Here is a 57,671-nt window from a genome sequence, read left to right on the forward strand (position 1 = left end):
TTATTTATAATCGCCAGCTTTAAATAAACAATTAGTTCATCTTTTACGACTTTTGCGGTTAAATAAAATGTGTAAACAGATTTCATAACTAAAAATCCTTCGTGAGCTTTGTGTTCAATTAAGCATCAAGGTTAAAACCTGTGAATCAAAAAAGTTAAAACAAAATAATTCATTTAAAATCCTGTTCCGCTAAATTTTTGTTAATTTGGAGAATTATTAAAACTGAAAAATATGCAGATTCCATCCGTTTCCGTTGATGATTATATTTCCCAGATTCCCGAAGAAAGACAGGAAATATTCAGAAAAATGTATCAGACAATTAACGATAATTTACCCGAAGGTTTTACGCAGGGTTCAAGCTACGGAATGATCGGTTGGGCGGTTCCTTTGGAAACGTATCCCGACGGTTATCACTGTACACCCGGATCGCCTTTGCCTTTCATCAGCATTGCTTCCCAGAAAAATTTCGTTGCGTTGTATCACATGGGAATGTATGCGAAACCCGAACTGCTGAACTGGTTTGTAGAAGAATTTCCGAAACATTCCAAAAAAAAGCTGGATATGGGGAAATCCTGCGTCCGCTTCAAAAAAATGGAAGATATTCCGATGGAATTACTGGCAGAAATGAGCAAAAAAATGACTGTTGAAGAATGGATTGATATTTATGAAGCCAATTTTAAAAAGAAATAATTTTTTACTGAAAGTTTTTACGTTTTTTTTCCTTTTTGTCCTGATAATTGGGTGTAAAAACTCACAGATTTCAGGTTTGAAGAACGGAGATTTGCTTTTTGTGACTGCAAAAGAAACGGGACTTTCCGGGGCAATCAATAATGTCACTCAAAAGCAGAAAAATGCTTCTTTCGACCACATCGGTATTGTGGAAAAAAGTAAAGACGGAATTTTCGTGCTTCACGCCGCTCCAAAAGGCGGTTCGCAGAAGCAGGAGATAAAAGATTTCCTGAAAGATCAGTCCAAAGAAGGACAGCGGATTATAGTATACCGTCTGAAATCCGAATACCAGAAATCGATTCCTTCTGCGCTTGAAAAGGCAGAATCGATGGTAGGTAAACCTTACAATTTCAATTATATTCTGGACGAAAATTCCTATTACTGTTCAGATTTTATAGAAAGAGCTTTTCGGGAAGATCATATTTTTAAGCTGGAACCAATGACCTTCATCGATCCGAAAACAGGAAAAACAAATGCTTTTTGGGAAGAATTCTATCAAAAGAAAAATCTGAAAGTTCCCGAAGGTGAATTAGGATGCAATCCGAATGGTCTGGCTGCTTCTCAAAAACTGGAAAGAGTGATGGAACTTAAATAAAACATAAATTATATTAAAGTTGATATAAGGATATAAGAAGCAAAACCTTATATGAAAGCTTTGTGTTAGTTAGACAAGCGAATTAGCATTGTCTGGCTTAATAGTACTTCAAATTACTATTTTCTTTGTTTTCTGCTATAGATCTATTTTGAAAATGAAGCATTTGAATCCATTTAAATCCAAATTTTGTTTAAACTTTTTTATAAATAAAAATATTCTTGTTGGAAAACGCAAAGACGCGAGATTTTTATTAGTCTCAAATCTTTAAGGCGCAGGAAAATCAAAGAATTTCAATAAGGATTCATGCTTAATTTTATCGTAGATAAAATCTTTGCGCCTTAAGACGATGTAGTATTTAATGATATTTTGCGCCTTTGCAATGTTTAAAATTAAAAGAGCTTTAGCCTTTTTTGTTATTGGAAAGATCAAATGGTTTTAACCGAAAAATAAACATCAGAAAAAAATTTGATTAAAATTAAAAAATATTACCCTACTAATTTTGTAGACTAATATTTTTTTATATTTTTGTCAGACAATTAGCACAGAGCAACAGAATATTAAATCTGAAAAAAAAGTTTTCTCTGAAAGTTTAACCCTAAAATGTTGAGTTATGGTAACACCAAATCCGGGACTACAGGTTTTACAAAATCAATTAAACATTCCCAAAAAAGAATGGATACTGGAAATAGAGCTGAATGGTAAAATGAAATTCGAACATTTAATGAATACCATTTATCATCAGTTCGGGATCTGTCATAAAGTGTTATCCGCTAACGTAGAATATGTGGAGGGAAGAAGTTTCGGGACGGTTCAGTTATATATTAATGTAAGCTCAGAAGATTTTAATCAGTTAGAGTTTTATCTGGAAAAAAATAAGCTTTTGAGTACCACGGTAGAATATACGTGCAGAAAATATACTTAAGAAATTCATATAGTTTTAATTACAACAAACGACCGTTACATTTTTTGTGACCGGTCGTTTTTATTTTTTGTTGAAATTAAGAACCTTTTTAAATTTTTATAATTATTTTTTTTGGTGCAGGGTTTAATTCATTTTTTTACATCTTATTTTCAGAAAGCAAAGTCAAATAAAACTTGCTTCATGAAACCTGAAAACGCCGTTTGATCAAATCAACTTTTTGATTACTCTTTGTTTGCTTTATAATTAGTAATGTAAATATAATTTTGGAATGATGATTTTTGAATATTTAATCAAATTTAAACAGTTTCTAAAGCTAAAAAAAGACCACTCAAAAAGTGGTCTCTGTATTTTAAAATAAAAATTAAATTCTCTCAATATCCGCTCCGATTGCTTTCAGTCTTCCGTCGATATTTTCATAACCTCTGTCGATCTGTTCGATATTGTGGATAATAGATTTTCCTTCCGCGGAAAGGGCAGCAATTAAAAGAGCATTTCCTGCTCTGATGTCAGGAGAAACCATCGTCGTTCCTCTCAGCGGAGTTTCCTGATTTAGCCCGATTACCGTTGCTCTGTGCGGGTCGCAAAGAATAATCTGCGCTCCCATATCGATCAGTTTATCTACGAAGAACAATCTGGATTCAAACATTTTCTGGTGAACCAGCAGACTTCCTTTTGCCTGCGTTGCCACCACCAGAATAATCGATAACAAATCCGGAGTAAATCCTGGCCAAGGTGCATCGGAAATCGTTAAAATAGATCCGTCGATAAATTTCTGAATTCTGTAATTTTCCTGCGCCGGAATAAAAATATCGTCATTGCTCTGCTCAAGCTGAATGCCCAGTTTTCTAAATGTATTCGGAATAACACCAAGCTGGTTCCAGTTTACGTTTTTAATGGTGATTTCAGATTTTGTCATAGCAGCAAGACCAATCCATGAACCGATTTCCACCATATCCGGAAGCATGGTATGTTCCGTTCCGTGAAGATGAGAAACCCCTTCGATGGTTAATAAATTGGATCCGATTCCTGAAATATTGGCTCCCATTCTGTTCAGCATTTTGCAAAGCTGCTGAAGATACGGTTCGCAAGCCGCGTTATAAATTCTTGTTTTTCCTTTTGCCAAAGCGGCAGCCATCACGATGTTGGCTGTTCCTGTTACAGAAGCTTCTTCAAGCAGGATAAACTTACCGTTGAGTTCTTTCGCTTTTAATGAATAAAAGAATTCTTCCTCATCGTAATGAAATTCAGCACCCAGTTCTACAAGTCCCTGAAAGTGAGTGTCTAGTCTTCTTCTTCCGATTTTGTCGCCTCCCGGAGTCGGCATATACGCTTCACCGTATCTCGCCAACATTGGTCCCATTAACATGATTGAACCTCTCAGTTTTGCGCCGTCTTTTTTAAATTCGTTTGATTTTATATAATCAAAATTTACTTTATCAGCTTTGAAAGTATAATCGCCGTGTCCGTTTTTGGTAACCTGTACACCAAAGTCGCCCAGAATCTCAATTAATCGATTAACGTCGTGGATATCGGGAATATTTTTAATTCTGACTTCCTCATCTGTCAACAAAACACCACAAAGAATCTGAAGAGCTTCGTTCTTAGCTCCCTGTGGAGTAATTTCACCTTGCAGTCTTTTTCCTCCTCTTATTTGAAATGTTCCACTCATATCTACTTTCTTTTATTATGATTGTTGTTATTATTGTTGTTGTGCCTTCTTTTGTTGTTCTGGTTGTTTCGGTTGTTATTCCTGTTATTATTGTTGCTATTTCGGTTATTATTATTGGTCGTGTAATAGATTTTGCTCTTTTCAAGAGAATCTATTCCGGTAAGATCCAGCCTGTTTTCCGAAAGTTCTTTCAGGTGACGGAAGATTACATCGTCCGTTACGTGTTCTTTATTATAGACATTGTAAGATTTCTTCATATTGTTGGCAATCACCTCGATCAAAGCTTCTTTTTCGTCGCCCTGTTCAAGTTCGATGGCTTTTTCAATTAACTGAAGAATACTTTTCCCGTAAAATTTAAAATCACCCTGAAGTTTTGGATATTCCATTCTCTTCGGTTTTTCTTCAAGTTCTTCTTTCGTAGGAAAAGGGTAGGGAGAATCTACATCCAATTCATGATTGGCTAAAATATAGAGATGATCCCAAAGTTTATGTTTATAATTTTCTTCGTCTCGCAGCTGCGGGTTTCTCTGACCCATAAAATCAATGATCGCCATTGCCATTTCGCTTCTCTCTTCTTTTGTAGGAAGCTCTTTACAACGTTCAACCAACTGTTGTATAATTCTGCCGTATTCCGGCAAATGAAGCTGAGTTTTTTGGGTATTGTATTCCATAGTCTGCAAATATATGGAATAATGGAAAAATTGTACCGAAAATCTTAAAAGTTTATGATTTTTTAATGAATCTTCCGAATAACGATTTGAAGGGATTTGTTGGATAAAATTAAAATTATTTCACTTGGTTTAGAATTTATTTCAATAAAATTGTATTTTAGTTGATACTTTAATAATTTAAAATTTTTAACATGAAAAAAACACACATTTTACTCTCATTGCTGGCTTTAGGCATTCTGAGTTCTTGCCAGAACAATGATGAGATCGTCACTGAAGACTCTAAACAGTTAGAGATTCATGATAAAATTGTGAATGTCACCAATCATGACGGGCGCCCTTTCAGTACAGGAGCGGGAGTTTCTTCCACCTCAAAATTTGTTGCCGGACCGGGTGGAAGTGTCCTTATGCAGGGATTTTACTGGGATGTTCCGGATGGCGGGAACTGGTGGAATACCGTAAAAACCAAAGTAACCGACTGGTCGAATGCAGGAATTGGAGCGATATGGCTTCCTCCGGCTTCAAAAGCCCAGAACGGAGCCTATTCTATGGGTTACGATCCCACGGATTATTACGATTTCGGAAATTTTAACCAGAATGGAAGTGTGGAAACACGTTTCGGATCAAGAGCGGAACTGGAAGCTCTGATTACAAAAGCTCATGACGAAAATATGCAGGTGTACGCCGATATTGTCATCAATCACAACAGTGGTGGTCAGTCGGAAGCGAATCCTTACACAGGAACCAGTACCTGGACAAATTTTTCGGGAGTAGCATCGGGAAAATTTCCAAGAAATTACAACGATTTTTACAAAAATTCTTACGGCAATAATGATGAAGGTGCTTTCGGCGGTTTTCCGGATCTTTGCCATGCCAATCCTTATGTGCAGAGCTGGCTTTGGGAAAGGGATGATTCTGTTGCTAAGTATTACAAAAACGTCATGAAGTTTGACGGATGGAGATTCGATTATGTAAAAGGTTTCGGACCATGGGTGGTTAATAAATGGAATGCAAACGTAGGTGGATTTTCTGTGGGAGAATTATGGGATTCTAATGTAAATACGCTGGAATGGTGGGCAAATAATGCCAACAGTTCGGTTTTTGATTTTGCAGCCTATTATAAGATGGATGAAGCATTTGATAACAATAATTTGAATGCTTTGAATGATGATATGATGTGGAAAAGAAATCCTTTTAAAGCGGTGACTTTTGTTGCCAATCACGATACAGACATCATTTACAATAAAATGTTGGCGTATGCTTATATTTTAACGCACGAAGGATATCCTACGATTTTCTACAGAGATTACGAAGAATGGCTAAACAAAGAGCGATTAAACAACCTGATCTGGATTCACAATAACAAAGCTACCGGAACAACTTCTATTTTATATACGGATAACGACGAATACATTGCAAGAAGAAACGGCTACAACGGAAATCCGGGATTGGTAGTTTACATCAATAACTCTTCAACGTGGCAGGAAAGATGGATTCAGACGAACTGGGCAAGTCAGCAGATTAAAGATTTTACAGGAAGTTCAAGCTGGTATCCTACAACGCAGGGCGACAAATGGGTGAAAATTCAATGCGCTCCGAAATCTTATTCTGTCTGGTCTTTGAACCAGTAGGATTCGACAATTTAAAATGAAAAGACTGCTTTTTTGAAAAGGCAGTCTTTGTTTATTCGTGAGAAACGTAATTTAAATAAAATCAAACCTCTATAAATTTTTTCCTTTCATCCGGAGTCGGCAGATAACATTTCTGATTTGCCAGTTTCATTCTGTTTTTTGAAATCAGATCATAAATTGTATCACTGAAAAATCGGGGAATTATTTTTCCGATGGCTGAAAGCTGATAAATTCCGCCTAAAATATTGGCAATTTGCAGAACCGCGTTGGATTTTTCAAGATAATAATGATTTGGTTTCCACAAATAAAGCGTGTTGAAGACTTCCGTATTTAGTTTTCTTTCGGATAAAAATGTCTGTCCGAAATCCGATTGCAGGGAGGCAAAAAGAAATCTGTTGTTGTGATCTCTTTTAAGAATCCACTGTACCCAGAAATTGCAGACTCCGCAATCGCCGTCAAAAAATACAATATGTTTCCCCATCCATTTTTCCTCCATGATTTTTGGTTTTAAAGAGCCATTTTTCTTTCGGTTTCCGCTTTTTCTTTTTTGAAGTAATCTACTAATATTTTTCTTTGCGCATCGGTAAGTTTCGCATCCTGATGTCCGATATAATACGATTCCAGAGGCATTTCTTTCTTTTCGACCATCTCTATGCATTCATCAAGCTTATGAACCTGCTGTTTGGGAAGATAAGTCGCAAAAGTAGAGAAATTAAGCTCTTTTCTACCTTCATCAATATGGTTTTTCAGAATCCATGAGGCAGGAGCGATATTAGAATACCACGGATATCTGGATTCGTTGGAATGGCAGTCATAGCAGGAATTATTAATCAGTTGTGCCACTTCGGGCTGTGTGTTTTTGATCTTTAAAAAATCCATTCCGGGAGTCGGAGCCGGATTGGTTTTATCAATTGGGAAAAACTGGATGATGATAAAAGCGACAAGAATTACAACCAATATTTTTTTCATTGCTAAAATTTTATGTTTTCTGAATAGATAAAGGTACTTAAATTTCAGATAAATAAAAAGGATAAAATTCAGGAAATCTCATCACTGTCTTGAATTGTTCTAAATATGATTTTTAACTGCTGAAGATTATTTAAATTAAAGTAAAAAATGCTTAACTTAATTGAATGATTAATTTTTTGGAATTGTAAATAGCTGCAAAACAGTATTTTGATTTAAATTATTGTTTTTAACTATCGTAAAAATTTTTTCAATAGATTGTATTTATATAATAACAATGGTAAGTTTGTATTGTTCATTCAGTAAAACGTAAAACAACATAAAAATTTAAACAATATGGAAAATACTTCAGGAGACATCAGCAAATGCCCTTTTCACAACGGAACGATGAAAAAAGAAAATGTTGCAGGAGGCGGTACTAAAAATATAGACTGGTGGCCGGATCAGTTAAGAGTAGATATTCTTCGTCAGCATTCTGATCTGTCTAATCCGATGGAGAAAGATTTCAATTATGCAGAAGCTTTTAAAAGTCTGGATCTGGAAGAAGTAAAAAAAGATCTTCATGCTCTAATGACGGATTCTCAGGATTGGTGGCCTGCAGATTTCGGACATTACGGACCTTTGTTTATCCGTATGGCTTGGCACAGCGCAGGAACGTATCGTGTAGGTGACGGGCGAGGCGGAGCAGGAGCAGGACAGCAGCGTTTTGCCCCTTTGAACAGTTGGCCGGACAACGTAAGTCTGGATAAAGCGAGAAGACTTCTTTGGCCCATTAAACAGAAATACGGGAAGAAAATTTCCTGGGCAGATTTAATGATCCTTACCGGGAATATTGCCTTAGAATCTATGGGATTCAAAACGTTCGGATTTGCGGGAGGTCGTGAAGATGTTTGGGAACCGGATCAGGATGTATATTGGGGAACAGAGAAAACATGGTTGGGCGGAGATCTTCGTTATGCACACGGCTCAGACGGGGTGGTGGAAAACAGAGGAGTTCTTCCTACTGATGATAATGCAGACGGAGATATCCATACAAGAAATTTAGAAAAACCTTTGGCTGCGGTACAGATGGGACTTATTTATGTAAATCCTGAAGGTCCGGACGGAAATCCTGATCCTATTGCAGCAGCAAAAGATATTCGCGATACGTTTGGAAGAATGGCAATGAATGATGAAGAAACTGTTGCTTTAATTGCGGGAGGTCACACATTTGGTAAAACGCACGGAGCAGGACCAGCAGATCATGTAGGAGAAGAGCCGGAAGCAGCAGGAATTGAAGCGCAGGGATTCGGGTGGAACAGTACCTATAAATCCGGAAAAGGACCGGATGCTATTTCCAGCGGACTGGAAGTAACCTGGACGGAAACTCCGACGGAATGGAGCAATTATTTCTTTAAAAATCTTTTCGAAAATGAATGGGAACTTACCAAAAGTCCTGCAGGAGCGCATCAGTGGGTTGCCAAAAATGGTGAAGAAATTATTCCGGATGCTTTTGATCCTGATAAAAAACACAGACCGACAATGCTTACAACGGATCTCTCGTTGAGGTTTGATCCTGTTTATGAGAAAATTTCAAGAAGATTTTATGAAAATCCGGATGCTTTTGCTGACGCATTTGCAAGAGCGTGGTATAAACTGACACACAGAGATATGGGACCAAAAGCTCGTTATTTAGGGCCGGATGTTCCTGCGGAAGAATTAATATGGCAGGATCCTATTCCGGAAGTGGATCACGCGTTAATCAATAATTCAGATGTTGAAGCTTTAAAATCAAAAATTTTAGATTCAGGTTTAAGTGTTTCAGAATTGGTTTCTACAGCCTGGGCATCGGCTTCTACATTCAGAGGAAGTGATAAAAGAGGAGGTGCAAACGGGGCGAGAATTCGTCTGGCTCCACAAAAAGACTGGGAAGTAAATAATCCGGCACAGCTTCAGAAAGTTTTAACTACTCTTGAAAATATTCAGAAAGAATTTAACGAAAATCAGACAGGCGGTAAAAAAGTTTCTTTAGCAGACCTTATTGTTCTTGCAGGAAGTGCTGCTGTTGAAAAAGCGGCAAAAGACGGAGGTTATCCGGTAATCGTTCCTTTTGCGCCCGGAAGAATGGATGCTTCACAGGAACAGACGGATGTAGAATCTATGGGATATCTTGAGCCTGCAGCAGATGGATTCAGAAATTATTTAAAGAAAAAATTCTCGGTTTCCACAGAATCATTACTGATTGATAAAGCGCAATTATTAAATCTTACAGCTCCTGAACTTACCGTACTGATCGGAGGAATGAGATCTCTTAATGCGAATTTCGACGGATCTTCTCACGGTATTTTTACACAGAATCCGGGAGTACTCTCTAATGATTTCTTTGTTAATTTATTGGATATGAGTACCCAGTGGAAATCAGCTTCGGAAGATAATGAACTTTACGAAGGAACAGACCGAAAAACAGGAGATAAAAAATGGACAGCCACGAGAGCGGATCTTGTTTTTGGATCGAATTCTGAATTAAGAGCTATTGCAGAAGTATACGCAAGTTCTGATGCTAAAGAAAAATTTGTGAAAGATTTTGTTTCAGCATGGGTAAAAGTGATGAATCTTGATCGATTTGATTTAAAATAATTTAATTATTTAACATAATATTTGAAAAGGCAGCCGATATGGTTGTCTTTTTTGTGTTCTAAATGTAATTTTATTGATTTAAAATTAGGATTTGTGTAATAAAGATATATTTTTGTTAAAAAAAACAAACTCTAACATGATAAGAAAATTATTTCCTGCCTTACTATTGGTAGGTTCTTTTAGTTACGCTCAAATCGGTATCAACAGTGAAAATCCAAATGCGACATTGGATGTTATTGGCAATCCGGGAGATCCATTCAAATTTGACGGGATAATTGCCCCGAGAATTACAGGAGATCAATTGAGAGCAAAAAATTATACTGCATCACAAAACGGAGCAATTGTTTTCGTTACACAGGAAGATATAGCTCCTGCAGGACAGACCATAGATGTTACGGCTTCCGGATATTACTATTTTGATGGAAGTTTCGGGAAATGGATCAAGCTGATTTCTGCTGTAGCTTCACAAAAAATCAGGACATTATCAACCGGAACTGTTGCAGACGACGATTATACCGTTTTAATATCGGGAGATGTTACTTTACCATCTGCAACTTCGTCGAACAGAGGAAAGGTCTATCAACTCATCAACGATACTGCAGGAAATGTAACGGTAAATGGATTATTCAGGATCAACGGAGGTACTTTTTCTAACTATGGATTAAATAGTCATTCCTTAAAATCGGGATAATATTTTGATTTTCATTATAATGCCTTAAAAATATGGTTAAAAGGATTGTGAAAAATTGCAATAAATCTTATTTTTAGGGTATAGAAAGTGGCAAAATGTTAGGAAAAATAAAACAGGATTTACAGCAAGATTTATTCAAGACCAGACTTACCGAGCTCATTAATATGGAGCATCCGTTGGTAAAATTAGCCCATGAGATTTCTTGGGATAAAATGGAGTCAGAGTTTGAAAATTTATTTTCAGAGGGAGGAAGACCTTCTATTGCGATTCGCAAAATAGCAGGAATGCTTTTGTTGAAGGAGATGTTTAAAGAAAGCGATGAGAGGGTTGTAGAACGATGGATTGAGAATGCTTACTGGCAATATTTCACCGGAGAAACCTTTTTTCAGACCGAACAGCCATTTGACCCCAGCAATTTTGTACATTTTAGAAAGAGAATTGGGGAGAAAGGTTTGGAATTCCTTTTGGGACAAAGTGTTTCCCTTCATCCGAAAGCCAAAAGAGAAGATGAAGTTCAGATAGACACCACCGTTGGGGAAAAGAATATTACTTTTCCTACGGATGCCAAACTGGCAAAAAAGGTGATTGATAATTGCTGTAAAATAGCCCAAGAAGAAGGTGTTGTACAAAGACAAAGCTACAAAAGAGTAAGCAGACAATTGCTTCGGACTGCCTATTTCGGGCACCATCCCAAAAGACAAAAGGATACTGGGATGGCAAGAAAAAAGCTCAGAACGATTGGCAAAAGGGTGCTTCGGGAATTGGAAAGGAAGCTCCCGGTAAGCGTTTTAAAAGACTACGAAGAAGTTTTTAAAATTTACCTCAAAGTACTCACTCAAGAACGCAACACGAAAGATAAAATTTACAGTCTTCACGAACCACAGGTTGCCTGTATTGCGAAAGGAAAATCGGGAAAGAATTACGAGTTTGGGACAAAAGTGGCGGTAGTACGAGGTCGGAAAACAGGCATCATCAGTTCCGTAAAAAGATTTTCCGGCAATCCTCACGACAGCAAAACCTTGGAAGAATCATTGGCACAAAGTGAGCGGGTAAGAAAATCAATTGGAGGAACAAGACCTACGAAAGCAGCCACAGACCGAGGATTTAGGGGAGTAAAAGAAGTAGAAGGAACAGCAATTTTGCTTCCCACAAAAAAAGAGAAAACAAAATATGGGCAACAAGTAGCCAGATTAAGATTCCGGGCAAGAGCAGCAATAGAACCTTGTATCTCACATTTAAAAAGAAACCACTCCTTAGGATTAAACTTCCTTAAAGGAGTGGCTGGAGATATTAATAATGCCTTATTAGCCGGGATTGGATATAATGAAGTCATTTAAACTTTTTTCTTTGGAAAAAAGTTTAAATGACTTCATTATATAAGCTTTAGTGGCTACAACTTAATCTTAAAATATTTACGATACTCTTTTTAGTCTTATCTCCTCTTTTCGTTTTTTGAGAAAATCAGCAGGTCGAATGCCATTTTGTTCATAAAATAAATTTGAAAAACTTTGCCGATTGCTAAAACCACAGGCAAGTGCTATATCTTCTACAGAGTATTTTTGCCAAAGTTTATTATTGTATATTTTTTCTGTTGCGTAATCTATTCTTAATTTATTGATATAAGTATTGAAATTACAGCCCTGATATTCATTCATAAATTGTGAAATATAAGTTGCATTGGTTCCAAACTCTATTGCAAGTTTTCCAGCAGTAATTCCTTTTTCAAGAAAGCCATTATTTTTTTCAAAATCAGAGAATTTACTTTTAAGAAGCTGAATTGTTTTTATTTCTATCTTTGAGTTCTTTTCGGTAAGTTTATTAAGATCTGCATTTTCTTTTATTTTTGTATTCTTTGAACTGATTTTTTCTAACAGCTCCTCATATTTAATCTGAATTTCTTTTTTCTTTCTCAGCCAATATGCTAAAAATAATATAAGAACTAAAATTACGACGAAGCTTAATATGAGTAAAAACTTTCCGAAAGAATTGGTTTTTTCAAGATTTGATTGAGCTTCAAGTAAAGATTTTGTATCGTAGTCTCGGTGTATACGATTGGAAAGATATTTAAAATCAGTGGAGATGATGCTGTCTGCTTTTAGCAGTTGCTTGGTATAATATAATTCTTCTTTTGGTTGGTTTTTATTTCTGTGAAATGTAATAAGTTTTTCGTAGTTGTTTCTTAATTCAGGAAGAATAAATTGGTATTTATTGAAGATAGAATCTACTTTCTTATAATCAGAAAGAGCTTTTTCAGTATTTTTTAGTTCATCATAAGCAGATCCCCGATAGTAGTAAATGACAGATGCAAAGGTGTAATCATTAATTTTTATGAATTCAGGCAATGCATTGTTAAATATTTGAATAGAATTTTGATAAGATTTTTTATTAAATTCTGTAATAGCTTCACTTTTATAGAAATAACTTTTTTCGAGATTGAAAAAAGGATCTTTTGGAAGAGCATCTAATCCTTCTTTTATAAGTTTTTCAGATTCAGTATAATTTCCCAGTTGCTGATAACAGACAATCATTTGGTGTAAGCAATTGAGATAGCCTTTTTGATGATTCTTGATAAGATTAGGGTGTATACTTGTTTTTATTTTTGATTTAAAATATACATTACATGACTTAAATAATTGTAATGCTTCTTCATAATACCCCAGATAGCTTTTTACAACACCAATATGGTATAGATTTTGGTATTTTAGAAATTCATCATCTGTATTTTTTGTATACTCATATGCCTTCAAATATTCATTCAGAGCTGGTTGAAATTTTCTGTAGGTAAAATAATATACCGCTCCTTTACTTATATATGAACTGCCAATAAGATCAGAATTTCCAGATAATTTTGCAGCAGAAATAGCACTGTCTGCATATTCTATTTTTTTGTTTGGTGAATATCTTATAGCATCATCATAAGCCTGAAACAATTCTGCATAATTTTTTTCTTTTTTTGCTCTAGATATATAAATGTTGAGATAATGAAAAGCTTTTTGATCATTCTCTTCATATATCCAATATTTATTTCTTAACGCAGAATAATAATCCTGTGCTGACAGTTGACAGATTGTAAAAAAAACAAAAAAGCTGAAAATAGTTTTATTCATTCCTTTTTTAATTTGTTTTTCATGGAATTCTTTTTTCACTTCAAATGTAATTATTTTAATATAATAAAAGTTTATATGATATAAAAATGTTTTTACTGATGAGAATAAATCACTGATGATTAGAGTAATAAACAGGGGAAATGTAAAAATTATAAAAAATATTACGTAATAATTTTTATAATCTTACCCACAACTGTTTGTGAAACAGGATGTACTCTTTTAATATTGCTAAAAATAATCGATGACTTTTGGTCGGAAATTATCAACCAAAAAAATATTGAAAAAGTATGAAATTCAAAATCACTATAATCTTACTTGGGCTTTTTTGTGTGTTGTTAAATTCTTGCAGGGAAACTGAAGATCTAAATTATCCAAATACTGTTTCAGATAATATTACTCTACAAAAGGATAGTAAAAAAGAAAAAGACTCTAGTGAAAACCAAAAGGATCCTCCAATAAAAGGAACTCACTGGAAAACTCAAAGTGTAGGTTCCGCTGAAAAATAGAATGAAAAAACATACATTACTTTTTTTATTAATATCTGTCTTTTCTTTTGCTCAGGACTCGATCAATAAGATTGTAGAAAAGCAAATAGAGCAAATAGAAATTGTTACAAAGAAAAAATTGATTGAAAGAAAAATCGACAGATTGGTATTTAATGTTGAAAATTCAATTTCTGCAACGGGGGGAGATGCGCTTGATGCCTTAAAAGTAACACCTGGAATACGCGTGCTCAATGACAAAATTTCGATGATAGGTAAAAGCGGAATGATTGTGATGGTGGATGATAAAGTAATAAAACTCTCAGGAGATGATCTTATCGGTTTTTTAAAAACAATACCATCAGACAATATTAAAAGTATTGAAGTAATTACAGTGCCGCCGTCCAAATATGAAGCACAAGGAAATAGCGGGATCATTAATATAAAGCTTAATAAAGTAAAACAAAATAGTTGGAACAGTTCAGTGAGAAGTACTTATACACAAACCACTTATCCTGCGGGAACTATAGGAGGGAGTTTTAATTATAACAAAGATAAAATTTCTATTGAATCTGATTTGGGGTATACAAACGGATCGATTGCTCCCAGCTATAATACAACTTTCTTTTATCCCAATCAGATATGGAGAGAAGTAAATACAAACAGAAACTATTACGATTTGGTTCGTGGAAAATTGGGTGTAAATTACAGATTTTCTGACAAGTTTAATATTGGTGTACAGTATATGTCCAGTAATAACAAGAAAAGAAATTTAGAAAATGATTATTCAACCATAACAGATAATATTAGTAATTCTATTGACTCCTTAATCGTTAATAAAGCTGAAAACAGAATAAGAAATAGATTTAATACTGTAGATTTTTATTCCGTTTATAAATTAGATACGCTGGGTAGAAAAATTTCAGCAAATTTTAACTATTTGAAATTTAAAGATACACAAGACAGGATTTTTAGCTCAAATAATTTGTTGGCAAACAATATGGTAATTCCCAATTCATATTATTCTGCCAATAATATTTCAAAACAGAATATTGAAAATTATTCGGCAAATGTTGATGTGGATTTTCCGACTAAGTTCGCAGATTTTATTTTTGGTGGGAAAGTTTCTTTTACAAAGAATAAAACAGATCTGGCTTTGTACAATCTTAGTTCAGGAAGTTCAATATATGATGCTGCACAGAGTAATCGGTTTGTTTATAAAGAAAATACAGAAGCTCTGTATTTTTATGCCAGCAAAAAATTATCCGAGAAATGGGAAACCCAGCTGGGTCTAAGATTTGAAACTACACAAACTGAGGGGAATTCAATTTCTTTGGATAAAATAAATAAGAATAATTATTCTAAATTATTTCCAACATTTTATCTTACATATACTCCTGATGAAAATAATATTTTCTCATTTAACTATAGCAGAAGATTAGATAGACCCAATTTTGAGGATTTAAATCCATTTAGATTATATAATAACAAATATCAGTATTCTGAAGGTAATCCCTTTCTTCAGCCAAGTTACAGTCATAACATGGAGTTGAGTTATACTCTTAAAAATAATTGGACAAGTAAGCTTTACTACTCTAAAATAATAGATGGTTCAGGCGGTATTATTTTGATAGATCCAGTGAATAATAATTTACAGGCAAATATAATTTTAAATTATTTGAACTCACAAATCATAGGTCTTTCAGAATCGTATACATTAAACTTAAAAAAATGGTTTCAAAGTTATAACAGTTTTGATGTGTATTATTCTAATTCAAAATCAACAGTGCCATATATAAACTCTAATGTGGACGGATTTAATTATAACCTGACTACCAATAATACTTTTAGTCTTAATAAGGAAAAGACCGTTTTATTCGGACTGAATTATTCTTACAATTTTAAGGGAGTTTCGGGAGTAGACAGAATTTCCGCATACAGCCAGCTTGATGTATCATTAAAATTTTTGTTTTTAAATAAAAATCTGAGTCTTGCAATTATTGGAAATGACATTTTAAAAAGCAGTATCATAACCCAGACTTCAATAACCAATAATTATCAGATTATATACAAAAACTATGAGGATATAAGGTTTTTAAGGCTGTCATTAGTTTACAAATTTGGTAATAAAGATATTAAAAGTACTCAGATAGAAGGAAGTAACGAAGAAGAAAAAAACAGACTTAAAAAATAAACGCATAAACAAAGACCAACGAGGGTATAAAACAGAACGTTAAAGTTCTGGTGTCTTTAAAAGTTTGCCGATTGTTTAACCCATTAAAAAATTAATAACATGGAAAAGAAAAAATTCAATGCCAAAGATTTTTTGAATGTTAGCACTTTATCACCGCTTGAATCTGCAGAGATCAAAGGTGGTATGGCTGACACTATTAAAACTGTAAGAACAGTTAAAACTGTTGTAGATGTAGTAACAACAGTAACAAACTAAAAACTAAAGTTTTTACAGCTAAAGGCGGTGGAAAATCCACCGCCTTATAAAATTTAAAAACATATAACTATGAATACAGAGATATTAGCAGAAATAAAACCATTTTCTTCGGAATGGTGGGATTTTTTCCTAAAAGAAAATGGAAACTTTACAGAGACCAAAGTATTTAAAGATGTAATAAATGATGCGGATGTTGTTCTTTTAAATGAAGAAATAGTTAAAATTCTACAAGAATTATATTTATTAAAAACAAATAAGTATGGTTTTAGAATATACTTAGATGGGAAGGAACAGGATAATACTTTTATGACCAATTTATTCGAAAACCACGCGCCTTTTGATAATGAAAATATTACAGAATATTTTAATAGAGTGTTTTCAGATAAGAAATTTGGAATGATCATTAATCATACTGAAAAATTTTCTGAAGAATTAGCTCGTAATGTATTATTAAAAATACAGCCCTTGCTCGATAAAGTAGGTATTCCTCTAACAGGATTAAGTGCTCACATACTAATTGGAAACTACGGATGGACTCCTTTAGGGATTCATCAGGATACCAGAGGCGAAAATGTTATTCATTTTCATCTGGGCCCTGGTCCTAAAATTATGTACAATTGGAACGAGGAAGATTATAAGGAACTGACCGGTAAAAAAGATAATAATAAAGATGTCGAACCACTTTTACCATACGCAGAAAGTTATCCCTTTGAAACAGGAGATCTCTATTATATGCCTTGGAATAAATACCATATAGGCTTCTCTGACCAATTTTCTGTAGGACTTACAATTTGGTTTAACAATCCTACAAAAAGGAATTTTACTACGGCAATTCTAGATGCCTTTCATCTGCAGCATCTTAATGAGGATGACGAAATTTTAAGCCCGAATAAGGACAAAGATATTGATTTAACGTTTGAAAATATTAAATCAGTACTAAATCTCAATGAAAATCTAAGAGGACTGACTTTTATTGATTTATTAAAGTATCTCCACAAAGAGTATAAATTAGCGATTTTAAGCAACGGGGGATGGGCGAGTATTCCTGTGACCTTAACTGATAAAATCAAGTATGAAATTGATAATTATGAAATACTGGATAATAAGAAAATTATCACTCCATATCCCTTTAAAACATTTTATGAAAAAATAGATGATGAATTGGTGATTTTTGCAAGAGGATATAAGGTGAAAATTAGATATCATGATGAGCTAATAAATATAATTGATAAATTAAACCAGAATAAAGAAGAACTGGTAACGGATTTACTCAGTAATTTGATAGTTGATTGGCCTGTAGAAGCTGGTTTATACTTTTTATCGCTCCTTTATGACAAGAGAGCTATTAATATTATTTAAACTAATCAGTTGAAATAAGATGGAACAGGCAATTATCGAAAAAGTAGAATCTTTTTCTGCGGAGTGGTGGGATCATTTTTTAGAAGATAGTGGGAATTTTACTAAAACAAAAGTATACAAAAATGTAATTTCTAATAATGATATTGATATATTAAAGAACGAAGCAGTAAAGATTTTACAGGAGATTTATACTCATAGAACTAATCAGTATGGGTTTAGAGTGTACATAAAAGGTGAAGAACAGGATATAAACTATATATCCAAACTTTTTGATGCTCCACCAACTGAAAAAGAAACTTTGGAAAGTTATGCCGAAAGAGTTTTTGAAAAACAAAAATTCGGAATGATTATTAATAGAACTGAAAAATTTTCAGAGAAAGTTTCACAGAATATTTTATTAAAATTACAGCCTTTACTGGATAAAGTAGGAATACCTTTAACAGGACTGGAAATGACTCTGTTTGTAGGAAATTACGGATGGACACCTTTGGGTATTCATATTGATATTAAGGGCGAGAATATAATGCATTTTCATCTTGGACCTGGTCCAAAAATAATGTATAATTGGGAGGAAGATACATATAAGGAGTTAACTGGCAAAAAAGAAAATAATACAGATATAGAACCACTTCTGCCTTATTCGGATGCATATCCTTTCGAAATGGGAGATTTTTATTTTATGCCATGGAATAAGTATCATATAGGATTTTCTGATGAATTGTCTATCGGATTTATAGTTGGATTTAACAATCCTACAAGAAAAGGTTTTACATCTGCAATTTTAAATTCTATTTCTCAGCAATATTTAAATGATAACAAACAAATATTAAGTCCGGATAAAAATGTAGAAGTTGAAGATTCATTTAATGCCATTGAATCAGTAATTAATTTAGATGAAAATCTTAGACACCTGTCTTTCATGGATTTGATGAAGTACTTACACAAAGAATTCAAATTAGCAATTTTAAGTAATGGCGGATGGGCAAATATCCCAATAACCTTAAATGATAAAATAAAATATGATGTAGATAATTATGAAGTACTAGAGAATAAAAAAATAATTACTCCTTATCCATTTAAAACATGTTATGAAAAAATTGGAGATGAGCTGGTCATGTTTGTGCGAGGTTATAAAGTAAAAATTAAATATCATGATGAATTACCTGGTATCATTGATAAATTAAATAGAAATAAAGAGGAGGAAGTAACGGATTTATTAAGTACTTTAACGCAAGATTGGCCTGTAGAAGCCGGCTTATACTTTTTATCATTACTTTATGATAAAAGAGCAATTAATATCATCGAATAACAAAATAAAAAATGAAAAAAATAATACTTTTAATACTTATGACTGCATTATCAAATTCAGGAACAGCCCAGACAAAAACTACCAGTAGTACAAAGTCTTCCGAAAGCTATAGTTATTCGACTTCTTTTGATGCAAAGCAAAAAGAGTCGATACTGAACTATTTAAAAAAAGAGCTAGGCAAAGAGTATAAAACAACGAACCAGAAGTTAGTATGGTCAAAGATTAGTGATCTTGAAACTAAAAATGACAAAACGTTTGTTAAACTAGAAGGTAATGAAATTGAATTAAATTATCAAAGTAAAAACGATTTATTGAATCCCCTTATATTGAAAAAACTGAAAAAAATATCTGATTTTATTGAATCAACCAACAAATAAATGAAATTTATTCCTCAGTATAATATCATGGACTGTGGTCCGGCTTGTCTGGCTATGATTGCCAATGAGTATGGAAAAAAATATACTCTGAAATATTTAAGAGAAAAATCATTTCTTACAAGAGATGGAGTATCTTTATTAGGAATCAGCGAAGCGGCGCAAAGCATAGGATTTGAAACAGTAACAACAAGAATAAATTTAGACCAGCTTTTAGATTTACCTACACCCTGTATATTACATTGGGATCAAAACCATTTTATAGTTTTAGAAAAAATAAAAGGATCCAAAAAAGGCAATAAGTCTTTTTTTAAAAGAGGCTTATTGTTTAAAATTGTTGATCCTTCCTATGGCATATTATACCTCAAGGAAACTGAATTTTTAAAGCATTGGATTAGCAGTGACAACAAAGGTGTTGCACTATTTCTCAATCCTACAGATGCTTTCTATGAATATTCTCCACCTGCGGAAAATAAAATAAATATCAAATATTTAGCAGGAATTTTATTTCAGCATAAAAAACAGTTTTTGTGGATGTTATTATCTTTGCTTTTAGGCAATTTAGTAAACATCGCTTTCCCGTTTTTAACGCAAAATCTTATAGACAAAGGGATTACGGACAAAAATCTGTCAATTGTTCAATTGATACTTTTTGCGCAGATCAGCTTGTTTCTGGGAGCTATGACTGTTGAAATCATTAGAAACTGGCTGGTTTTAAAAGTAGGAACAAAAATCAGCATAACAATTATTTCAGACTTTCTAAGAAAATTATTACAGTTAAAAATAAAATTCTTTGATACTAAAATGATGGGCGATTTCACTCAAAGAATTCAGGATAATGAAAGAATAGAAAATTTTTTAACTTCACAGAGTTTAATCACTATTTTTTCCATTATTTCATTTTGTGTATTTTTTGTGATTTTGGGATATTACAACTACACAATACTGTTCATTTATTTGCTTCTTACAGTTTTAGCTGTTTGTTGGTCTGCATATTTTCTGAAGAAAAGAAGCATACTCGATTTTTATAAATTTAAATTAAAAAGTGAAAATCAAAATGCCATCTATGAGATTATAAATGGTGTAACAGAGATGAAGCTAAATCAGTTTCAGGATTTTAAGAATAAAGAATGGCAGAAAATTCAGGATAAATTATTACAAATAAATGCAAGAGTTCTGAGGTTAACTCAATTTCAGATCGGCGGTTTTGAAATAATCAACCAGATTAAAAACATTATTGTAACCTATATATCAGCTGTTTGTGTGATAAAAGGAGAAATGTCATTAGGTGAGCTTATGGCAATTTCTTTTATATTGGGACAAATGATCTCTCCTCTTAACAGTATTACAACATTTTTTTATTCTCTACAGGATGCCAAGCTTAGTTTGGAAAGACTCTCCGAAGTTCAGTATCATGAAGATGAAGAAAATGAAAATTTAATCCCTCTTTCAAAAACATCTTTATTAAATAATCAAGGGATCAATATTAATGATGTTTCATTTCAATATGAAGGTCCTAAATCTCCATTTGTTCTTAAAGATATTAGTTTTAAAATTCCGGAAGGAAAAATAACGGCAATTGTCGGCGCAAGCGGTAGTGGAAAAACCACTTTAATGAAACTGCTTCTGAGATTTTACGAACCAACAAGAGGGGAACTTTTCTATAATTCTGAAAATATATCAAAAATTTCCCCAAAAAGTTTACGGGAAAATTGTGGTGTCGTAATGCAGGACGGCTTTATATTTTCAGATACTATTGAAAGAAATATTGCCACTGGTGATGAGGAGGTAAACAGAGAAAAACTTCAAAACGCAGTAAAAATAGCAAATATCGAAGAGTTTATAGAAGAGCTTCCCTTAGGATATAATACCAAAATCGGAGCATCAGGAAATGGTATTTCTGGTGGGCAAAAACAAAGAATACTTATTGCAAGAGCTGTTTATAAAAACCCTCATTACATTTTTTTTGATGAAGCTACTTCTGCACTTGATGCCGAAAATGAAAAAATCATCCATGACAATTTACAACAGTTTTTCAAAGGAAAAACAGTTTTAATCATCGCACACCGTTTAAGTACAGTGAAAAATGCCGATCAGATTATTGTTTTAAAAAATGGAAGAATTGTAGAGCATGGAAATCATCAGACATTGGTTGATAATAAAGCAGATTACTATAATCTGGTAAAAAACCAGCTGGAGTTGGGCAGCTAATTTATATAAATTAAAATTCTTTAAAGATCAATACCTTTTTGATGAAAAGCAGTCATAATTAATATCAATAGCACAAAACATTTTTATATACAAAAAAACCGTTAATTTGATAATTAACGGTTTTTGTAGACCCACAGGATATAACATATTGTATTTGTATGCCGTTTATAAGATTTAACTTTCTATTTAGTATACTGATAAACATCTGATTAAATTTTATTTGATGCAATTAAATTTAAATGCATTTAAAAATTAGGGTGACCAAAATGGTGACCTATTTTCAAATTTTCCGTATATTTGTTATATGAAATTTTTTATTTTATGGCAGTAGCAAAGAAGTACAGTAACGAAACAGGAAGCGTTAATTTTAGATTGAAAGAACCTGCAAAAGAAATTTCCCGAATCATGGGGCGATATTCCTTTAAAGCTTTAAAAGTCGATTTTTCAACAGGTCTGAAAATTGCTCCAAGCAATTGGGATGCCGATTCTAAAACTGCCACATCTGGCGGAGATAAAAGAGAAATCAACCAAAGACTAGATAAATTTAAAACGTCCATTGTAGATGCTCATAAAAGTTTCAATGAGCATTATAACCGTATGCCGACAAAGGAAGAATTAAAAACCATTATTGATAATGCAATGGCAGGTAAGGAACTTACGACTGTGCAGAAAAAGAAAAAATCTTTTGATGATGTATTTCAGGAGTTCATGAAAGTAGCTGAACTTAAAATTATACGTGCTGTTACATCAGGTCAAAAACCCCTGCACAGAAGTTATGTATCATCTTTCAGAGTAATGTATCAGGATTTAAAAGATTTTGCCAATGAAAATAATATCTTTCTTGATATTGATAAATTTGATGAGGTGCAGTGTTTGGAGTTTCAAAATTGGTTACTTGATACGGAAAGAGTAAAATCATTAAATACACTCAAAACCCGAATCAAAAGATTGTCTGCTATACAAAAACGTGCATTTGAAAAAGGTTACACAGATAATAGAAGCTATATGCAGGATGAATACAAGGTTAAAGTACCGCCAACTTTCCACACTGTTTTAACAGAGCCTGAAATCAAAATATTGTATGAATATGATTTTTCTGATACTCCGAGATTAGAGAGAGTTCGGGATTTGTTTGTTCTTGCCTGTCATACCTCGCTCAGATTCGGAGATATTACACGTATTGAGGGCGGACATATTGACCATGGCTGTAAAACAGTCAACATTTTATTGAAAAAAGGTTCAGGAGTAGACAATTATAAAACAGTGAATTTCTCTTTTTTTGGCTATGCAGGTGAAATCCTAAGTAAATATAATGATGATATTAAAAGTATAGCCATATCCAACCAAAACACAAACGAATACCTAAAAGAATTATTTAAGGCTGTACCGTATTTCAAAGAAAAAATAATCACACGTGAACGCCCAACTAATGAGGGAGTAGTGTTTGATAAAATTAATTTTGCGGATAAAATAGCGTTTCATGATTCTAGGAGAAGTTTTTGTACCAACCGATATATAGAGGGTTGGGATTTATTAGAAATATGGCAATATACGGGTCACACAGATGAATCCGTTTTCAAAACGTATTTCAAACCGACCTTCGAACATGAGCAGATTAGAAAGGAAAGTATCAAAGCCAGAAATGAAAAATTACAAAAGGCAGATTTACAGACTAAAGAGATTGAAGTACTGAAAGCCCAAATGCAAAAAATGCAAGAACTTATTGAAAGTGGAAACATGGAGCAGTTAGCCGAAATCATTAACATTAACAAAAATATTTCTTAAATACTCCAAAGAAATTAGTAATTGTAAAAATACCATTTTAGACATATAGAATATATAAGGAGCTGGGATTTTCAATATTAGATTTTAGCTCTTTTTTTGTGCCTTTATTTATTGTAATAATAAACAATTCAATTTTCAGGAGTGGATCACGCTTTAGTTTTGATACATCTATCCTTTGATTGCTTTTTCAATACATACATCATTGAATAATCAATCATACATACAAAAACACTTATACATACTTCAAGAGCCTGAGATCTATTACACTTGCATAAATCAGACTCTTTTTATGAGCATTCAAAACTTTAAAAATTGCGAGATATTATTATTTTGAAAGAGCAACAAGCCACTAAATAAAGTACAAATAGCTCCTTTTGCACTACTTTTAGATGTATTGATAGTGATAATTATATTTCTTTGAGTACATCCCATAATCTATTGATAAAAATTATATATTTGAATTATTATAAAACAAAATTATGTCACAATTATTACTCGAAGTAGTTCAAACCTCAATTACATTTCTTGAAAAATCACGCGCAACTCCAGATGACAATATTTTAGTATCGGGAATCCTAAATGTTACTAAAAATCCTGTATTACTAAGAGATACCGAAAATGGTTATCGTATTGGACAAATGAAATTACTTCTTGAAACTTATAACGAGGAACTATTAAATGGTAGCATCCTTGATGCTAAATCAAAATCAATCGTAAATAATCTCTATGAAGAGTTAATTGGAATTCTAAAGTCTTACATACCTGTTGAGGATTAATTAATTTAATTGGGAGCAGTACAAAAGTAACTCAAATATTATTTTTAACCTTTTGTACTGTTCCTATACTTACGTTGCAAATTTTTGCTGTATCTCTGATAGAATTTCCTTTCTTTAGGCTCTTTATAACTTCTTTATACTTGGATAAAAAGTCTTCTATACTTTCCGTAGAACCTTTCTCACGTCCTTTGTAAATCCCTTTAGCTTTTGCAAGTGCAATGCCCTCTCGTTGACGCTCTAAAATGGTTTCTCGTTCCATTTCGGCTATGTTTGCCATAACGGAAATAATAAGTTTGAAGGCTTGATTTTCCTTCCCTTTTATAAGGCTTTCTAATCCGAGATTATCCACTTTGAGAATAACGCCTTTTTCTTTGAAAAATTCCAAAGTCGTAAGAATGTCATACAGGTTTCTTCCGAGCCTGTCAATTGAACTTACCGAAACGTAATTAATCTCATTATTTTCAATTGCTTTTATAAGTTCCTTTCCCTGCTCTCTATCCTTAAAGGGAGTAGAACCGCTAACAATATCAATAAAAATCTTTTCGCCCTTAGCTTGTTTTTCTTCCTGTCTTGCGGTGTTCTGCGCTCCTGTTGAAACTCTTATATATCTTGCTTTCATAATTGTAAATTGTTATAAAGCACCCTGCAATTAAGCAAGGTGCAAAGATTGTTATTTTAATTAGTTCTTGAAATAGTAGCCGTTAGAACTCATATAATCGTACATCAAATGCCTGGCGGTTGCTTCCCAATCAATATAAATGTAAGAAGGCAAATTTTCAGGAATTGAGCCGTCCTGCTCTAAAATATCCTGCGCAAAGTCTTCATCTGAATTATACTGCCCGAAATAAGAATCTGAAAGATTATATAAAAGGTCTTCTACGTCATTATGATAATAACTCATGCACTCCGCATAGGCTTCTATAACCTCGAAATCATAATCTGAATTATTGATTTGTTCGGCTATTTCGTAAATATCTGCTGAAAGATGGTATTCACTGATTAGCTTTTGTTTGATAAAGAACTCTGAGCATTCATAATCTTGTAACATGAACTCTGGTTCGTCTTCATCTTGGTGTAGTTCCTGCATAGCCTGTAAAAGCTCGTCATAACTTGAATAATTTGAAAGGTTTAACCATTCACCATAGATTGAACCTTCATTGTACTTTTTGTACGTTCCGACATAGATTTGGAAATCTTCCAAACAATTTTGTAACTTTGTCATTGTAGATAAGTTTTAATTACGCGTTAAAATTTTACACTTCCCCGTTCAATATTGGTAGTATTGACGGGGTTTTTTATTGCTTTTCAGTAGTCGAAAACCGTGCCAAACGTTCTAAAATTAGCATACTTTTAAATAAAACAGCAATAATATTTTGAATCCGTAGAAAATCTTTTCAAATCTGTTCTAACTTTGGATTGTAGTCTAAAAATATTCAAAAAAAATGTTGAGGTTTTTACACCGCCTGAAAACTTTTGACCAACTTTCAACAGGTGGGGGTATTGCAAAAACTCGTCTTACACCCTCCCCCTAAGACTAATATGGGTACTTTTTCCAGACATATAATAAAGATTTCTAAATAGGAAGATTTTAATCTATGTTGAATTTTATAGTTATATTACTAAATTTGCAAAAATAAAATTAAAAGAAGATGAGCAAATATGGCTTAGGTTTTATTTCCGATAATAATTTATTTGAACACGTTCAAAAAACTGTTAATGCCTACAGTTTTGCAATTGACTTAGCAAAGTTTAATAAAAATTTAATTGATCCAATAAAATTAACATTCGACTCTGTAGTTTATGATCAAAGTATTCAAGATACTATTGAAAATGAAGTCATTAGACAACTTGACAAAACAAATTCTAATTTGATAGGTTATTTCCATCAGGATATTTTTAAGTATATTTCAAAAGATTGGACTGTTCCGCCTAGTGGGTTTGATATTGTAAATCAAAAGGAGAAAATTTTTGTAGAAATGAAGAATAAACATAATACTATGAACTCTTCTTCAGGTGCAAAAACCTTTATGAAATTCCAAAGTACATTATTAAAAGACAATGATGCAAGCTGTTATCTAGTGGAAATTATAGCAAAAAAGAGCCAAAATATAACCTGGGTTATTACTTTAGACGGAGAGCGACAAGCTTCTAATGTTAAAATCAGAAGAGTTTCAATTGATAAATTTTATGAAATTGTAACAGGAGATAAGAATGCATTTCGCGATTTATGCTCGGCACTTCCCAAAGTTATCCGCGATGTTGTAAAAAGTGGAGAAATCCGTGATAGAAAAAATACAGTTTTCGAAGAACTTAATAAAATCTCTACTGATTTACTAACAAGTATATATTTGTTATCTTTTAGCAGTTACGAAGGTTTTAAGGATTTGAAGTTTAAATAATGGAAGTATTGAATGAATTTGAAGTTAGTAATCTATTAGACGTTTCTCTAGAGCGTCTAAATACTTGGGCTAAAAATAAAAAGCTTGTTCCAATAAGTATTAATGGAGTCAAGAAATATAGCAAAGAAAGTTTACTACAATATGATGTCGCATCTGAAGTTTTTAACACTAAATGGGAAAATTTCATTAAGATAAAGCCTAATAGAAAGTACACGTCAATCGAACTATTTGCAGGAGCAGGTGGTATGGCTTTAGGAATGGAAAAAGCAGGAATTGAGCATGTCTTATTAAATGAGTTTGAAAAAAATGCATGTAAAACTTTACGATATAATCGCCCAAAATGGAATGTTATAGAAGATGACATTCGAAATCTAGATTTTACAGAATATAGAGATAAAGTAGATATTATAACAGGAGGCTTTCCTTGTCAAGCCTTTTCACATGCAGGTAAAAAATTAGGATTTGAGGACACTAGAGGAACACTATTTTTCGATTTTGCCAGATGTATTACGGAAGTTAAACCAAAAGTATTTATTGGAGAAAATGTAAAAGGTTTATTCACACATGATAATGGGAAAACATTAGAGGTTATTAAACAAGCTATTAAAGATATTGGTTATACTCTAATTGAACCTAGAGTTCTGAAATCAATGTATTATAAAGTACCTCAAAAGAGGGAAAGACTAATTCTTGTTGGTGTAAGGAATGACTTGGCAGAGCATATCGAAAAATTTAAGTTTCCTGAGAAATTCCATAGAGTTTTGACTGTTTCCGATGCTTTTAAGAAAGGCGTATTATTTGACAAAGATGTGCCAGAAGAAAGCGGCGTTAAATATCCAAAGAGGAAAAAAGAGATAATGGAACAAGTACCAGAAGGTGGATATTGGCGAGATTTACCAGATGAGCTCCAACGAGAATATATGGGAGGAAGTTATTTTTTAGGAGGTGGTAAAACTGGATTAGCAAGGAGACTTGCTATGAATGCACCATCATTAACAATTGTTTGTTCACCAGCTATGAAGCAGACTGAAAGATGTCATCCTACGGAATCTAGACCATTAACAGTGAGAGAAAGTGCAAGAATTCAGACATTCCCCGACGATTGGAAATTTCAGGGAGCAATAGGTCAACAATACAAGCAAATTGGTAATGCTGTGCCTGTAAATTTAGGATATGTTCTGGGACTAAGTGTTGTTGATTTCTTAAATAAAATAGAATAAGAAATACTCATAGTCTAAAATATTCAAAAAAAGTGCTGAGGTTTTTGACACCTCCCAAAAATCTTTGTCCGACTTTCCAAAGGTGGGGGTACGGCAAAACCTCGCCTTACACCCTCCCCCTAAGACTAATATGGCTACTCTTCCGATACATATAAAAGAAAATTTCAAAATCCGTAAGGAGGTATCAGAATTTTTTATCATTTTTGCAATTCGTGAAATTAAAACGGTTTAATTATTGATATAGAAAAATTTATCTAAAAGGCGAACAGCTATTTTAGAAGACATCAACGAATATAAGCGTAAAGCTATCGCATTGGTTACTGAAAACTAGGAATCTTCAAAGACAACCAAATCCGATTGATTTACGCTCATGCTCCATACGGGCGTGGGCGGAGTCTTTCTGGTTGTCGGGTATCCTAGTACCTCAGTAACAGATTGGCTTTAGTTCCACGCTTTTGTCATTTATAATACATTATAAAATGGGGTATCTACACAAAATCATTGAATTAGAAAAACAAAAGAACTTTCAAGAGATTGCTACAACTCTTTTCATGGAAGCCGAAATCAGCTACAACCAGACTGAATGGAGCGAGAAAAAACAAAACATGAAATATTGGGAGTTTGTAAGCAAAACAAAACACCTTCTTAACAAGGACTTCCATAAAAACATTGTGTTTGGCGACTTACAGCCTAACCCATATCTTATAAATGCTTATAAAATCATTGGCGGAAAAGGAGAAATTGCATTTTGGAGAGAAGACAAATACCCCCTTGACGGAGCAATAGCACGTCTAATGTTTACCCCGACAATTTACATTTACGCAAAAGAATGTTGCGAAGTATTTGAAGAAAAGATAGGCAATAAGCCATTATTTATGAGTGGCTTAACCCCACAGGGAGTTGTTAACAAATACAATTCTGAAAAAAATACAATCAAGTCCCATACAACAACCTACACAAACAATAGCTCACAAAGTGGATGTGTGGGAGTTCTATTGTTAATAATGGGAATCATAAGCTTACTAATATTACAAATTAACTTTTAAAACAATAATACATTATGAAAAAAATGATTTTTACTTTAATGTTCGCATTACCAATGTTTTATTTCGCACAGGACACACAGAAAGTTAAAAAGTGTGATTTGCCAACAAACTATCAAGAACCAGCACCCGATAAGAAAATCCAATCTTTTTTGAAAAAAGTAGATGCAACAATTGAAGACCTTAGAAAACACGTTGCAATAGACAATGATTGCGAGGAAAAAGATGTTGTTTTCTTACGTATTTCAGAACAAAAAGGAAACGGACTTTATGATTTGTGCATAAAAGGTAAAAATCTTAAATATAAAAGGATGGGAAGCGTGTTTATGAAGGCAAATGAAAACCCTTTTGATGTAGCAAAATGATGTTGCAGTTTCAAAGAGGTTGTATTCCACCATTTGAAATTAAGCCGTACAGCATTTGGGATGATGTATCGCTTATTTTGATGATGGTTTCACTCCTTGCATTATATACAGCGTGTGCTTATTATTTACTACAAGGTTTAAAACTCTTTATAAATGCTCTAAAGGATCGTTTCTAATAAATCTTTCAAAAACCTCTTAAAAAAACGACAGGTTTTGACGTTTTGCAGATCTACATTTACGGACAGAAATAAATTACTGAATGAAAAATATGGGGAAAATACCTATGTTGTACACCAATGATTATTTCTAAATTGTCGACCAAATAAAAATTAACTATGTAAAAAATTCACAAGTATCATGAGAAAAAATTTATCGAAATTCCTTCTCGCATTCACAGGAATGCTTATAAGTGCGTGTACCTATGCACAAACCACCCCAAGCAATACAGAAAACTACATTGAAAGTACCCGATGTCTGGATGCTGACTGCGTAAAGAAGTCTGTAACCGTAGAATATCTGGACGGACTAGGAAGAACCAAACAGATCGTTCAGGTTAAAGCTTCCCCCACAGGAAAAGATGTTGTTACCCACGTAGAATATGACGGATTCGGAAGACAGGTAAAAGAGTACCTGCCTGTACCGCAAAACGGAACATTAAACGGAGCTATCGTTCCCAACCCTTTAGCCAATGCCGTGAATCCGAATCTGTACGGAAATGAAAGGATATTTTCTGAAAAAAAACTGGAAAACTCTCCTTTAGACAGATTACAACAGCAGACCAAAGCAGGAACAGCATGGGCAGATAAACCCATTACATACGAGTATCTAGCCAACTCAGCTAATGAGATACGAAGGTATGTTACCACTACTTCAGCAGTAGACGGAATCATGAACTCAACCCTTAAAGTAGCGGATAATACTTTGGCGGTGAATGGTTTTTATAAAGAAACTACAATCCGTAAAAGAAAGATTACCGATGAAGACGGAAACACGACCTACGAGTACACCAACGGACAGGATGAACTGATCCTGAGCAGAAAGGTACTGAGTGCTACTGAAAATGCAGATACCTACTACATTTACAATGAGTATGCCCAACTGGCTTTTATTATTCCTCCACTGGCTTCGGAAGCCATTAAAAACCTTCCCGCAGGAACACAGATTCCCGATGAGATACTCAATAACCTTTGTTACCAGTACCGACTTGACGGATTAGACCGTGTAGCAGAAAAGAAACTGCCTAATAAGGGATGGGAGTATTTTGTGTATGACAAACAGGACAGACTGGTTTTAGCGCAGGATGCCTTACTGAAAACAGCTTTTAACAACTTCCAGGCAAGGGGATGGATATTTACAAAATATGATGAGTTCAGCAGGGTTGCTTACACAGGATTTTTTAGCAATTCCCAGTCAAGGGCAGAAATACAGGCGTATCTTAATACTCTTACCGCTAATGGCGGGAATTATGAAATTCGGGTGAATGATCCCAGTTTAATAAGCGGACTGAACCTGTATTACAGGAATCTTGCTTATCCTTCTTCCAATATTACGCTTTTAAGCGTTAATTATTATGACACTTACCCTCCTGATTCCCCACCTTTTCCGCCAACGGTTTTAGGACAGTACACATTAAGGGATCATCCTGGAGTAAATGACGATGCTTCAACCAATAATTTAAAAACAGCGCAGTATCTAAAGAATATCGAAGATAACCGCTGGACGAAAAACTATGATTATTACGATACTTTTGGAAAGGTTATTGCCACAAGGTCGTACAATCATTTAGGCGGTTACACCCATAAGGATTTACTGCTTGACTTTACAGGGCAGACTGAAAAAAGCATCACCTATCACAAAAGATTAAGCACTGATACTGAAAAAGTTGTTACCGAGACATTTGAGTATGATGCCCAAAACAGGCTTTTGGTACAGAAACATCAGGTAGACAATAAGCCAGTAGAAATTATTGCGCAAAATGAATACAACGAACTTTCCCAACTGAAAAACAAAAAGGTAGGCGGAACAAACCCTGCACAGCCTTTGCAAAGCATAGATTATACCTACAATATACAGGGATGGCTTACAAAGGTGAACAATCCGCAAAATCTCGGGAACAAGCTTTTTGCCTACGAACTGAAATTCAACAATCCTGTCAATACGAATCTTTCTTCTCCCTACTTTAATGGAAGCATTGCGGAGTCTGACTGGATTTCTTCTTCGGGGGAAGGACTGAAAAGATATTCCTACAAATATGATCCTTTGGGAAGGCTGAAAAGCGGAATCTATTCTGAGCCGAATGCTTCTGTTCCCGAGAATAACTATTACAATGAGATTCTTACCTATGACCTTAACGGCAACGTAAAAACGCTGAAAAGAAACAGGTATCTTATCGGGGTTGGCGCACAGGTTATTGATGATCTTGCATTTTCCTATACAGGAAACAGACTAGATACTGTTACGGAAAGTTCAGGCAATTATTTTGGTTATCCCGATACTTCGGGAACTGCCATTACGTATGACGGCAACGGAAATATGCAGAGCCAGATTGATAAAAATATTTTACAGATCGACTATAATTTCCTGAATCTTCCGAGCTATATTAAATTTAACAAATCGGTTTCAAGGAAAGGGGCGATTTACTACGTTAATACAGGTTATTTGTACCGAGCGGATGGCGTGAAGCTTCGTAAAAGCTACAATTATTTTACAGGGCGTACCAATGTCGGGACTTCATCGGTAAACGAGTATTTCGATGGTTTCCAGTATAAGAATTCAGATTCTTCTGTACAGCCTGACGGAAGCTATACTATGGCATTGCAGTTTGTGCCGACCGAAGAAGGTTATTACGATTTCATTCAAAATAAGTACTTTTACCAGTATAAAGATCAGGTCGGAAATATCAAGCTGTCGTTTTATAAAGATGCTTCGGGAAATGCAGTAGCAGACAGAATTTCGGATTTCTACCCTTTCGGGATGGATTTTGGCGGTGACGGAATGAATATTTCAGGATCTTTATCTCCCAACTACCTGTATTCTTTTCAGGAACAGGAAAGACAGGAAGAAACAGGATGGAGTTCTTTTAAATGGCGAAACTATGATCCTTCGTTTGTAAGGTTCTTTAATATTGATCCGTTGGCGGAAAAGTACGCTTATCAGTCCCCTTTCAATTTCTCGGAAAATGCCGTAGTGGCACACAGGGAACTAGAAGGACTGGAAAGTATAGGCGTTTTGGGCGGAGGATTGGCAGCTCCTGTTCTCACTCCTTCACCTACCTACAATAATAATTCTGTTGGCAGAATGACTCCCCAGTGGATGCAGAACATGAACAACAGGATTTCAATGAATACTATTATTGCAAGCAGTGCTGTAATCTATGGTGGGAAAAAGTTTAAAGAAGTTGCCAACCGTGTGCTGAATAGTGAGGGGGACAGCAAAGAAAATGCTAGTAAGACAGAGAGTGGTAAAAATAAATCTGGTAAAGCTAAAGATTCCAAATCCGAAGAAAAAGGAGTTATTTATGAAGTCCCTGAGGATGGAACTGAATCAGGGGAATTATATGTAGGCAGAACTAAGAAAGGTGATCCTACTAAAAGAGGGGGTAAAGATGATGGTAGAGATAGAAAAAAGGCAAAGGTTATAGATGAATACGACCCAAAAAATCCTGAAGAAGGTGCTTATAAGGAGCAAAAAGCAATAAATGAAAGAGGAGGTGTCAATAAATTAGATAACAAAAGAAATGAGATGAACCCTGAACGCTATAACAAAGCAAAACAAAAATATGAAAACTAAAGAAATAGATAATTTTTGGAATTGGATTAAAGATAATATTGAATACTTATCTCCAAAAAAAATTACAGAAGAATATATTGATCTTTTAGATAAAGAAATTGAAAAGCTTGGTGATTTTTCTTGGGAAATAGGTTTTGATAACAGAATAGATAAGAAATTTTTAACAATTTCTCCTGAAGGCGATGTTGAATTGCTTGAACTTTCAAAAACTATAATCAGTAAGGCTCCAAATATTGAAGATTGGGTTTTTTATTCTTCTAAGCCTCCTAAACAGTGGAAATTAGTATTTAACCTACTAATTAACGGAGAAAAAGTTCAATTTAATGCTACAGAATGGAAGTACGTTCTTTATAAATATCCTGATAATGTTTATGATGTAGTCATAAAAGTACCGATTTCGTACAAGCCTTACGAAGATTATTTTTACCAAATAGGAGATATTGCTGTGACAGGAGAATTAGGAGAAGCTTTTGTTCTTGAATATATAAACGATATTGACCTTGTATTTGAGTTCAATGAAGAAGAAACAGGTAAAGAGAAAAGTTTTTCTTATCTAAAATCGGAGATACTCATGTAGTTTATTGAAGTATTGAAGTAAAAACTATTACAATTAACTAAAAAAATATTATGTCATACGATAAAATACAATGGCATTCAGAAGGAGAAAATTTTCCTAAAGAAGCAAATCCTGAAAATGGCGGAACGCACATAGGGATTTTTCTAGCTTGGATTATCCAAAATAATTTAGTTGGAGAACTTTATATTGAATTAGCACAGGAATCAATTGATAAGGTTAAAAGACGAGAAATAACTGGTAGAGATTTTTTAATTATGGAATGTGACAGCAAATTCTTTAATGAAGTTTTAAACGATGAAGGAAATAAATTTGTAAAGAATTATTACGAGAGTACTGGTGATGATAATTATTTTAGTGATTATGCAACAGTCTTTGATGAATATAATAATATATATGAAATAGACAATTCGTGGCAAAATTACGATAAGATAAAACCAACCATAGATATGCGCTATCAAGAGTGGAAAAGCAAAAGCTTAACATGATTTTACAGAACAAATATTTAGTTAAAACGCACCTTACTAAACTATAATTTTGACAAAAATGGAAAACACCTATATAACTTGGGAGAGCTTCACAAAAGGCTTTGGAAAAGAAATGGTTATAGCTGAAGATGTTTATAACAATATGGTAGAAAGAAGTGGTCTTAAAGATCATTGTCTTTCTAAATTTGATTTTACTTTCGTCTCAGATAAAAGAGAAAATTTAATTAAACTGTCTAACTTCCTGAATGAACATTATCCCTATTCTGTTGATGAAGTAACGGAATATGAGGACGTTTGGGAGATTAACGGAAAAACTAATGAAATTGCTGTAACAAAGGACAATTTAACATATTGGGCATTAGATATGTATAAAAGAGGTTATGAGTTTGATGCCGTCTTAGATGCTTATGGAAGTTTCTTTGATCCTAAAGAACAAATCTTTCCTGAATTAGAGGATGCTGATTATTATTTCGATTTAGGTATTGAATGTTATTACAAAGGAGATTTAAGCGGTGCTATTACTAACTTTTCTCTGGCAATTTCTATCAATCCGAATGAACCTGACGCATATTATTCCAGAGCAATCGTAAAAAACGAGCTTTATACATGGAAATCTGCTTTGAATGATTACGACAAGGCATTAGAAATTGCCCCTGATTTTTCCAGTGCTTTAATAAACAGAGGAGGACTTAAAGATGAAAATGGAGATTATCAAGGTGCAATTATTGACTATCAAAAAGTTATTCAGCTTGAAAATCCCGAAAAAGAGGATTTACAACAAGCCTATTTTAACTTAGGCAATACCAAATTGAATCTTAAAGACCTGAAAGGTGCTTGTGAAAGTTGGAAAAAAGCATTAGATCTTGGTGCGGAGTATGCAAAAGATAGAATAAATGAATACTGCCAAAACGTATAGGAAATATAAAACAATGAACTATAAACAATTTACATCTAATCAAGAATGGGTAAACTTTCCTTATCCGTCTAATATGATAAGTGAAGAGGAAGAAGAAGGAACATATTTATTCTATACCGAACACACTGGTAGTTTCAGAGTTACCCCTTTAAAATTAGAAGGCAATGGTAATTTTGACGCAGATAAATATCTGGAAAATTTATCAAATGATTACAATGGTGAAATTCTAAAAAATCCTTCAAGTAAATATGTATACTACATATCATATTCTATGGAAGAGGATGAAAAATTAATGATTTTTAATTGGATTTTTGCGGTTAATAAGAAAATAGTATACTGTAGCTACACTATTGACGATAGCGATAAGGATAATCCTGAAATTTTAAAAGAAAAGAATGAAATTCTAAAAATTATAAATAACCTAAAGATAGAGTAGAAAACGAAATGGCAGATTATGAGAAATTTAGTAAACAAAAACTTGATGAATTAATTAAAATTCAGGATAGATTTAAAGACAGTTTTAAGATTAATTCATATGCAAATTGGTTCTATGACAGCGAAACTGAAGTTTTGCGGTTATACAATAATAATGAAGATGAAATATTTTTCAAATACATTTCAGTAGGTACATTTTCTTTAAAATCTAAAACTTGGATGTGGAATTGGTTTAACAATTCTTCTATCGAAAAGAGCAAAAGTCAACTTTTAGCAATAAAAGAAATAGGTATTGAGAATAGATTTACAAAACTTATGGAGGGAACTTTCCCAAGTGATGAGTTTGATGGCTGGGAGCTAACAGCAATTTGTTTAGATTTTTTTCATGGAATCGGAGCATACAAGGTGGAAATAAATGGTTTAGAACAATATTTGTTAATAATTGATACAGCAGATAAAGAATCTGTTGAGGTTAAAAAATTAAAACAAAAAACAGTTAATTGTGCCAATCACGGTTATTCCAGACCCGCATTTGTTTGCCAACATTTAAACCTTGAAACACCAAAAGGTTTTGAAGAAGCATTTGAAACATACAAAGGCATGGAACTGGATGATGAAGACGATTTTCAGGCATGGTGTAGCGAATGCGAAAAAGTGAGAATTGAACATGATGGTTGGAACGAAGAATCTGAGAGTTTTGCTAAAATAAAACTGATTTGTGAAAACTGTTACTTTGAATTAAAAGAATTTAACAGTTGAATTCTATCATGGGGAAAGCTATATTTTTATTATCACTAAAAATTAAAACGAATAGTCATATAGTTTCTGAAAAATATAAAACAGAATAATATAAATACTTTAGCATGATATTAAATCCTGATCCAAGCAAAAATTCAAAAAATACAAATGATTGGTTCTACCATAGACAGGTAAAGCCAATCATTTAAAATAAGCTTTGTTGATCTTTTATCAAATTGAATCTAACGATATTTTATAAGTGAGAAGTCAAAATAAATAGAAACAGGCTAATTTTAAACTTGCTTTCTATTCTCAAACCTGTTCCGAACTTCTCTGTAATGAGTCTCAATAGTTTTTTTATCTTTACCAGATACCAGCCTTAAATTAGCCTGAGTAATTTTAGGATACTTTTCATAGTTCCAATTTTCAAGAAACTCTAAAAGCTCCTGACGTGTTTTTTCAACCCTGTCGTTTGCTAAAACCTTATTAGCCAGTCTTTTCTTTTCTGAAGCTGACATCTTTGGATCTTCAAAATAAAATCTTCTCGATTTGTTTTCCAACGGCTCAAGTGTTCCTCTTAGCTTATAATTTTTCATAGCTATTTCTTCTACTGTTCCATCTCCTAAAGGTGTAACAAAATACTGGCTGTTATAGCTTTGTAAATAATGATGTAGTAATTCAAAAGCTATATGTGGATTTAATGAGAGAAGACATTTTGCAAACCCATTTAAATACCTATGCCTGTTTCTTGCACCTACAGATTCAAAAGGAACAAAGCATTGGCAGTAGTTGATTTTTTCTTTTCCAAAGTCAAATAACCCGTTTTCATCGAAACGTATCCCATAATTTTCAGCAACTTCCTCGAGGTTACTGAGTCTTATTTTTCCCCCGTTTCGGTAGTATATATTACTATGTCCATCGAATTGGGGGAAAAAATTGGGTTGCAAGTCTATTTTAGCTTCGGGGTCTTTTTTTTCAAAAGATAATGCTGTCGCATCATCATTATAATGCGCCTGCATATCATAACTCACAAGCTCTGCTTCCATCAAAATGGTGTTCAGATAGTCTTTTTCTGCAACTCCTATCTTACTTGCAACCCACTTATATGCATCCTCTAACTTTTCTTCAAATATGTTTTCTACTTCCACCAAAATACAGCATCCTTTTCCATTAACGGTACTCCAAAATGCTTTAACATGGGTAACATCATAGTCAAAATCATTGCTATCTTTTATCTCATAATAAAAGTATCCGCTTAGTAATGTGCCACCCTCATTTTTGTTTGAAACTGGATTCAAGGAATTAAAATTACACACTTCCAATTTATCACGCAACCTATGTAAGACGGCTTCTGAATCACATTTCCTCAATTCTTCAATGAATTTCACATCCCTTCTGTCAGGATTCTGAATATAATCCAGCAATTCCCTTACATTAGAGTACTCTGCTATTACTTTTTTATCAGTTAAATTATTGTAGATTGAAAACATATAATTAATACTTATAGAATTGCAAACTTACTTCTGGAGTAGATTGTACATGGTTTCTACATCACAAGTCATATTATCCCAGTAATTTACATCACCATTATAATAACATTTAATAAATTCAGCTCTATTGAATTTATCCTTATCCCATTTTTTGGCTAACATTTCTGACAATACCTCATTAACCTCTTGAAAATCTGTAGCGAAATACGGACTAATATCAATTTCAACCACCATATCTCCATCAGTTTCTTTTGGGTAAATCCGCACCTCAGACACAAAATTGTCATTCTTAAAAATAAAAATCATCCATGGTGAATTAAAAAAGATCCATTCATCTTTATTAACAGAAACTTCAATAATATCAATATCTAAGTCATTTTTTAAATTATTCATAATTACGTATTTGATTGTTTTTAATGCATTTATATATGTGTAAGCTAGAAGGAAGGGTAGCAATACCCTCCCAATATCTTACCTCGTTTTATTAGTTTACACGAATTAATGATTTTAAAATCTCCGACTTTTTGAAATAAACTTGTGATCCTAACATGTAGGTTTTTACTTCTCCAGATTTTCTTAATCTCCAAAGTGTTATTTTGCTTACTCCTAGATATTCAGTAGCTTCTTTAATTGATAAGAGTTCTTCAGTTTTTCTTTCTTCCATAACATTTATTTTAGCTGTTAAGGCTTCTTCCATTTCATAATGAAGTTGTTCTTTTAATTCCTGCATAACTGCAAGTAATAGCATTTCAATGTGGCTGTTGTTGTTTTTATTCAAATTCATAATGTTTTGATTTTTAATATATTAAATTTTATTTTATTAAAATTTAGACATGACAATCCCTCCCGTAATATTTATTACGGATATGTTTACACGTCGAATTTTGTTATTTTAAATTACACTAAGCTGAAATTTTATAAGTCTTTTTATATTTTATTTATAAATTACCGCTTGATAGATATTTCTTGTTTTTAATTATTCTTATACGCTAAAACTTCTTTTCTATCATAATACACTTTATGCCCGATTTTTCTGGGTATTAAAATCTTTTTCTTATTCCAATTAAAAAGCGTTGAATATGTCACATCCAATAATTCCATCACCTCTTTTCTTGTTAAAAGTTCTTTCTCTTTTTCTGTTTGTTTCCCCATATTAAAGGCTTCTAATACTTTTATAACTACTTTTTCAATTTCAGTAATTAATTCGTCTTTCGGTACTTGTACCAACTGTAATGTGTTCATTTTATATAATTTTTAATAATAATTCTATTTAATACATAGCAAATTTTTGGGTATAAAAAAAAGACCCCCTTATTAAAAAGGTCTTTAATCTATTTTCAATTTATATGTCTGTTATTCTTTTTCTACTATTTTATTTAATTCATTTTTAATTAAAGGACATAATTTTCCTGTTAGGCAATAAAAATTTCACTTACTGCCTTTAAAGCAAAAAACCTATCAATGCTAATGTAACATTCATAGGTTTTTTACAATATTCTGACTTGTTTTTATCAAAATATTCAATGAAAGTCAATTTATTACTACTTTTTTGTAAAAGTATTATTTAACTTTCTAATTAAACTCTTATCAAAAAACGTGCCAAATATTTTATTTTTTAAAAAAATCATTAATATCCTAAATTACTGAAAAATTTAGCGGTGGATAGGTTTTTAATGTTTGTCAAATTGATGCAGGCTAGTATTTGCTACTTAGATGAAATAATAATTGTGTGCAAGAAACATCTATGAAGTGAGGGGGGTATTTCGTTGGTAAAAATACAATTAGGTTCAATTAGATTTAATGAGGTTCACTCCGAGTGTTTTTTATAAAAAGGGTGACTAAAATGGTGACCAAACGTCAAAAAGTGACCAAAAACAAAATGCAACTTGCTGTAATTTAGCTAGTTGCATTTGTTAAATGGTAGACCCACAGGGATTCGAACCCCAGATGACTGAACCAAAATCAGTAGTGTTACCGCTACACCATGGGTCTGTATTTCTATGACGCGAAATTATATAAATTATTTTAAAAATAAAAATGATATTAAAAGAAAAGTGCGTGGCAATCGATTATTAATTGATTTACAAAGATTTATTTTTTTAAATTTTTTATTCGGAATGAAAGTTTCTTTGCATATTAATTATGAGAAAGTATGATTTGAAATCAGAGCTTTTCTGCTACAAATATCAAATTAAATAAAAAGCGTATCTTTGCAAAAAATTGGGCTCCAAAAGTTGGAGAAACCCATTAATAACGTGTCCTGAGCTTTGTCGAAGGATTATTAAACATTTTTTATGTCGAATATTGTCGCAATCGTTGGGCGTCCCAACGTAGGAAAATCAACGCTTTTTAATCGTTTACTGGAAAGAAGAGAGGCTATCGTAGACTCTACCGCCGGTGTTACCAGAGACCGTCATTACGGAAAATCCGACTGGAACGGAGTAGATTTCACGGTAATTGATACTGGTGGTTATGATGTAAACAATGATGATGTTTTCCAGGGAGAAATTTCTAAGCAGGTTCAATTGGCGATTGATGAGGCAACTTCTATCATTTTCATGCTGAATGTAGAAGAAGGTCTTACAGATACGGATTACGAAATCCACGAAATGTTGAGAAGATCCAATAAGCCGGTTTATATCGTAATCAATAAAGTAGATTCTTCCAAAGAAGAACTCGCTGCTACAGAATTTTATCAGTTGGGAATTGAAAAATATTACACTTTGTCTTCCGCAACAGGTTCAGGAACAGGAGATTTACTGGACGATGTGGTAAAAGATTTCCCGACTACCGAATACAAAGATCCTTTCGAAGGATTACCGAAAATTACCATTGCAGGTCGTCCGAACGTAGGAAAATCTACCATGACGAATGCTTTGCTTGATGCCGACAGAAATATCGTAACAGATGTTGCAGGAACTACAAGAGACAGTATCCAGACCCTTTATAACAAATTCGGACACGAATTCGTATTGGTAGATACAGCCGGAATGAGAAGAAAATCCAAAGTAAGCGAAGACTTGGAATTCTATTCCGTAATGCGTTCTATCCGTTCCATCGAATACTCTGATGTTGTGATTATTATGGTGGATGCTACTCAGGGATGGGAATCTCAGGATATGAACATTTTTGGTCTGGCTCAGAAAAACAGAAAAGGAATTGTGATTCTTGTTAATAAATGGGATTTGATTGAAGGTAAGGAGACGAATACCATGCGTGATTTCGAAAAACAGATTAAAGACAAGATCGGGCAGTTTCAGGATATTCCTATTTTATTCGTTTCCGCATTAACGAAGCAGAGAATCCTGAAAGCGGTAGACATGGCAATGCAGGTGTATGAAGACCGTAAGAAAAAGATCAAAACTTCAAAACTTAATGAAGTGATGCTTCCTATTTTTGAACAGACACCGCCTCCTGCAAACAAAGGGAAATACATTAAAATCAAATACTGTGTACAGCTTCCGACGCCGTCACCACAATTTGTATTCTTCTGTAACTTACCGCAATACGTAAAAGAACCATATAAAAGATTTACTGAAAACCAGCTGAGAAAAGAATTCGGGTTTACCGGAGTTCCTATCGAAGTGTATTTCAGACAAAAATAAATTGTAATCCCTTTCAGATTTTTCTGAGAGGGATTTTATTCTTCATTAAATATATATTTTTAGATAAAAGCTTTTCAAAATAATGAACACAATCGTTTTATCAGAACAATTTTCTTTAGTTAATTCATGGATCAATGAGCTTCGAAATGTTGAAATCCAGCACGACCGTATGAGATTCCGCAGAAATATGGAAAGAATCGGCGAAATTGCTGCTTTCGAGATCAGTAAAACACTGGAGCAGAAAGAAATTGAAATTCAGACTCCTCTGGATACGATTAAAGTGAAAGAAATTGCTGTTCAGCCTGTTATTACAACCATTTTGAGAGCCGGAGTTCCTCTGTTTGAAGGAATTTTGAATTATCTTGATAAAGCAGACTGCGGATTTGTTGCCGCTTACAGAAAACACGACGCCAACGATTATTTTTCTATTAAACAGGACTATTTAACGTGTCCCAATATCGAAGACAGACCTTTAATTGTTGCCGATCCGATGTTGGCAACCGGAGCTTCTCTTATCGAAGCCATTAAAGATCTGTTAACCCATGGAAAGCCGACTGAGCTTCACATTGTTGCTGCAATTGCTTCAAGGCAGGGAGTTGAAACCATAGAAAAAGCGTATCCCGATGCCAAAATCTGGGTAGGAGCTATTGATGAAAGTTTAACATCAAAAGGATATATCACTCCCGGATTGGGAGATGCAGGAGATTTAAGCTACGGAGAAAAACTACAGCGATAAAATAATCTGATCAATCTTTCTCAGGATCATTTTTACATCTGAATTTCTTTTATTTTTACGGAAACTGAAAAAGCCGAAGGAAAAAATATTTTTTCTCGTCTAATATAAAAAGTGACCGTAATGAAAACCGGAATATGAATTTCGAGTTTATCTTCCGTCAGCATCAGAAAATGGTGTATAATCTTGCTTTGCAGTATACCCAGAATACCGAAGATGCGGAAGAAATAACTCAGGATGTTTTTGTAAAAATATCACAAAAAATAGATGGCTTTAAAAACGAGTCATCCTTAAAAACATGGATTTACCGCATCGCAATCAATACATCCTTAGATTTTCTTAAACATAAAAATTCCAGGAAAAGATTCCTTTTCGGTCTCTTCAGAGATTCGGATGCCGAAAACAGACAGAATGAACCGGTAGATTTCAATCATCCCGGTGTAGTTCTTGAGCAGAAAGAAGAAGTGATGAAAATTTTCAGCTTTATCAATATGCTTCCGAATGATCAGAAAACAGTGGTTATCCTAATGAAAATTGAAGGCAATTCTCAACAGGAAACCGCTGAGATCATGAATATCAGTCAGAAAGCGGTGGAATCACTTTTTCAACGTGCCAAAAAAAATCTTGTCCAAAAACTAAATCAACAGAAGGAATATGAAAAATAAATCGTCTAAGTATGTAATGGAAGATCAGTTGCAGATATTAGAAAAAATTCAGAGCGTGGAGGCTCCTTCAGAATTGTACGGAAAGATTCTCAGTAAAATTGAGAATCAGAAGAAAGATATTGTTTCCCCAAAATGGATTTTCGCCGCGGCAGCCGTGATTGCTATTCTGATCAGTTTGAACGTAAAAGTTATTCAAAACACAAAAGATAATTCAAAATCAGATTTTGATACCTTATTTATGATGAAATCACAAAATACTTTTTCGTATGACTAAAAACAGGTTTTACATTTTTATCATCATCGGTCTGTTGATTTCTAATCTACTGTTGGTTGTCTTCATGCTCATGCGAAAACCTCCGCATCATTCGGGGCCGAGAAATCTCATTATTGAACGGCTGCATTTGGATGAAAAACAGATACAACAATATGACGTGCTGATTCAACAGCACAGAATGCAGATCAGAGAAAAAGAACACGAAATGATGGATGCGAAAACGCAGTATTATTCATTATTAAAAAATAAAGATCAGAAAAACGGAGATTCTTTGGTACAGCAAATCGGAAAGATAAGTATGGAAACCGAGAAAATTAACTTTAAACATTTTCAGGACATCAGAAAAATTTGTCATCCCGATCAGTTACAGGATTTCGATCATCTTATTGATGAATTTGAATCTCTTTTTGCTCCCGGACCGAAACCTCCACACGAGCGATGAAAAAAAAATATTTCGTTTTTATTTAGTTTTCGTGGGTTTGATTTTCTCTTTCGCAGACAATATTTACCGGAAACAAGTCAGTTGAAAAATAATTCAGAAAGAAGATCATAACTGTCGATAAACAATTTCCCAAAAAAGTTTTATCAGCCGAAGGAAAATAAATGTATTGTCGTCTAAGAAAATAATGATGGCGTAAAGAATAAATAAAATGAAATCGGAAAGCTTAAAAAGTAAAACAGTCTTTGTCAGCTTAAAAAAACAATGTGTTATAAAATTCAAAGATTAGCACAAATGTTAAGAACTACGATTAATCATGAAGAATCAAATTTTTTATTCCGAAAATATCCTCTAAAAACTTTTAAACTAAACATTCTAAAAACCTCTTATGAAAAAACTTACATCATGGCTTGTTCCTGCATTCTTCACAGCAGTAGCCTTATATTCCTGTTCGGGCAGCGATACCTATGAAGCAACTCCGGTTACACAGGAAGAATATCCCGGAATTCTGGCTGCTTTTGGTGCCAATATCAATCTCAGCAGTCTTGAAAATTATGCCAATCAGCCCAAACCGGCTTATATTACAAGAGATAATACCGCCGGAAATCCTATTACGGATAAGGGCGCTACATTGGGAAGAATGCTGTTTTACGACAAAAATCTTTCCAAAAACAACACCATTTCATGTTCAAGCTGTCACAAACAGGAACTTGCTTTTGGAGACAATGCAGTTGCAAGTACCGGAGTGAACGGAACAACAGGCAGACATTCCATGAGACTGGTGAATGCAAGATTCGGAAATGAAATGAAATTTTTCTGGGACGAAAGAGCGACTAATCTGGAAGAACAGACTACGTTCCCGATTCAGGATCATAACGAAATGGGCTTCAGCGGAACAAACGGCGATGGAACACTTCAGGATTTGATTGCAAAACTTCAGAACATTAAATACTATCAGGAAATGTTCAAATTTGTTTACGGAGATGCTACCATTAATCAAACAAGAATTCAGAATGCATTGGCGCAGTTTATCAGAAGTATTCAGTCTTTTGATTCCAAATATGATGCAGGAAGAGCTGCAAGTGCAAATGATCAGCAGCCGTTTGCAAACTTTACGGCACAGGAAAATCAGGGAAAAAATCTATTTCTGGCTCCTCCTGTTTTTGATGCGACAGGAAACCGTACCGGTGGCGGATTGGGTTGTGCGGCCTGTCATGCAGCTCCGGAATTTGATATTGATCCGAATTCCAGAAACAATGGAATTATAGGCAAAATCAGCGGAACCGGAATCGATGTTTTTAACACCAAAGCTCCAAGTTTAAGAAACATTACCAACAGCAGCGGAATAGAAAACGGACAGTTTATGCACACCGGAAACCTGACAACGCTTCAGCAGGTGATTGGTCATTACGGAAATATCAATATTGCACCGGGAAATACCAATCTCGATCCTCGTTTGGCGCCTAACGGAAACGGACAAAAGCTAAACCTTACATCAACGGAAGTGAATGCAGTAATCGCATTTTTGAAAACACTTTCCGGAACCGATGTGTATACCAATAAAAAATGGAGTAATCCTTTTAAATAATTACAATTTCTTAAAGCTGTTCTTTGTGGAGCAGCTTTTTTTATTCATCAATCGCCATAACCAAAACGCTCACTTTATTATCTCCCGATTTCAGGATCTCCCATGCAATCGAAGCCAGCGTATTTCCCGTTGTAAAAACATCATCAATTAACAAAATATGCTTACCTGAAATATTTTTAGTCATTGAAAATACATTTTCTGTTTTCAGCCGGTTCTGCTTATCCTTCAAAGCCTGAGCTTTAGAATAATGATTTCTTTTCATCACATCATGATCAAACGGAATAGCATAAAATTCTGAAAGCGTTTCGGCAAACCAATGCAGTTGATTATATCCTCTTTCTTTTAATTTTTTCGGATGAAGTGGAACCGTCACCAAAAGATCTGGCTTATGATTTTTAAAATCAAGTCTTTCCGTCGTCCATTCAGCTAAAGTTTTTCCGATTTTCTCCCGGCTCCTGTACTTCAGTTCATGAATTAATTTTCGGCTCACATTTTCTTTTTCAAACTGCATGAGTGCAAAAGCATTTTCGATAGGAAAAAGGAGACTGCATTTTTCTTTAACAAAATTATCTTCAGAATAATCGTTGTGGGTAAAGTGGATCTGTTCAAAACAAAAATTACAGACCGGGAAATTGGCATCAATAATGCGGCTGCACCGAATACAGCGATTCGGAAATAAAATATCGAGCATCATTTGCGGATTGAATAACTAAAATGATTATTAATTTTTTACAGGAATAAAAGATTATTAATTCTTTCGATTAAATAACCCGAATAATTAAATTGTTTTTTATATCCCTAATTGGTGTAAAAATAATCATTTCACCCGAAAATGAAGTGAATAATTAAAAAAAAAGGAAAAAAATATGATTGTCCGTAACTTGTCATAATTAGAAAATCTTTGAGTTCTTCGCTTTATGCTGAGCTTGTCGAAGCACCTTTGCGAACTTAAAAACAGTTGGTATATAAAAGAATCTTAGCGATTCTTTGCGTGAAAATTAAGCATTATGATCATTAACGGATAATCATAAAAAATTGATTGTCCGTTTATTAACCTAAAGCTTCGACAGGCTCAGCTTGACATCGCTAGAAATCAAGCGTTTAGTATTAGAGGTGTCACACTGAGCTTGTCGAAGTGCCTGTTATAAATAATTGATTTTCATATCAGTGCAAAGTAATAGGTTGTTTAACGGATAATCATAAAAAAATTACAAAATATCCTTCCTGATCTTTTCAATTGCATTTTTCATCCCCGAATTAAAATATTCTTTCTCCAGACGGATTGGCGGCGATTGTCTTACTTCACAATCCGCAATGCTGCACGATTCGCAGGTTACTCCTACATTGATGGTTTTTAAAGTCGGAGATTTAATAAAATTGATTTTTTTAATCGTCTGTGAGTTCAGTAAAATTCCCAAACAGTAACTTCTGTTGCTTCCGTCGGAAAAAGGATTTTTTTGCGATGTAGAAATCACCAGATAACTGATTCCCTGATCTTTGTAATGCGAAATCTGGGCTTCCGTTAATGTTTCATTTTCTTTTAAATGATGAAGATTTTTCACGGCAATCCATCTTCTGCAATAATGCTCATTGGTTGCATTCGCATGGGGAGCCTGTTGATGATTGAAGTGTAACTCTTTTAAAATCTGTATTTTATCTGAATTTTTCTTTTTAACAAGGCATAAGTAAAACAAATCTTTTATTCCCAGTTCGGAAGAAAGAATATTGGTCAGGCGATAATAAAATGTTTCGGGAGAATTGGTGAAATTATCGATCAAACTTTCAAAATTCTGAGAATTCCATTCGTTTTGCAGGAAAAAATCTGAAGTTTTTTCAATTGTTTTCTGTTTCGAAATCAACAGCGCTCCCGCAAAATACGAAGCATAAAAATTATTTAAAATTTCTTCAAAACTTCCGAAATCCAGCCACGAATACGTATTCGGTCGGTTTTTCAGCTCCAGAACATTAAATCCGATCTCTTTCGCGAGAATAAAGGTTTTCTGGTCTTTTTCCAATTTCCGGTTTAAAAGCAACAGCTTTTTTTCAGGGACAAACAATGAGCGTAAATTATCCAAAGTCCCGTACTTCTCAAAATCTTCCGACTGAATATGGTAATTAAATTTTTCATTCAGAATAGTCTCCAGAACATCAGACTGTAAATTTTTGTCGATCTGCAATCCGTTTTCCTGAGCAAAAAGCTGAACTTTTTCCTCAATTTCAGGAAAATAATTATCATAAAGTTCCTGAAAAGAACGTAAAACGGCGAAGTAAAATCTTTCCTTTCCTAAATTATAATTTTGTGAAATTTCGATCAGGGCATTGATAAAAGCGGTGACTTTCTTTGGCGCATCACTAATGATACTGATCAGGTTATTTTTATTGATCCCGAAAAGATCCAGAGGAATTTCTTTAAAAAAATCTGACTGAAGAATTTCATTAAAAGGAGTGAGGCTCTTATCCAGTTTTGTGGAAACCAGATCGTCAAAAGTACAGTTCAGCGCTTCCGAAAGCTGAATGATCTTATCGTGCTTCGGATATTTCTTTCCGTTTTCAATTTCGTTAAGATAAGATTTCGATAAACCTGTCTTTACCGCAAGATCCTGTAAAGACCAGTTTTTTTTCTGTCGCTGCTGTTTCAGTTTCAGCCCGAAAACCGTTTTAATAAAGTCACTGTCCGAATTCATAATTCAAATATAATATTTAGAAGCGATTATTCGCATAATAATTTTTAAAATAATTTAGCGAACGTTCGCTATTTGTGAAAATTTTTATTTATGTTTGCAATGTTCAATTACAAAATTAAAACAATATGGAAACCAAGATTCAGTTGAAAATCAATGAACAACAAAATTTTGAAGAAGTTTTTACCAATGATTTAATCGATTTTTTGGTTGAGCTTCATCAGAATTTTAATCCGAAAAGAATAAAGCTTTTAGAAGAACGAGAAATCAGGCAAAATGAATTTGATAAAGGTATTCTTCCGGAATTTTTAGAAGAAACCAAGGAAATAAGAAACGGAAACTGGATCTGCGCTCCGCTTCCGAAAGATTTACTGGATCGGAGAGTGGAAATTACAGGACCGGTAGACCGGAAAATGATTATTAACGCGTTAAATTCCGGAGCTTCCACTTTTATGGCAGATTTTGAGGACAGCAATTCTCCGACATGGAAAAACTCCATAGAAGGTCAGTTAAACCTTTCTGATGCGGTGAACCGGAGAATAGATTTTACGACTGCGCAGGGAAAATCTTATCAGCTAAACGAAAAAACGGCTGTTTTATTGGTTCGTCCCAGAGGTTTACATTTAAATGAAAAACATATTGAAATTAATGGGGAACAGGCTTCTGCGTCATTAATCGATTTCGGAATTTATTTTTTCAGAAATGCTAAACAATTAATGGAAAATGGAAGCGGCCCGTATTTTTATCTCCCGAAATTAGAGCATTATCAGGAAGCAAGATGGTGGAACGAAGTGTTTGTCTTTGCACAGAATTACTTAGAAATTCCGCAGGGAACCATTAAAGCAACAGTTTTAATAGAAACAATTACCGCTTCTTTTCAGATTGATGAAATTTTATTTGAATTAAAAGACCACAGTTCCGGACTCAACTGCGGAAGATGGGATTATATTTTTTCTTTCATTAAAAAATTCAGAAACCTTCCCCGGTTTATTGTTCCCGACAGAGATCAGGTAACCATGACTTCTCCTTTTATGAGTGCCTATTCAAAACGCGTTATTGAAATCTGTCACAAAAGAAATGTTCATGCAATTGGAGGAATGGCGGCACAGATTCCTGTTAAAAATGATTATGAAGCGAACAGCATTGCTTTCGGAAAAGTAAGAAGCGATAAAGAACGGGAAGTAAAAAACGGACACGACGGAACATGGGTGGCTCATCCTGCGTTGGTTTCTGTGGCTAAAGATATTTTTGATAAATATATGCCTTCCAAAAATCAGATCGATAAAAAATTTCAATACCATATCACCGAAAAAGATTTACTGGAAGTTCCGAAAGGTGAAATCACCGAAAAAGGGGTTCGAAAAAATATCAACGTCGGAATCCTTTACATAGAATCCTGGTTAATGGGAACAGGAGCTGCAGCCATTTATCATTTAATGGAAGATGCGGCAACCGCAGAAATATCCAGAACCCAGATCTGGCAATGGCTGAAAAATGATGCCTTTTTAAGTGATGACCGCACTTTAACCAGAGAAATGATTCTTCAATGGGAATTTGAAGAACTGGAAAGAATTGAAAAGTATGTTGGTGAAGAACGTTTCCGTAAAGGGAAATTCAATCTTGCTAAAGAACTTTTTAATGAATTGATTTTCAGTGAGAAATTTGATGAATTTTTAACTCTAAAAGCGTATCCTTTTATTTAAGTGAGAGAGTAATGAGAGTGGGAGGGTTTTAGTGTTTGAGCGTTTAATGTAATTGCAACGATCAACGATCAACCATCAATTATCAATCATCAATTATCTATCAACCGTCAACAAACAACAATTAACTAAACAAAAAAAATAGTATGAAAACAAAACAAGAACAAATTCAGGAGATCGAAAAAGACTGGCTGGAAAACCCACGCTGGAAAGGAATAAAACGTCCTTACACAGCGGAAGATGTTTTAAAACTTCGCGGTTCTTACAAACTGGATTACACCATTGCAACGGAAATGTCTAAAAAATTCTGGAATTTACTGAACACTCAGGATTTCGTTGCAGGACTTGGCGCGTTAACTGGAAATCAGGCGGTTCAGGAAGTGGACGCAGGTTTGCAGGCAATTTATCTTTCCGGATGGCAGGTTGCAGCAGATGCCAATTTATCGGGTGAAATGTATCCGGATCAGTCATTATACCCCGCCAATTCAGTTCCTTCTGTGGTAAAGAAAATTAACAATGCTTTATTGAGAGCAGATCAGATCCAGTCTGTGAACGGAGGCGGAGAAAAAGAATATCTGGTTCCGATTATTGCCGATGCAGAAGCAGGTTTTGGAGGAAATTTAAACGCGTATGAACTGATGAAGCAGATGATTGAAGCAGGAGCTGCGGCAGTGCATTTTGAAGACCAGCTTTCTTCTGCTAAAAAATGCGGTCATTTGGGAGGTAAAGTTTTGGTTCCTACGCAGGAAGCCATCAATAAATTAATTTCTGCTCGTTTGGCAGCAGATGTTTTGGGAGTTCCGAGTTTAATTATTGCAAGAACAGATGCAGATGCAGCAGATTTGCTGACTTCTGATATTGACGACAGAGATAAAAAATTTGTAACAGGCGAAAGAACTTCCGAAGGTTTTTATGTTGTAAAGAACGGAGTGGAGCAGGGAATTGACAGAGGTTTATCTTATGCGCCATACGCTGATCTTATCTGGATGGAAACTTCTAATCCTGATCTGGAACAGGCAAGAAAATTTGCAGAAGGCATTCATGCGAAATTTCCGGATAAAATGTTGGCGTACAACTGTTCTCCATCCTTCAACTGGGCAGCAAGACTTTCTGTGGAAGAAATGCAGAATTTCCGTGAAGAGCTGGCAAAATTAGGGTACAAATTCCAGTTTATTACTTTGGCGGGTTTCCATGCGTTAAATACTGCGATGTTCGAGCTTGCTTTAGCTTATAAAGAAAAAGGAATGGCAGGATATTCTGAATTGCAGGAGCGTGAGTTTGCGTTGCAGCAAAAAGGTTTCAGAGCAGTAAAACATCAGTCGTTTGTAGGAACTGGCTATTTTGATGAGGTACAGAATATTGTTACCAACGGCTCTTCTGCAACAGTTGCTATGAAAGATTCTACCGAGACCGCACAATTTCACTAAAAAGTTTCGTTTTAATTAAATTTAATTGTTAGAACCTTCTCGATTTTGGGAAGGTTTTGTTTTTTATGTGCTAATTTTGAATTTATATTTGAAGGAGATGAGTTTGATTTTTGAAAAACAGATACAGGTTACAGAGCAGCATATTGATGGAAATAATCATGTAAATAACGTTCAGTATGTGCATTGGGTGGAAGAAATTGCAGCAGCGCACTGGGATTTTGTAAAACATAAAACCGAATATCCGAAAGATATCTGGATGCTTCTGGATCATCATATTCAATACAAAAAGCAGGTGTATCTTAATGACATCATTACCGTAAAAACCTATCCGAAAGCTCCTGAAGGAATTCGTCAGCCGAGAAAAGTGGAGTTTTACTGTAACGGGCAACTCGTTGTGGATTCTGCAACATTATGGATTTTGGTAGATGCCGAAACTCAGAAAATCAAAAGACTGGAAAGTGACTGGCTGGAAAAGCTAAAATGATTCCTTTACAATTTTTTGCAGGATTTCAAACTTTGTTTCTTCGATGGTTCCAGTGATTTCCTGAATATTTCCGTTTTTGTCAACCATAAAAGTCATTGGATTTCTCAGCAGTGTAAAGTAGGATTTCAGCTCCTGTCCGGAATCTGTAATGTGCTGAAAATTGAAAGGTTTTTTGGTTAAAAATTGATTAACTTTTTCTTTACTGTCATACGTAATGGCTATAAAATTGACTTTTTCTCCTGAAAGTTCTTTCAGTTTATTAAGATAGGGAAGCTCTTCAAGACAGGGTTCGCAGTGAGTTGACCAAAAATTGATAAAAGAGATTTTCCCTTTTAAATCATTGGAATTGAAATTTTTTCCTTCAGAATTTTTATAGTTTTCAATCGGAAAATGGGTTCCTATTTTATTTTCCAGATCGGGGTAGATCCAAAACTGTCTCTTTTGAGCATTAAAGATTACGCTGAAAACAATTAAAACAACTGAAAACAATTTTTGATAATCAATGATCATGGTGAGTTTTTTCTTTCATGAATGACTTCAGGATTTTGCTTATTATGTAAAACGGCAAGAATAAATAAGGATTTCTTTTTTACCAAATAATAAATTCCATAGGGGAACTTTTTAGTAAAGATGATTCTAATTTCACGATATCTTTTTTGGTAATGTTCCGGATGAGTTACAATTTTATCAAAGCATTCTTCAATTTCATTCAGAAATTTTGGACAAAGTTCTTTATTTTGAACTTTGTACCATTCGATGGCTTCATCAATGTCATTTTCGGCTTCAGGTTTAATAATTAAATTATAAGCCATGCTTTTCTTTAAGAGAATTTTTTACTTCAGCCCATGATTTTCCTGAATTGGGATTTTTTTGATGCTCATCAAGTCTCTGATCCAGAATTTTTTGGTGCTTGGAACTTAATGCTTCCTCATTTTCTTCAGTAGAAATAATGGCATTAATAATTCTTAGAATTCTTTCATCTGCATGATCTATAAAATCGTGAATTCTTTTTTTTATATCAACAGTACTTTCCATTTTTCACATTTATATCATCAAAGTTAATTAAATTTCTTCAACATTTTATCAATATTCAAACTCAAACCAAATTCCTTATCTTTGCATTATGATACGTATTACAAAAATTTTTACATTCGAAACCGCTCACGTTTTATACAATTACGATGGGAAATGTAAAAATATGCACGGACATTCCTACAAGCTGTTTGTAACAGTGAAAGGAAAGCCTGTTAATGATTTGGAAAACCCTAAGAATGGGATGGTGGTGGATTTTGGTGATATTAAAAGTATCGTAAAGTCTGAAATTGTAGATGTTTGGGATCATGCCGTTCTCATCAACGGACTTTCACCGCACAGAGAACTCGGGGAAGATCTTGAGGAAAAAGGGCATAAAGTGATCTACTGTACATTTCAGCCGACCTGCGAGAATATGCTGTATGCTATTGCCGCAAAAATAAAATCGAAACTTCCTGAAGGAATTTCTTTGGCTTATCTTAAACTTCATGAAACCGAAAACTCTTACGGAGAATGGTTTGCGGAAGATAATCAGTAATTTTTTATTCAGAAAAACTCAGAACGGTGTTAAAAACAACCATTAATTTAGAGCCCGGAAAAAAAGTATATTTCGCTTCAGACCAGCATTTCGGTGCGCCGAATCCAAAGGAAAGTAAACTGCGCGAAGAGCGGTTTATCCGTTGGATGGACGAAATAAAGGAGGATGCGCAGGTTCTTTTTTTAATGGGAGATCTGTTTGATTTCTGGCATGAGTGGAAACACGTAATTCCGAAAGGATACGTTCGTGTTCTGGGAAAAATTGCCGAACTGAAAGACCGCGGAATCCATATTTACTTCTTTGTGGGAAACCATGACCTTTGGATGAAAGATTATCTTGAAGAAGAAATCGGATGCACGGTTTTCTATAAAAAACAGTATTTTGAGATGGGCGGAAAGCAGTTTTTGCTTGCTCATGGTGATGGATTAGGACCGGGAGATAAAGGATATAAAAGAATGAAAAAAGTCTTTACCAATCCTGTCGCGCAATGGTTTTTTAAATGGCTGCATCCCGACATTGCGATGAAGATTGCATTGTATATGTCTCAGAAAAATAAAATGATTTCGGGAGATGAGGATAAAGAATTTCTGGGAGAGGATAAAGAATTTCTAATCATTTATTCAAAAGAAAAACTTAAAACTCAGCCAATCGATTATTTTATTTACGGACACCGTCATCTTCCGATGATTCTGGATCTTGAAGGAAAAGCAAAATACATCAATCTGGGAGACTGGATTTCTTATTTTACCTATGGTGTTTTTGAGCATGATTTTGAATTGAAAACCTTTGGAGACAGCACAAGAAAAATTACCCCAAAAGCTGAGGTAATTTCCGAATGAACCGAAATTCATTCATGTTTTTAATCCATATTCCGCATTACTCATTGCAATAATCTGACCATTTTTTAATTTTAAGATTAAAAATGATTAAAAAGAAATCTTTTTTATGATAAGTAATTATAAATGAGGTTGAAAGAATAAAAATATTTTTAAAAGTGAAAAATATATTCGGCATACAAACAGAGCAGGATTTTTTGGCTGCATCACTGGAAACCTTCCGTTATCAGTATGAAAATATTGAAGTTTACAGACGTTTTGTAGATTATCTCAACATCAAACCTGAAAATGTTGATGAACTGACAAAAATTCCTTTTCTGCCTATTGAAATGTTTAAAAATCATCAGGTTTTAGATAAAAATGTAACTGCGGATCTTTTTTTTCAGAGTTCCGGAACCACACAGATGAATTTATCGAAACATTTCATTGCCAATCCTCACCTGTACGAAGAAAGCATCTATAAAAGCTTTGAACAGTTTATCGGAAAACCGGAAGATTTCATTTTCCTCGGACTTTTGCCAAGTTATCTGGAAAGGCAAAACTCTTCGCTGATTTATATGGTAGATTATCTGATGAAAAAATCCGGAAAACCTGAAAACGGATATTTTCTGTACAATCATGAAGATTTATTTACCCTTTTGAACGAACTGCAAAACAAGAAAGTTATTCTGTTCGGTGTTTCTTTTGCTTTGCTGGATTTTTTAGACTTCTGTGACAGCAACTCAAAAACGCTTCAATTCTCCGATTCATTAACCGTAATCGAAACCGGAGGAATGAAAGGCAGAAAAGAAGAAATGACCAAAGATGAACTGTTGAACATTTTACAGAAAGGTTTTAAAACCGATAAAATTTATTCAGAATATTCGATGACAGAGCTTCTTTCACAGGCGTATTCTTTGGGAAATAATGAATATCACTGTCCGAACTGGATGCGCATCATGATCAGAAATGCAGAAGATCCTTTTAATTATGAAAAGGAGGGAAGAACCGGAGCTATTAATATCATCGACTTGGCAAATGTACATTCCTGTGCATTCATCGCCACGCAGGATTTGGGTAAAATTGTCGGGAATAAATTTCAGGTTTTAGGCAGAATCGATCATTCAGATATTCGCGGATGCAGTCTGCTGGTAAGTTGATTGATTTTGTAGTTCAAGTGTTTTAGAATCGTAGAATTTTCAGGCTCAAAATTTAAACTTCTGCTATCATTAGCTTAGTGAAAACGCCCTTGCGAACGAAAATAAGCGATGTGAATTTTTAATAAAATCTTTGCGATCTTCGCGTTAAAAACAAAGAGTTTCATCAAAGCAGGATTTTTGTTTAAATTTAAAACTTCTGCTATCATTAGCTTAGTGAAACGTCTTTGCGAACGAAATAGAGAATACAATAGTAAATAAAGTCTTAGCGATCTCCGCGTTAAAAATAAAAAAACAGAAAGTGTTAAAAATAGAAGAATTGGTTCACGCATTTATTCATTCTCAATGTAATTTTGAGAAAGAAATTGTTTTAACCAATCATTTTCAGGCAGACTGGGAAGCCGATATTCTGATTGTTGATTCCGAAGGATACAGCCACGAAATTGAAATTAAACTTTCAAAAAGCGATTTCAAAAACGATTTTAAAAAATCTTATACCAACTCCAATACCGGCGAAAAATTTTTAAAACACGATAAAATTTCCTGCGGAGATTATGTCTGCAATGCGTTCAGTTTTCTGCTTCCGATGGGAATGGTAGATCATGAAATGATTCCCGAACATTGCGGAATTATAGAATTTTACCACAACGTAGATTCTTGGGAAACGGAATTTTATATCGTAAGAAAACCAAGAAAAGTACATGAAGATTCTTACTGGAAGCTGAATGATAAAGATCTTTTTATCAGGAAAATGGCTTTAAATCTATTATATAAGAAAATGGAGATCAAAGGAAAGCATGAAGAACTTATCTTCAAAAATCCGTTTGATCTTAAAAAATTAAAGTAGTCTTTCAAAATGTCAAACATAAAAAAATCCTGTCGGCTGACAGGATTTTGTGGTTAACTATCTAATTCTTCCATGCCGTTTCGCTGCAGCAGGAATCTGTAAATCAATCCTCCCACAATTCCTCCCAAAATCGGAGCAACCCAGAACAGCCAAAGCTGAGACATTGCGTTTCCGCCTACAAAAACTGCCTGAGAAAGTGATCTTGCAGGATTCACGGAAGTATTTGTAATCGGAATAGAAATTAAATGGATTAACGTTAATCCCAAACCAATCGCAATACCTGCAAATTTTCCGTTGGCAAATTTATCTGTCGCACCAAGAATGATGATCAGGAAGAAAGCAGTCAGTAAAAATTCTGTTAAGAAAGCAGCACTCATCGAGTAGCTTTTTCCAAAATAGACCGCTTCACCGTAGAAATTGGTGGAAAAAGCTCCCGGTCCAGAAAAATCCGGAGTTCCGGAACCGCTCAGAATAGTAAACAATGCTCCTGCAGCTCCTATTGCTCCTAAACATTGTGCCACAACATACGGAACAAGATCTTTGGCAGAGAATCTTCCACCTGCCAGAAGTCCTACAGAAACAGCCGGGTTGAAATGACCTCCTGAAATATGTCCTACTGCATATGCCATGGTAAGAACGGTAAGCCCGAAAGCCAGCGAAACACCCAGAAGAAGAATCCCTAATTGTCCATTAGATGCCGCTGCAATCTGCGAGGCGAAGATTGCACTTCCGCAACCTCCGAAAACAAGCCAGAATGTGCCGAAAAATTCAGCAAAAAGTTTTTTTATCATATTGTTTATTTTTAAAAAGTATTTCAAATTTATCATTAATATATTGAATTAAAAAGTATAATTTTAAACTTATTGAAAATTAAATTTTGATTTTATTATTGATTTAATAATTTAAAATAAAAATGATAGTTAATTATTTTCATATATATGTTTATTAGAGTTTATATTTATTTCATAAATGATTATTTTAGTTTATAATTTTTAAAATTTCTTTCATGAAAAAGTTTTTGTGTGTGATCTTTGCTTCCTTTCTTAATGGCATATTTTCTTCACAGGCGGCTCAAAAAACATTACCATGCTATGATCTTACAGAAGTTTTAAGAGTAGAACCCACTTTTCTTTATAAGCCGCATCTGGATGCCTCAAAAAGTTTTGGGGTAAAGCTTCTAAAGGATTCAAAGACTGTTCAGAATTATATCAGCAAAGGAAAATTTCACAAAATAAAAAAAACGGGAACCGGATATCGTGTTGAAAAGCTTGATTACAGCAGAGCCTATATGGTTTCCAAAGGAAAGTCGATGCTGGAGAAAATAGGGGTGCGTTTCAGTAAAGAAACGAAGGGAAATGTTTTTACGGTTTCTTCCATTACCAGAACACTGGAAGACCAGTGCCGACTGAGAAGGGTGAACTCTAACGCGGCATTGGGAATAAGCTCTCATAACTACGGAAATTCTTTTGACATTTCGTATGTACGGTTTAATGGTGTTTTAAAGCATAATCCTAAGTTGGAAGCTGCTTTGGAGAAGGTTCTGAAGTATTATTATGATCTGGGAAGAATTTATTACATCAAAGAGAAACAACAGAGCTGCTATCACATTACAGTAAAGAATTATTAACTAATTTTCAATTATACGTGAGATACTTGCATAGATAATTTAGTTTCTATAATTTTATGCCTTAGAAAAACCGTGAAAATATGAATACATTCAACAGAGAACAATGCGAATTAGCATTTGCAGCGTGGGACAATTGCCGTGGAAATTACAATGCCATTAAAGATCTGATTCCTACCAATTATGTTTTTGATTTTGATGCAGAACAGATCAACTGGGTGAAGAACGAAAATACAGGAAGTGAGTTTTGTGCTCAGATCGGTATT

58 protein-coding genes and 1 tRNA gene (1 of these 59 running past the window's edge) are annotated in these 57,671 nt (G+C 34.0%); 41 read left to right on the plus strand and 18 right to left on the minus strand.

Going from position 1 to position 57,671, the window contains the following annotated elements; genetic code table 11:
* The first annotated feature begins 231 nt into the window (after positions 1–231).
* The 3 genes from QWT87_RS13625 (at position 232) to QWT87_RS13635 (ending at position 2,246) form a co-directional block, all read left to right on the plus strand.
* Positions 232–690 (plus strand): DUF1801 domain-containing protein, encoded by a 459-nt coding sequence (locus QWT87_RS13625; protein WP_302716528.1) that lies wholly within the window; start codon positions 232–234, stop codon positions 688–690.
* Positions 691–766: 76 nt separating this feature from the next.
* A complete protein-coding gene (locus tag QWT87_RS13630; protein ID WP_302716529.1) occupies positions 767–1,324 on the plus strand; it encodes a YiiX/YebB-like N1pC/P60 family cysteine hydrolase in 558 nt (185 codons plus the stop codon).
* A 610-nt stretch (positions 1,325–1,934) separates the two neighbouring features.
* On the plus strand, positions 1,935–2,246 hold the full coding sequence (locus QWT87_RS13635) for an NIL domain-containing protein (RefSeq protein ID WP_302716530.1): 312 nt from the start codon (positions 1,935–1,937) through the stop codon (positions 2,244–2,246).
* Positions 2,247–2,607: 361 nt separating this feature from the next.
* On the opposite strand, the gene murA is transcribed toward QWT87_RS13635, so the two are convergent.
* Both murA and QWT87_RS13645 read right to left on the minus strand, forming a co-directional pair.
* On the minus strand, positions 2,608–3,915 hold the full coding sequence (murA, locus tag QWT87_RS13640) for a UDP-N-acetylglucosamine 1-carboxyvinyltransferase (protein ID WP_302716531.1): 1,308 nt from the start codon (positions 3,913–3,915) through the stop codon (positions 2,608–2,610).
* A 2-nt stretch (positions 3,916–3,917) separates the two neighbouring features.
* On the minus strand, positions 3,918–4,586 hold the full coding sequence (locus QWT87_RS13645; RefSeq protein ID WP_302716532.1) for a DUF4290 domain-containing protein: 669 nt from the start codon (positions 4,584–4,586) through the stop codon (positions 3,918–3,920).
* Between the two features lie 191 nt (positions 4,587–4,777).
* On the opposite strand from QWT87_RS13645, the gene QWT87_RS13650 reads away from it, so the two are divergent.
* A complete protein-coding gene (locus QWT87_RS13650) occupies positions 4,778–6,214 on the plus strand; it encodes an alpha-amylase (RefSeq protein WP_302716533.1) in 1,437 nt (478 codons plus the stop codon).
* An 82-nt stretch (positions 6,215–6,296) separates the two neighbouring features.
* Here the strand turns inward: QWT87_RS13650 and QWT87_RS13655 are convergent, their stop codons facing one another.
* Together QWT87_RS13655 and QWT87_RS13660 are read right to left on the minus strand one after the other, a co-directional pair.
* The gene (locus QWT87_RS13655) at positions 6,297–6,710 is read right to left on the minus strand and encodes a thiol-disulfide oxidoreductase DCC family protein (protein ID WP_302716534.1); all 414 of its coding nucleotides are present in this window, start codon (positions 6,708–6,710) and stop codon (positions 6,297–6,299) included.
* An 11-nt stretch (positions 6,711–6,721) separates the two neighbouring features.
* Positions 6,722–7,183, minus strand: a complete 462-nt coding sequence (locus tag QWT87_RS13660; RefSeq protein ID WP_087712380.1) for a heme-binding domain-containing protein — start codon at positions 7,181–7,183, stop codon at positions 6,722–6,724.
* A 333-nt stretch (positions 7,184–7,516) separates the two neighbouring features.
* Between QWT87_RS13660 and katG the strand changes: the two genes are divergently transcribed.
* The 3 genes from katG (at position 7,517) to QWT87_RS13675 (ending at position 11,824) form a co-directional block, all read left to right on the plus strand.
* A complete protein-coding gene (katG, locus tag QWT87_RS13665) occupies positions 7,517–9,796 on the plus strand; it encodes a catalase/peroxidase HPI (RefSeq protein ID WP_302716535.1) in 2,280 nt (759 codons plus the stop codon).
* A 136-nt stretch (positions 9,797–9,932) separates the two neighbouring features.
* Positions 9,933–10,487, plus strand: coding sequence for a hypothetical protein (locus QWT87_RS13670; protein ID WP_302716536.1), 555 nt, complete (start codon positions 9,933–9,935; stop codon positions 10,485–10,487).
* A gap of 95 nt (positions 10,488–10,582) precedes the next feature.
* Positions 10,583–11,824: an IS5 family transposase gene (locus QWT87_RS13675; protein ID WP_302716537.1), complete on the plus strand. Its 1,242-nt coding sequence runs from the start codon at positions 10,583–10,585 to the stop codon at positions 11,822–11,824.
* Between the two features lie 75 nt (positions 11,825–11,899).
* Here QWT87_RS13675 and QWT87_RS13680 read toward each other — a convergent pair whose 3' ends face one another.
* Positions 11,900–13,633: a helix-turn-helix domain-containing protein gene (locus QWT87_RS13680; RefSeq protein ID WP_185208462.1), complete on the minus strand. Its 1,734-nt coding sequence runs from the start codon at positions 13,631–13,633 to the stop codon at positions 11,900–11,902.
* Positions 13,634–13,881: 248 nt separating this feature from the next.
* Here QWT87_RS13680 and QWT87_RS13685 point away from each other — a divergent pair, with 248 nt between their 5' ends.
* The 9 genes from QWT87_RS13685 (at position 13,882) to QWT87_RS13725 (ending at position 24,339) form a co-directional block, all read left to right on the plus strand.
* Positions 13,882–14,100, plus strand: coding sequence for a hypothetical protein (locus QWT87_RS13685; RefSeq protein ID WP_076390943.1), 219 nt, complete (start codon positions 13,882–13,884; stop codon positions 14,098–14,100).
* 1 nt (position 14,101) lies between these two features.
* A complete protein-coding gene (locus QWT87_RS13690; RefSeq protein ID WP_302716538.1) occupies positions 14,102–16,270 on the plus strand; it encodes an outer membrane beta-barrel family protein in 2,169 nt (722 codons plus the stop codon).
* 99 nt (positions 16,271–16,369) lie between these two features.
* On the plus strand, positions 16,370–16,525 hold the full coding sequence (locus tag QWT87_RS13695; protein WP_165796729.1) for a hypothetical protein: 156 nt from the start codon (positions 16,370–16,372) through the stop codon (positions 16,523–16,525).
* 69 nt (positions 16,526–16,594) lie between these two features.
* Complete coding sequence (locus QWT87_RS13700; protein WP_302716539.1) at positions 16,595–17,884, plus strand: hypothetical protein; 1,290 nt, start codon at positions 16,595–16,597, stop codon at positions 17,882–17,884.
* A 19-nt stretch (positions 17,885–17,903) separates the two neighbouring features.
* Positions 17,904–19,193: a hypothetical protein gene (locus QWT87_RS13705; protein ID WP_302716540.1), complete on the plus strand. Its 1,290-nt coding sequence runs from the start codon at positions 17,904–17,906 to the stop codon at positions 19,191–19,193.
* A gap of 11 nt (positions 19,194–19,204) precedes the next feature.
* Complete coding sequence (locus QWT87_RS13710; RefSeq protein WP_302716541.1) at positions 19,205–19,570, plus strand: hypothetical protein; 366 nt, start codon at positions 19,205–19,207, stop codon at positions 19,568–19,570.
* Positions 19,571–21,778, plus strand: a complete 2,208-nt coding sequence (locus QWT87_RS13715) for a peptidase domain-containing ABC transporter (protein WP_302716542.1) — start codon at positions 19,571–19,573, stop codon at positions 21,776–21,778. It abuts the gene before it with no gap.
* A gap of 321 nt (positions 21,779–22,099) precedes the next feature.
* The gene (locus tag QWT87_RS13720) at positions 22,100–23,563 is read left to right on the plus strand and encodes a tyrosine-type recombinase/integrase (RefSeq protein WP_302716543.1); all 1,464 of its coding nucleotides are present in this window, start codon (positions 22,100–22,102) and stop codon (positions 23,561–23,563) included.
* Positions 23,564–24,042: 479 nt separating this feature from the next.
* Positions 24,043–24,339, plus strand: coding sequence for a hypothetical protein (locus tag QWT87_RS13725; RefSeq protein WP_302716544.1), 297 nt, complete (start codon positions 24,043–24,045; stop codon positions 24,337–24,339).
* Between the two features lie 31 nt (positions 24,340–24,370).
* On the opposite strand, the gene QWT87_RS13730 is transcribed toward QWT87_RS13725, so the two are convergent.
* Positions 24,371–24,958, minus strand: coding sequence for a recombinase family protein (locus tag QWT87_RS13730; protein ID WP_302716545.1), 588 nt, complete (start codon positions 24,956–24,958; stop codon positions 24,371–24,373).
* A 60-nt stretch (positions 24,959–25,018) separates the two neighbouring features.
* Positions 25,019–25,561, minus strand: a complete 543-nt coding sequence (locus QWT87_RS13735; protein ID WP_302716546.1) for an antirestriction protein ArdA — start codon at positions 25,559–25,561, stop codon at positions 25,019–25,021.
* Between the two features lie 427 nt (positions 25,562–25,988).
* On the opposite strand from QWT87_RS13735, the gene QWT87_RS13740 reads away from it, so the two are divergent.
* The 10 genes from QWT87_RS13740 to QWT87_RS13785 all read left to right on the plus strand — a co-directional run bounded on the left by QWT87_RS13740 (position 25,989) and on the right by QWT87_RS13785 (position 36,327).
* Positions 25,989–26,738: an Eco47II family restriction endonuclease gene (locus QWT87_RS13740; protein WP_302716547.1), complete on the plus strand. Its 750-nt coding sequence runs from the start codon at positions 25,989–25,991 to the stop codon at positions 26,736–26,738.
* Positions 26,738–27,958, plus strand: a complete 1,221-nt coding sequence (locus QWT87_RS13745; protein ID WP_302716548.1) for a DNA cytosine methyltransferase — start codon at positions 26,738–26,740, stop codon at positions 27,956–27,958. Before QWT87_RS13740 ends, QWT87_RS13745 begins: the two co-directional genes overlap by 1 nt.
* Before the next feature lie 551 nt (positions 27,959–28,509).
* A complete protein-coding gene (locus QWT87_RS13750) occupies positions 28,510–29,004 on the plus strand; it encodes a hypothetical protein (RefSeq protein WP_302716549.1) in 495 nt (164 codons plus the stop codon).
* 14 nt (positions 29,005–29,018) lie between these two features.
* Entirely contained in the window at positions 29,019–29,366 is a 348-nt protein-coding gene (locus QWT87_RS13755; RefSeq protein ID WP_302716550.1) for a hypothetical protein, read from the plus strand.
* A gap of 357 nt (positions 29,367–29,723) precedes the next feature.
* Positions 29,724–33,155: a DUF6443 domain-containing protein gene (locus QWT87_RS13760; protein WP_302716551.1), complete on the plus strand. Its 3,432-nt coding sequence runs from the start codon at positions 29,724–29,726 to the stop codon at positions 33,153–33,155.
* A complete protein-coding gene (locus tag QWT87_RS13765; protein WP_256038650.1) occupies positions 33,145–33,732 on the plus strand; it encodes a hypothetical protein in 588 nt (195 codons plus the stop codon). Before QWT87_RS13760 ends, QWT87_RS13765 begins: the two co-directional genes overlap by 11 nt.
* Positions 33,733–33,782: 50 nt before the next feature.
* A complete protein-coding gene (locus QWT87_RS13770; protein WP_302716552.1) occupies positions 33,783–34,217 on the plus strand; it encodes a DUF7832 domain-containing protein in 435 nt (144 codons plus the stop codon).
* Positions 34,218–34,275: 58 nt separating this feature from the next.
* Positions 34,276–35,133, plus strand: coding sequence for a tetratricopeptide repeat protein (locus QWT87_RS13775; RefSeq protein WP_302716553.1), 858 nt, complete (start codon positions 34,276–34,278; stop codon positions 35,131–35,133).
* Positions 35,134–35,146: 13 nt separating this feature from the next.
* On the plus strand, positions 35,147–35,569 hold the full coding sequence (locus tag QWT87_RS13780; RefSeq protein ID WP_302716554.1) for a DUF3805 domain-containing protein: 423 nt from the start codon (positions 35,147–35,149) through the stop codon (positions 35,567–35,569).
* 8 nt (positions 35,570–35,577) lie between these two features.
* Positions 35,578–36,327 carry a DUF6882 domain-containing protein gene (locus tag QWT87_RS13785; protein ID WP_302716555.1) on the plus strand — a complete coding sequence of 250 codons (750 nt, stop codon included), beginning with the start codon at positions 35,578–35,580 and terminating at the stop codon, positions 36,325–36,327.
* Between the two features lie 272 nt (positions 36,328–36,599).
* Here the strand turns inward: QWT87_RS13785 and QWT87_RS13790 are convergent, their stop codons facing one another.
* The 5 genes from QWT87_RS13790 to QWT87_RS13810 form a co-directional block, all read right to left on the minus strand.
* Positions 36,600–37,796 carry a hypothetical protein gene (locus QWT87_RS13790; RefSeq protein WP_302716556.1) on the minus strand — a complete coding sequence of 399 codons (1,197 nt, stop codon included), beginning with the start codon at positions 37,794–37,796 and terminating at the stop codon, positions 36,600–36,602.
* A 27-nt stretch (positions 37,797–37,823) separates the two neighbouring features.
* On the minus strand, positions 37,824–38,189 hold the full coding sequence (locus QWT87_RS13795; RefSeq protein ID WP_302716557.1) for a hypothetical protein: 366 nt from the start codon (positions 38,187–38,189) through the stop codon (positions 37,824–37,826).
* Between the two features lie 91 nt (positions 38,190–38,280).
* Positions 38,281–38,580 (minus strand): helix-turn-helix domain-containing protein, encoded by a 300-nt coding sequence (locus QWT87_RS13800; protein WP_302716558.1) that lies wholly within the window; start codon positions 38,578–38,580, stop codon positions 38,281–38,283.
* 188 nt (positions 38,581–38,768) lie between these two features.
* On the minus strand, positions 38,769–39,038 hold the full coding sequence (locus QWT87_RS13805) for a helix-turn-helix transcriptional regulator (protein ID WP_302716559.1): 270 nt from the start codon (positions 39,036–39,038) through the stop codon (positions 38,769–38,771).
* Between the two features lie 676 nt (positions 39,039–39,714).
* A tRNA-Gln gene (locus tag QWT87_RS13810) sits at positions 39,715–39,788 on the minus strand.
* A gap of 302 nt (positions 39,789–40,090) precedes the next feature.
* On the opposite strand from QWT87_RS13810, the gene der reads away from it, so the two are divergent.
* From der to QWT87_RS13840, 6 genes are all read left to right on the plus strand, one after another.
* Entirely contained in the window at positions 40,091–41,401 is a 1,311-nt protein-coding gene (gene der, locus QWT87_RS13815; protein ID WP_116097518.1) for a ribosome biogenesis GTPase Der, read from the plus strand.
* Between the two features lie 82 nt (positions 41,402–41,483).
* On the plus strand, positions 41,484–42,137 hold the full coding sequence (gene upp / locus QWT87_RS13820; RefSeq protein WP_087712407.1) for a uracil phosphoribosyltransferase: 654 nt from the start codon (positions 41,484–41,486) through the stop codon (positions 42,135–42,137).
* A gap of 134 nt (positions 42,138–42,271) precedes the next feature.
* Positions 42,272–42,799, plus strand: a complete 528-nt coding sequence (locus tag QWT87_RS13825) for an RNA polymerase sigma factor (protein WP_087712408.1) — start codon at positions 42,272–42,274, stop codon at positions 42,797–42,799.
* Positions 42,789–43,073 (plus strand): hypothetical protein, encoded by a 285-nt coding sequence (locus QWT87_RS13830; RefSeq protein WP_087712409.1) that lies wholly within the window; start codon positions 42,789–42,791, stop codon positions 43,071–43,073. The genes QWT87_RS13825 and QWT87_RS13830 overlap by 11 nt, the downstream gene beginning before the upstream one ends.
* Complete coding sequence (locus tag QWT87_RS13835; RefSeq protein ID WP_302716562.1) at positions 43,066–43,515, plus strand: Spy/CpxP family protein refolding chaperone; 450 nt, start codon at positions 43,066–43,068, stop codon at positions 43,513–43,515. The genes QWT87_RS13830 and QWT87_RS13835 overlap by 8 nt, the downstream gene beginning before the upstream one ends.
* A gap of 385 nt (positions 43,516–43,900) precedes the next feature.
* Positions 43,901–45,100, plus strand: a complete 1,200-nt coding sequence (locus QWT87_RS13840; protein WP_302716564.1) for a cytochrome-c peroxidase — start codon at positions 43,901–43,903, stop codon at positions 45,098–45,100.
* A 40-nt stretch (positions 45,101–45,140) separates the two neighbouring features.
* Here the strand turns inward: QWT87_RS13840 and QWT87_RS13845 are convergent, their stop codons facing one another.
* Together QWT87_RS13845 and QWT87_RS13850 are read right to left on the minus strand one after the other, a co-directional pair.
* A complete protein-coding gene (locus QWT87_RS13845; protein WP_288461280.1) occupies positions 45,141–45,794 on the minus strand; it encodes a ComF family protein in 654 nt (217 codons plus the stop codon).
* A 514-nt stretch (positions 45,795–46,308) separates the two neighbouring features.
* On the minus strand, positions 46,309–47,784 hold the full coding sequence (locus QWT87_RS13850) for a helix-turn-helix domain-containing protein (protein WP_302716568.1): 1,476 nt from the start codon (positions 47,782–47,784) through the stop codon (positions 46,309–46,311).
* A gap of 125 nt (positions 47,785–47,909) precedes the next feature.
* Between QWT87_RS13850 and aceB the strand changes: the two genes are divergently transcribed.
* The 3 genes from aceB to QWT87_RS13865 all read left to right on the plus strand — a co-directional run bounded on the left by aceB (position 47,910) and on the right by QWT87_RS13865 (position 51,392).
* Positions 47,910–49,484 (plus strand): malate synthase A, encoded by a 1,575-nt coding sequence (gene aceB / locus QWT87_RS13855; protein WP_302716570.1) that lies wholly within the window; start codon positions 47,910–47,912, stop codon positions 49,482–49,484.
* 143 nt (positions 49,485–49,627) lie between these two features.
* Positions 49,628–50,908 (plus strand): isocitrate lyase, encoded by a 1,281-nt coding sequence (aceA, locus tag QWT87_RS13860; protein WP_185208484.1) that lies wholly within the window; start codon positions 49,628–49,630, stop codon positions 50,906–50,908.
* Between the two features lie 97 nt (positions 50,909–51,005).
* Complete coding sequence (locus QWT87_RS13865) at positions 51,006–51,392, plus strand: acyl-CoA thioesterase (protein WP_302716573.1); 387 nt, start codon at positions 51,006–51,008, stop codon at positions 51,390–51,392.
* On the opposite strand, the gene QWT87_RS13870 is transcribed toward QWT87_RS13865, so the two are convergent.
* From QWT87_RS13870 to QWT87_RS13880, 3 genes are read right to left on the minus strand one after another with little or no spacing between them, the layout of a single operon-like run.
* On the minus strand, positions 51,384–51,902 hold the full coding sequence (locus tag QWT87_RS13870) for a TlpA family protein disulfide reductase (protein WP_302716574.1): 519 nt from the start codon (positions 51,900–51,902) through the stop codon (positions 51,384–51,386). The genes QWT87_RS13865 and QWT87_RS13870 overlap by 9 nt on opposite strands.
* A complete protein-coding gene (locus QWT87_RS13875) occupies positions 51,899–52,204 on the minus strand; it encodes a type II toxin-antitoxin system RelE/ParE family toxin (RefSeq protein WP_302716575.1) in 306 nt (101 codons plus the stop codon). Before QWT87_RS13875 ends, QWT87_RS13870 begins: the two co-directional genes overlap by 4 nt.
* Positions 52,194–52,427 (minus strand): addiction module protein, encoded by a 234-nt coding sequence (locus tag QWT87_RS13880; protein ID WP_302716577.1) that lies wholly within the window; start codon positions 52,425–52,427, stop codon positions 52,194–52,196. Before QWT87_RS13880 ends, QWT87_RS13875 begins: the two co-directional genes overlap by 11 nt.
* Before the next feature lie 88 nt (positions 52,428–52,515).
* On the opposite strand from QWT87_RS13880, the gene QWT87_RS13885 reads away from it, so the two are divergent.
* The 4 genes from QWT87_RS13885 to QWT87_RS13900 all read left to right on the plus strand — a co-directional run bounded on the left by QWT87_RS13885 (position 52,516) and on the right by QWT87_RS13900 (position 55,781).
* A complete protein-coding gene (locus QWT87_RS13885) occupies positions 52,516–52,962 on the plus strand; it encodes a 6-pyruvoyl trahydropterin synthase family protein (RefSeq protein WP_087706037.1) in 447 nt (148 codons plus the stop codon).
* A gap of 26 nt (positions 52,963–52,988) precedes the next feature.
* The gene (locus QWT87_RS13890) at positions 52,989–53,801 is read left to right on the plus strand and encodes a UDP-2,3-diacylglucosamine diphosphatase (RefSeq protein ID WP_302716580.1); all 813 of its coding nucleotides are present in this window, start codon (positions 52,989–52,991) and stop codon (positions 53,799–53,801) included.
* Between the two features lie 155 nt (positions 53,802–53,956).
* Positions 53,957–54,937 (plus strand): LuxE/PaaK family acyltransferase, encoded by a 981-nt coding sequence (locus QWT87_RS13895; RefSeq protein WP_302716583.1) that lies wholly within the window; start codon positions 53,957–53,959, stop codon positions 54,935–54,937.
* 298 nt (positions 54,938–55,235) lie between these two features.
* Positions 55,236–55,781, plus strand: a complete 546-nt coding sequence (locus QWT87_RS13900; protein ID WP_302716585.1) for a hypothetical protein — start codon at positions 55,236–55,238, stop codon at positions 55,779–55,781.
* Between the two features lie 53 nt (positions 55,782–55,834).
* Here QWT87_RS13900 and aqpZ read toward each other — a convergent pair whose 3' ends face one another.
* Positions 55,835–56,569 (minus strand): aquaporin Z, encoded by a 735-nt coding sequence (gene aqpZ, locus QWT87_RS13905; protein ID WP_302716614.1) that lies wholly within the window; start codon positions 56,567–56,569, stop codon positions 55,835–55,837.
* Between the two features lie 218 nt (positions 56,570–56,787).
* Here aqpZ and QWT87_RS13910 point away from each other — a divergent pair, with 218 nt between their 5' ends.
* Complete coding sequence (locus QWT87_RS13910; RefSeq protein ID WP_302716587.1) at positions 56,788–57,408, plus strand: DUF5715 family protein; 621 nt, start codon at positions 56,788–56,790, stop codon at positions 57,406–57,408.
* An 80-nt stretch (positions 57,409–57,488) separates the two neighbouring features.
* Positions 57,489–57,671: the 5' portion of a hypothetical protein gene (locus QWT87_RS13915; RefSeq protein ID WP_116097550.1), read on the plus strand. It continues 558 nt past the right edge of the window; only the first 183 of its 741 coding nucleotides appear in the window; its start codon is at positions 57,489–57,491; the stop codon falls past the right edge of the window.

It is taken from the genome of Chryseobacterium urinae, from assembly GCF_030518295.1.
GTDB classification, from domain to species: domain Bacteria; phylum Bacteroidota; class Bacteroidia; order Flavobacteriales; family Weeksellaceae; genus Chryseobacterium; species Chryseobacterium mucoviscidosis.

Bases quoted from the DNA above. Each gene is read 5' to 3' on its own strand.
- QWT87_RS13625 (WP_302716528.1), top strand. From the start codon at position 232: ATGCAGATTCCATCCGTTTCCGTTGATGATTATATTTCCCAGATTCCC.
- QWT87_RS13635 (WP_302716530.1), top strand. From the start codon at position 1,935: ATGGTAACACCAAATCCGGGACTACAGGTTTTACAAAATCAATTAAAC.
- murA (WP_302716531.1), bottom strand. From the start codon at position 3,915: ATGAGTGGAACATTTCAAATAAGAGGAGGAAAAAGACTGCAAGGTGAA.
- QWT87_RS13645 (WP_302716532.1), bottom strand. From the start codon at position 4,586: ATGGAATACAATACCCAAAAAACTCAGCTTCATTTGCCGGAATACGGC.
- QWT87_RS13650 (WP_302716533.1), top strand. From the start codon at position 4,778: ATGAAAAAAACACACATTTTACTCTCATTGCTGGCTTTAGGCATTCTG.
- QWT87_RS13655 (WP_302716534.1), bottom strand. From the start codon at position 6,710: ATGGAGGAAAAATGGATGGGGAAACATATTGTATTTTTTGACGGCGAT.
- QWT87_RS13660 (WP_087712380.1), bottom strand. From the start codon at position 7,183: ATGAAAAAAATATTGGTTGTAATTCTTGTCGCTTTTATCATCATCCAG.
- katG (WP_302716535.1), top strand. From the start codon at position 7,517: ATGGAAAATACTTCAGGAGACATCAGCAAATGCCCTTTTCACAACGGA.
- QWT87_RS13670 (WP_302716536.1), top strand. From the start codon at position 9,933: ATGATAAGAAAATTATTTCCTGCCTTACTATTGGTAGGTTCTTTTAGT.
- QWT87_RS13675 (WP_302716537.1), top strand. From the start codon at position 10,583: ATGTTAGGAAAAATAAAACAGGATTTACAGCAAGATTTATTCAAGACC.
- QWT87_RS13685 (WP_076390943.1), top strand. From the start codon at position 13,882: ATGAAATTCAAAATCACTATAATCTTACTTGGGCTTTTTTGTGTGTTG.
- QWT87_RS13690 (WP_302716538.1), top strand. From the start codon at position 14,102: ATGAAAAAACATACATTACTTTTTTTATTAATATCTGTCTTTTCTTTT.
- QWT87_RS13695 (WP_165796729.1), top strand. From the start codon at position 16,370: ATGGAAAAGAAAAAATTCAATGCCAAAGATTTTTTGAATGTTAGCACT.
- QWT87_RS13700 (WP_302716539.1), top strand. From the start codon at position 16,595: ATGAATACAGAGATATTAGCAGAAATAAAACCATTTTCTTCGGAATGG.
- QWT87_RS13705 (WP_302716540.1), top strand. From the start codon at position 17,904: ATGGAACAGGCAATTATCGAAAAAGTAGAATCTTTTTCTGCGGAGTGG.
- QWT87_RS13710 (WP_302716541.1), top strand. From the start codon at position 19,205: ATGAAAAAAATAATACTTTTAATACTTATGACTGCATTATCAAATTCA.
- QWT87_RS13715 (WP_302716542.1), top strand. From the start codon at position 19,571: ATGAAATTTATTCCTCAGTATAATATCATGGACTGTGGTCCGGCTTGT.
- QWT87_RS13720 (WP_302716543.1), top strand. From the start codon at position 22,100: ATGGCAGTAGCAAAGAAGTACAGTAACGAAACAGGAAGCGTTAATTTT.
- QWT87_RS13725 (WP_302716544.1), top strand. From the start codon at position 24,043: ATGTCACAATTATTACTCGAAGTAGTTCAAACCTCAATTACATTTCTT.
- QWT87_RS13730 (WP_302716545.1), bottom strand. From the start codon at position 24,958: ATGAAAGCAAGATATATAAGAGTTTCAACAGGAGCGCAGAACACCGCA.
- QWT87_RS13735 (WP_302716546.1), bottom strand. From the start codon at position 25,561: ATGACAAAGTTACAAAATTGTTTGGAAGATTTCCAAATCTATGTCGGA.
- QWT87_RS13740 (WP_302716547.1), top strand. From the start codon at position 25,989: ATGAGCAAATATGGCTTAGGTTTTATTTCCGATAATAATTTATTTGAA.
- QWT87_RS13745 (WP_302716548.1), top strand. From the start codon at position 26,738: ATGGAAGTATTGAATGAATTTGAAGTTAGTAATCTATTAGACGTTTCT.
- QWT87_RS13750 (WP_302716549.1), top strand. From the start codon at position 28,510: ATGGAAGCCGAAATCAGCTACAACCAGACTGAATGGAGCGAGAAAAAA.
- QWT87_RS13755 (WP_302716550.1), top strand. From the start codon at position 29,019: ATGAAAAAAATGATTTTTACTTTAATGTTCGCATTACCAATGTTTTAT.
- QWT87_RS13760 (WP_302716551.1), top strand. From the start codon at position 29,724: ATGAGAAAAAATTTATCGAAATTCCTTCTCGCATTCACAGGAATGCTT.
- QWT87_RS13765 (WP_256038650.1), top strand. From the start codon at position 33,145: ATGAAAACTAAAGAAATAGATAATTTTTGGAATTGGATTAAAGATAAT.
- QWT87_RS13770 (WP_302716552.1), top strand. From the start codon at position 33,783: ATGTCATACGATAAAATACAATGGCATTCAGAAGGAGAAAATTTTCCT.
- QWT87_RS13775 (WP_302716553.1), top strand. From the start codon at position 34,276: ATGGAAAACACCTATATAACTTGGGAGAGCTTCACAAAAGGCTTTGGA.
- QWT87_RS13780 (WP_302716554.1), top strand. From the start codon at position 35,147: ATGAACTATAAACAATTTACATCTAATCAAGAATGGGTAAACTTTCCT.
- QWT87_RS13785 (WP_302716555.1), top strand. From the start codon at position 35,578: ATGGCAGATTATGAGAAATTTAGTAAACAAAAACTTGATGAATTAATT.
- QWT87_RS13790 (WP_302716556.1), bottom strand. From the start codon at position 37,796: ATGTTTTCAATCTACAATAATTTAACTGATAAAAAAGTAATAGCAGAG.
- QWT87_RS13795 (WP_302716557.1), bottom strand. From the start codon at position 38,189: ATGAATAATTTAAAAAATGACTTAGATATTGATATTATTGAAGTTTCT.
- QWT87_RS13800 (WP_302716558.1), bottom strand. From the start codon at position 38,580: ATGAATTTGAATAAAAACAACAACAGCCACATTGAAATGCTATTACTT.
- QWT87_RS13805 (WP_302716559.1), bottom strand. From the start codon at position 39,038: ATGAACACATTACAGTTGGTACAAGTACCGAAAGACGAATTAATTACT.
- der (WP_116097518.1), top strand. From the start codon at position 40,091: ATGTCGAATATTGTCGCAATCGTTGGGCGTCCCAACGTAGGAAAATCA.
- upp (WP_087712407.1), top strand. From the start codon at position 41,484: ATGAACACAATCGTTTTATCAGAACAATTTTCTTTAGTTAATTCATGG.
- QWT87_RS13825 (WP_087712408.1), top strand. From the start codon at position 42,272: ATGAATTTCGAGTTTATCTTCCGTCAGCATCAGAAAATGGTGTATAAT.
- QWT87_RS13830 (WP_087712409.1), top strand. From the start codon at position 42,789: ATGAAAAATAAATCGTCTAAGTATGTAATGGAAGATCAGTTGCAGATA.
- QWT87_RS13835 (WP_302716562.1), top strand. From the start codon at position 43,066: ATGACTAAAAACAGGTTTTACATTTTTATCATCATCGGTCTGTTGATT.
- QWT87_RS13840 (WP_302716564.1), top strand. From the start codon at position 43,901: ATGAAAAAACTTACATCATGGCTTGTTCCTGCATTCTTCACAGCAGTA.
- QWT87_RS13845 (WP_288461280.1), bottom strand. From the start codon at position 45,794: ATGATGCTCGATATTTTATTTCCGAATCGCTGTATTCGGTGCAGCCGC.
- QWT87_RS13850 (WP_302716568.1), bottom strand. From the start codon at position 47,784: ATGAATTCGGACAGTGACTTTATTAAAACGGTTTTCGGGCTGAAACTG.
- aceB (WP_302716570.1), top strand. From the start codon at position 47,910: ATGGAAACCAAGATTCAGTTGAAAATCAATGAACAACAAAATTTTGAA.
- aceA (WP_185208484.1), top strand. From the start codon at position 49,628: ATGAAAACAAAACAAGAACAAATTCAGGAGATCGAAAAAGACTGGCTG.
- QWT87_RS13865 (WP_302716573.1), top strand. From the start codon at position 51,006: ATGAGTTTGATTTTTGAAAAACAGATACAGGTTACAGAGCAGCATATT.
- QWT87_RS13870 (WP_302716574.1), bottom strand. From the start codon at position 51,902: ATGATCATTGATTATCAAAAATTGTTTTCAGTTGTTTTAATTGTTTTC.
- QWT87_RS13875 (WP_302716575.1), bottom strand. From the start codon at position 52,204: ATGGCTTATAATTTAATTATTAAACCTGAAGCCGAAAATGACATTGAT.
- QWT87_RS13880 (WP_302716577.1), bottom strand. From the start codon at position 52,427: ATGGAAAGTACTGTTGATATAAAAAAAAGAATTCACGATTTTATAGAT.
- QWT87_RS13885 (WP_087706037.1), top strand. From the start codon at position 52,516: ATGATACGTATTACAAAAATTTTTACATTCGAAACCGCTCACGTTTTA.
- QWT87_RS13910 (WP_302716587.1), top strand. From the start codon at position 56,788: ATGAAAAAGTTTTTGTGTGTGATCTTTGCTTCCTTTCTTAATGGCATA.